Here is a 57,671-nt window from a genome sequence, read left to right as displayed (position 1 = left end):
ATGTGTAAAATATTTTCCACCAAATTGTGCTCCAATTGCACTTTCTTGGCAAATTTCTTGTACTCTTTTTTCCCATTCTAAATCACGAAAAGCCTGACCAGCCATATTTCCTGAAGTTGGTAATTCGTCAAAATAACCAGCAGATGCTTTTTTAACTGTTGCTAAATTAGCTTCAGCAGAAGTTCCTCCAATTACCAAAGCTAAATGATAAGGCGGACAAGCTGATGTTCCTAAATCTTTGATTTTTTCACGAACAAACTCTTCCATTCCTTTCTCATTCAATAATGATTTTGTTTTTTGATATAAGAATGTTTTATTAGCAGAACCTCCTCCTTTTGCTAAAAATAAAAACTCATAAGAACTTCCTTTTTTAGCATAAATATCTATTTGTGCAGGTAAGTTTGAACCCGAATTCTTTTCTTCAAACATGCTGATTGGCACAATTTGAGAATAACGAAGGTTTTTCTTTTCGTAGGTATTGAAAATCCCTCTAGAAAGCCATTCTGCATCATTAACACCTGTAAATACGTTTTCTCCTTTTTTAGCCATTACAATAGCCGTTCCGGTATCTTGACAAGAAGGCAATTCTCCTTCAATAGCTACGGAAGCATTTTGCAACAAATTATACGCCACAAAACGATCGTTATCCGTCGCTTCAGGGTCATCTAAAATATTGGCTAAACTTTTTAAATGCTTAGTACGTAACATAAACGAAACATCGCTCATTGCAACTTCTGATAATAACTCTAATCCTTTTGGGTCAATAGTCAAAATTTCTCTGTCGCCTAGCTTTTTAACTTTTACAAATTCAGATGAAATTTTTTTGTATTGTGTATCGTCTTTTAAAATGGGATACGGGTCTTGGTATATAAAATCCATGTGTGTTGTTTTTAAAAACGTAAAGTTAAGGATAATTGAAGTATTTGTGAAATTCTAGTTTATCAAATACACTATAAAAAGAATTAGCAAAATAAAGACTGCGAAACCAACTCTTGTATTCCAATTTTCTTTTCTAATTTGGCTAATTGGTCTCTTGCCTAAATAAAAAATCCATTTTATAACTGTGCCAATGAATTTTATAGCCTTATATAAAACTTCTTGAAAAAATGTTGCAATTAATTCTTCATAAAAACTCATTAATTTACAGGGTTTATCAAATATTTGTTTAAAAGTGGCTTTTCATTATTCTCATTTGTAAACATTAAATATTCAATACAATTTTTATTTTCGTATTTAACATTAATTGATATTTTGTATTCAATTAATGTAGAATTATTCTTTTCAATACTTTTAGTATTAACACTGCTAATATTAAACTCAGTAATCTTACCAAAATCTTTATAATTGCTTACTATTAAATCAATAAACTCTTTTTCATCAATAGTTTTATCGAGGTTTTTAATCACGGATAAAGTATCTTTTGAAATTATTTCATTATAAAAATCATTTGTTACAATTTTTGCTTCTTTTAAATCAATTTCATCATTCTCTTTAGTAACAATTTTATTACAAGAAAATGCAAGTAATATTGAAAGTATTAAAATATTATTTTTCATTTATAAAATCATTTGAAATTTAAAAAAACCAACTCGCCACAAAAATTGCAGTAATTACACAAATTAAGTCTACTAAAAGCATCGTAGTTAAAGCATATCGTGTATTTTTTATATTCACAGAACCAAAATAAACCGCAATTACATAAAAAGTGCTTTCGGCACTACATTGAAAAATACTACTCAATCTTCCAGTTAAAGAATCGGCTCCAAAAGTATTCATCGAATCAATCAAAAACCCTCTTGAACCTGCAGAACTAAAAGGTCGCAATAAAGCAACCGGTAAGGAATCGATAATTTGTTTATTCACACCAATAGTTGAAAAAACATACGCTAGACTATTACTTATAATATCAAACAATCCACTATTTCTAAATAATGAAATGGCAGCTAACATTCCTAAAACATATGGAAAAATAGTAACACCAGTTTTTACACCGTTATTTGCTCCTTTTACAAAAGCATCAAAAACGGTTGTACTCGCTTCGGCAAATAACTTTTCTTTTTTGAATGCATAAAGCAAGGTAAAACCAATTATTGCTAATAATATTAATCCCGAAAGATTAGATGTAAAATAATTTTTTCCAATAATATCCAAATGATTTACATACATCAACAAGCCAATAATTGCCCCAATTAATGTAATTAATCCAATTGCTAATGAAGCACTTTTGAAATTAATTTTTTGTTTAATTCCAACAATTAAAAAAGCCGCAATTGTACCAATAAACGAAGTGATGATACAAGGCAACATCACATCTGCAGGGTTACTAGAACCAGCTGCTGCTCTATATCCAATAATTGAAGTTGCAATTAAAGTTAAACCCGAAGCATGCAAACACATAAACATAATTTGCGAATCACTGGCTCTATCTTTATCTTCATTGAGCTCTTGCAAACTTTCCATAGCTTTTAAACCAAAAGGTGTTGCAGCCGAATCTAATCCTAAAAAGTTTGCCGCAAAATTTAACGTCATATAGGAAATAGAAGGATGATTTTTAGGAATACTTGGAAATACTTTTACAAAAACTGGACTCAAAACTTTGGCTAATTTTCCGGAAACTCCAGATATGATTAACAATTCCATCAATCCACAAAAGAAAGCTAAATAAGCAATAAGCGGAATTATTATATCAACTAAACTGCTTTTACAGGTTGCCAACAATCCATCAGATTTTTGAACACCGCTGTAAATTTGCACCGTTTGATTTTTGTAAACATACGTCGTATCAGGATCTGATACATTACGATTAACAATCATTGTTTTGTCGTCTTTCAGTTGGATACTATCTTTTATAAAAGCAGGAACTTGATCTATATATTTTTCAGAAATTAATATAGGGTTACCTCTTTCGCCATTCAATACATAATCGATGGTATATGTTGTGCCAGAAAACAAACTGATTACCACAAAGGCAATTGACGAAATAAAAATTGCTAACCAAAATCTGCTTAATACCATAATTCTAATTTTTGTAAATGTACTATTTAAGCCATTTAATAAAAAAATAATCTTTCACTTTTTTAAGAATACTTATAAATAAAAAATATGTTTTTTATTTCAAAAAAAAGAATATTTTTGTTTCTGCCAAACCTTAACAAACTGAACTAATGAAATTTAAAAAAATTACACTTACCCTGTTTTTTATTTTTTCAATTTTTTCATACGGACAAGATAAATCTGATGTAGAAAAAATTGTGAAGCAATATGATGTAGAAAAAATCCAAGAAAAAATTGAAAAATTTAAAGTATTGGAAAAAATTGAAAAAAAGAAAGCAATTGAGGCTGCAACAAAAAATGGTTGGCCACTAACTATTAAAGGTGCTGACGGTTCTTATCAAGAGCTTATGAAATTAACGCCAGATGGTTTTCCGGTGTATTATTCAACTACTAATGCTAATGCAGCAAAATCGACAAGAGCAAACCACTTAAACACAGGAGGAAATTTAGGATTAAATCTAAATGGACAAGGGATGGTGGCAAGAGTTTGGGATGGAGGAACAGTTAGAAGAACACATAATTTATTTTCTAATAGAGTTACAACTGTTGATGATCCTTCAGGAACTACATATGCTGCACACGCAACTCACGTAACAGGAACTATAATGGCATCTGACGCATCTGCTAGTGCTAAAGGGATGGCGTATCAAGCTACAGCAAGAGCCTTTGAATGGACAGATGACGAATCAGAGGCACTTTCAGAAGTACTAGGCGGAATGTTGATTTCTAACCATTCATATGGAGTGCCAATTACTAGTAATGGAACATCTTTACCGGCATGGTACATTGGAGCCTATACTAATGATGCAGCAAACTGGGATGAAATTGCTTATTTATCTCCATATTATTTACCCGTAATGTCTGCTGGAAATGATGGAGGAAATAATAACAATACAAATCCTATAGCAACAGGGTTTGATAAACTTACAGGAAATAAAACTTCTAAAAACTCATTAATAGTTGCAAATGCAAATGATGCAAACGTAGCAGCAGACGGCACATTGATTAGCGTTACAATAAATACCTCAAGCAGCCAAGGGCCTACAGATGATTTAAGAATAAAACCGGACATTACAGGTAACGGAACTTCTTTAACTTCTACAACTAGTACAAGTAATACCGCTACTACAACTATGACGGGTACATCAATGTCTAGTCCTAATGTAGCGGGAACATTATTGCTTTTACAACAGCACAATAAAAATTTAACCAATAGTTTTATGAAAGCTGCTACCTTAAAAGGTTTGGCTTGCCATACTGCAGATGATGCTGGAAATGTTGGTCCAGATGCTAAATTTGGTTGGGGATTATTAAATGCGAAAAAGGCAGCAGAAACTTTAACTAACAATGGTTTAACTTCTTGGGTTTCTGAAGAAAAACTAGTACAAGGTCAAACTTACAACATGAGCGTTAATGCTATTGGTGGATCTACGAACCCTTTAATTGCTTCAATTACTTGGACTGATTTACCTGGAGTTATAAATAACGGAAACTTACCGGCAAATGATCCGACTCCAGCGTTAGTAAACGATTTAGATATTAGAGTTACTAAAGATGGCACCACTACCTATTATCCTTGGAAGCTTCAATCTAACCCAAACAGTTTAGCTATAAGAACTGGAGATAATAATGTAGATAATGTAGAAGTAATTAAAATTGATGTACCTGTAGCTGGAATTTACGATGTCGCAATTACTCATAAAGGCACATTGATTAATGGTTCTCAAAGATTTTCACTAGTAATTACAGGGATAACTTCTAATTTTGCTCTTACTTCAAAATCTGATGATTTAATAGTTTGTACAAATCAAAATGCAGTTTATACGTTTGATTACAAGCAAATTGGTTCAATGACTACAAACTTTACTGCTGTTGGTCTTCCTTCAGGAGCTACAGCTTCTTTTAGCCCTACAAGCTTAGGTGTAAATGGAACTGTTACAATGACTGTTTTGAACTTATCTTCGGTTCAACCAGGAGATTATAGTGTTGGTATTAAAGGAGATAATGGCACAGAAACTGAAACAAGATTAAAAGGGTTAAAAGTATACTCTAGTACATTCCAAAACACTACTTTAAACACTCCTGTTAATGGACAAAACACTGTTCCAACAACCGTTTCATTAAAATGGAATTCAGATATTAATGTAGAATCTTATAATTTACAGGTTTCAACTTCTCCTGTATTTGCAACTTTTTATACGAACATAAATACTATTCAAACTAGTTATTCTATTTCTGGTTTAAGTGAAGAAACTAAATATTATTGGAGAGTAGTCCCATCAAATAGATGTGGAAATGGAATTCCTGGAAACGCAACAGTTCAAAACTTTGAAACTGGGAAATTAACATGTGGAAGTGCATTTACTGCTACAGATTTTTCAAATGCAACTATAGGTACAACTGCAAACAGTATTGCAACAGTGCCCATTAATGTGACTGGAGGCTTGTTAATAGGTGATCTTAATGTTACACTTAACATTTCTCATACTTACATTCAAGATATGAAATACTATCTAGAAGGGCCTGCAGCTATAGGAAGTCCTATTGTTATCTTATTTAGTGAACCATGTGGTGATAATGATGATATTGCTTGTACTCTTGATGATGCTGGGGTTGCTTTTACTTGTGGAGCAGGTGTACCTTCTATAACTGGAATAGTTAAGCCTTTCGAAAATTTAAGTAATTTCAACAGTTTATCTGCAGATGGTACTTGGATATTAAGAGTTGTCGATGCGTATAATGGTGATGGTGGTGCAATTAATGCAGTTACCTTATCATTTTGTAATATTCAACAATCTTTGAGTTCTCCATCAAATGCTTTATCTAATTTAGTTATATACCCTAATCCTTCAAAAGGAATTGTAAACATTAACTTAAATGGAGCGGTTTCTGGTGAAACAACTTATACATTATATGATGTTCAAGGAAGAAAAGTATTAGATAAAAAATCTAGTACTACTTCTGAAACATTAAATATTGAGAAATTAAATGATGGAATTTATTTATTATCAGTTAAAAATGGTGACTTAGAAAGCACTCATAAAATTGTGGTAAAAAAATAAATAACTTTTATTCTTAAAATAAAAACTGCCAACATAAATATGTTGGCAGTTTTTTTATACGTGAATTATTTCATCCTCAATTAAAAGCTCTTCTCTTCTAAATCTAAGAAATACTTGTGCAACCGCAATAACGTCTTTTTCGCAATAGGTAATAATTCTATCAATATCGTTTTCAATATAGAAAACACGTGCTACTTCACTCCCATCGATATCGTCTTTTGGAGAAGGTACGCCTAAAATTTTAGTCAGTAATTTTAGTGAAGTAAAATGTTTATAATCGCCAAATTTCCACAATTCTAAAGTATCTAAATGTGGTACTTCCCAAGGTTTTTTGCCAAATAAATTCAACTTATCTGGTAATGCTACTGAATTGATTATCATTCTACGTGCAATAAAAGGAATGTCAAATTCTTTTGCATTATGACCGCATAAAACATGTTGTGCACCATTATAATGTTCGTTCAATAAATTAGAAAAATCTTGCAGAATTTTCTTTTCTTCTCCCCAAAAACTAGTAACTCTAAAGTTTCTAACATCCGCTTTGTTGGTAAAATAACCAACCGAAATGGTAATAATTTTTCCAAACTCTGCCCAAATACCTGCACGTTCATAAAAATCTTCGACAGTTACTTCGTCGCGGCGTTGGTATTGTGTTTTATTTTCCCAAAGTTTTTTGGTTTCTTCATCCATTCCTAAATAAGAATCATATTGAGGAACCGTTTCAATATCTAAAAATAGAATATTGTTAAGATTAATTTTTTCGATCATGGTTTATTAATAGTGAGTTGTTATTTATTTCTTTTTTCTAACATTTTATACGCTTCTTCAACATAAACATATAAATCATTACTATGTGGGTCTGTTTTCGTTTGTAATCCCTTTAAATGCCCTAATCGTACAATTATTAAATTATCTTGAGGAATTACAATAACAAACTGCCCTAAATGTCCACGCATATAAAATAATTGTTTCCCGTTTATGTTATGCAACCACCAACCGTAACCATATTGTGGGCTTTCAGGAAAACGTTGTGTAATGCATTTTTTAATAAAGGTTGAATCAAGAATTTGTTGTCCGTTCCAGCTTCCATTATTTAAATATAGTTTTCCAAAACGAGCAAAATCACGAGCATTACTTGCAATACAACAATAGGCTTTTTCAATTCCATCTTCTTCGTGGTCTAATTGCCAAAGTGCTTCGTTTTCTGCGCCCATTGGTTGCCAAAAGTTTTTAGACACATAATCTGAAACATATTCGCCCGTTGCTTTTTCAATACACATGGCAAGCAATTGTGTGGCACCACTTAAATATTTGAACGATTCTCCAGGTTTTTCATTGATTTCTAAACCTAGCATAACTTTTTTTAAATCATCATCAAAATAAGCACGCGTAACTATAGATAACGGACTGTAATATTTTTCATCCCAATTCAAACCTGAAGCCATGGATGATAAATCGCCAACAGTAACTTCTTTTGCAAATTCGCCTTTTAATTCAGGAATAAAATCAATTACTTTTTGATCTAAACTTTTAATTTTCCCCTCCATAATGGCTTTACCAAGCGCCATTGTAATAACACTTTTTGCCATTGAAAAAGAGTTAGACTTTGAATCTTTAGAATAACCATCAAAATAACTCTCGTGAAAAATACTATCGTTTTGAATAATCAAAAAAGCAGCTGTTTGTAATGCAGCATGCGTTTTTTCTAAAACTGGTGTCACATCTATTCTGTTATAATCTTTTGCAATTGTCCAAGGTTGAGCTGTTCCTTTTTTTATTTCTCTATTTGGGAAGTCTTTGTAATCTTCTAAAAAAGCAGTTGTATATCCTTTGAAATAAATTGTTTTTACAGCACGAAGTAAGTAATCAATATCAAAAATGTACATTAAAACAATAATGGAAACCAAAAGTATAGCAAACCACTTGAAGAATTTTTTAAGGAATTTCATGAATTATATTTATAATGTGGAATAAAAATAATAAAAAGAAGTTTTCAAAAGTGTTAATTTAAAAAAGACTTTGTTGCTTAACTGGATTTTCATGATCAATGAGCCATTTTTTACGCCAAAGTCCGCCAGCATAACCTGTAAGTGAGCCATCTGAACCAATTACTCTATGGCAAGGAACAACTATCCAAAGAGGGTTTTTGCCATTTGCAGATGCAACTGCTCTTATCGCTTTTACATCGCCTACTTGTTTAGATAAGTCGAGATATGAAACTGTTTTTCCATAAGGTATTTCTAAAAGTGATTTCCAAACTTTCTTTTGAAAATCAGTTCCATTTGGATTCATTAAAAATGTAAAATGTGTTCGTTTACCTTTAAAATATTCGTTTATTTCTTTAACTGCAGACTTTAACTCTAAAGGAATTGTTTTAGAAATTTCACCTTCTTGAAGTATTGAAATAAGGCATATGCCATTTTCATCTCCTTTTATTTTGGCTGTACCTAGTGGCGTATTTATAAAAACTGTTTCCATTTTATAAATATAAAAAAAACCACTCATAAATGAGTGGTTTTCTAACCTTAAGATGTAATAGTTGAATTAATATATTTTATTTTACTGAACCTTTTATTATTAATGTTTTTGGAGCAGCTCCTTCTTCATTAGTTGTTACAGTAATTGTTTTATGAAAATCTCCTGGTGCAGCAGCATTATACGTTGCTTCAACAACACCTTTTTCTCCTGGTTTAATTGGAGTTTTTGTATAATTTGCAGCCGTACAACCACAAGATGGTTTTACATTAGTAAGTAAAATTGTTTCTTTTGTAGTATTAGTAAAAGTAAATTCATAAGTTACAGGCTTACCTTTTTCAAGATCTCCAAAATCATGCGTTTCATTTTGCCATTTCATTCCTGAAGCTACTTCCGTTTTAACAGCCTGTGTAGCAATAGAAGTTTTAGCTTCTTGATTTGGTGCTAGTTGAGCAACAGAAATTGCTGATATGAATAAAGTTGCAATTGTTAATTTTAATGTTTTCATACTATAATTTTTTATTTTTTATAATTTTGATATACAAATCTAATAACTAAATAGTAGATTTGTTGTTAAGCATTCATTAATAGTTGTTAATGACATGTTAACACTAATTCCAAATGAAACTAAACAGGTTAAATGTAGTCATTATTATAGGGTTCCTTGCAATTATAGGCACAATGATAATGCAGTTGTTTTTATTGAATCAAGCTTATTTGTTTGAAAAAAGGGAAACTGAAGATAAGATCCATTCTTCTTTATTAAAGGTAGTTTCACGTATTTATGCTGACAATAATAACGATATACCACACGTAGACTTCATTAAAAAAACATCTTCTAATTATTATATTGTTAATGTACAAAATGTTTTTGAAAATGTAATATTAGAACATTATTTAAAAACTGAATTCACCAAAGTAAAACTAGATCTTGATTTTGAATATGCAATATATGACTGTGGAACTAACAAAATGGTATATGGTAATTATATCTCTACAAATGGCAAATCGAGTAATAAGTGTGAAGATTGTTTTACAAAAAACGAGGATTTAATTTATTATTTTGCCTTAAGATTTCCTGGTTTAAGTGAAAACCTATTTAGTAGTTTGTATAAATATTGGGCGTATAGTTTTGTGCTTTTCATTGTGCTAATTATATATGTGTATTCTGTTCTTTTACTATTAAAGCAAAAACAATATACCGAATTGCAAAACGATTTTATTAATAATATGACGCATGAATTTAAAACACCATTGTCATCAATATTAATTGCTTCAAACTATGCAAAAAGTCAACAAGAAATAATTGAAAACCCTAAATTGTCGAAATATGTTGAGATTATCATTAACCAAAGTGCTAAACTTAACGAACATATTGAGAACATTTTAACTGTTGCAAAATCAAGTAATAACTCTATTGAGCTCCAAAAAAGTAAAGTCGATATTATTAAAAATTTAGATTTAATCAAAGAGAATGTTGAACTTAAGCATCAAAAAGAAGTGGTTTTTAATCTTTTATTTCAAAATAAATATTTCATAAATGCTGATGAATTTCATTTTTATAATTTATTATTTAACCTTTTAGAAAATGCTGTAAAATACTCAATTAACGAACCCGTCATTGAAATTAATCTAGTAGAAACAGAAAAAAATTATAACTTAACTATTAGTGATAATGGTTCTGGAATTCCAGAAAAAGACTTGCCTTTTGTTTTTGATAAATTTTATAGAGTAGCTAGGCAAAATAACAAGGACATTGAAGGCTTCGGAATTGGACTTGCTTATGTTAAAAAAATATGTGAATTCCATAACTGGAAAATAAAGTTATCTAACAAAACAGATAACACTGGCTTGTTGGTTGCCATAGAAATTCCAAAAAAAGACATCTATGAATAAGAAAAAGATTTTATATGTTGAAGACGATGAAACACTAGCTTTTTTAACGGCCGATAATTTAGAACAACATTTTGATGTTACTCATTCAAACAATGGAAAAGAGGCATTTGACTTATTTTGTAATTCAGAGTTTGACTTATGCGTTTTAGACATTATGTTGCCAGATATGGATGGTTTTGAAATTGTAACCGCAATTAGAAAAAGAAACGAAGAAGTCCCAATTATCTTTTTATCAGCAAAAACATTAAAAGAAGACCGAATTAACGGTTTAAAACTTGGTGCAGATGATTACTTGATAAAGCCTTATTCTATTGAAGAGCTTATTTTAAAAATAGAAGTATTCTTAAATAGAAGTCAAAAAAACAACATTGGAACTAATCAAAATTACAATATAGGTTCATATATATTTGAGCCGGGAAATTTTGTGCTAAAAACAAATTCCAAAAAAATAACATTAACCGAAAGAGAAACAACGCTACTAAAATTGTTTTTAGACAATGTAAATAGCGTTTTAAAAAGAGAGAAGATTTTAAATGCTCTTTGGGGAAATGACGATTACTTTTCTGGTAGAAGTTTGGATGTTTTTATTTCTAGATTGAGAAAAATATTCAAGGACGAAAAAAATGTTCGCATTGAAAATATTCCACGTGTTGGGTTCAAATTAACTATAGACTAATTAAAACTGTTGATATATAATTTTATAGATTCTAATTCTTCATCAGTCATGTTTTTTGTAATTGTAAAATTTGCTTTCATAATTTCATACTGAGACGCATCAACAATTGGTTCACCTTTCCCTTTTAAAAAAGCAACTAAGTCACCTTTTTTCTCTTTATAAATAGAGGCAATTTCAATAATACTTGGGCCAATTATTTTTGTGTCTGGATTGTGACAAGCAACACAAGTTCCTTTTCCTTCAAATAATGTTTTTCCCAATTCAGCCGAAACTAACACAACAGTAGCTGAAGTTCCAAAATCTTCTTTTTCTGTTTTTTTTCCACAACTCATCATGCTGAAAACAGCGACAACAACGATAAACAAATTGTTTTTTTTCATTTACTAAGTATTAATATTCAAAGATAATTACATTTTCAATTCAAAAATATGACAATTATCAGAATCAAGAAATACAATCAAAATAATTGTTAATAATTTTTGTTAATAAAATTTTGTGATTACCCTTGTTTAATTAACTTTGCTCTATGATAATAGAAAAACACATAGCAGCATTATTGTATAGATTTCAATGTGTTACTTTACCAGGTTTTGGCGCTTTTATTAGCGAAATACAGTCTGCTAAAGTTGCTGGAAGTGCTAGTACATTTAATCCGCCAAGAAAAATTACAACCTTTAATCCAAACGTTAAAAATAACGATGGTTTATTAGCTAATCATATAGCTTTACAAGAAAACATTAGTTTTGAGAAAGCTACTGAAGTTATTGCTTTTGAAGTATCAAAATGGATTACTTCTTTAGAACAAAGAGATAAAGTAGTATTAAAAAATATAGGTGAAATTTCTACAAACGCTGATTTCAATTGGGTTTTCGAGCCTTATGAAGAAATAAATTATTTAACTTCATCTTTTGGACTCTCAGGTTTTATTTCTCCTCAAGTTACAAGAGAAGATCTTAAAACTCAAGTAGAACAACTTGAAGAAAAAGCACCAATTATCTTTACTCCAGAAAGAAAAAAGAATTATAGTTACATAAAATACGCTGCTTCTGTTTTATTATTCTTGAGTGCAGGAACATTTGGTTATGTATTATATAACAACCAACAAGTTGCTAATCAAACTTTATTTGTAGAAAAGCAAGTGCAAGAAAAAGTAAACCACAAGATTCAAGAGGCAACTTTTTTTATAAGCAATCCGCTTAAAGCTGTTGAATTACCTGTAAAAGAAGAGCTAAAGCCTTATCATATTATTGCTGGAGCTTTTAGAAATGAAGAAAATGCTCAAACGGCTTTAAACAACTTAAAAGAAAAAGGTTTTACTGCACGACTTTTAGAAAAAAATAAATCGGGCTTAATTCCTGTTGCTTACGAAAGTTTTTCTTCTTTAGTGGAGGCACAACTTGCCAAACAAAAAATTCAAACAGAACAAAACACCGAAGCTTGGCTTTTAATAGAATAACAAAAAAATCCCAAAATTTGGGATTTTTTTATGCCTTGTTTTTTCTATGCTTATTATCTTTGTAAAAAAAACAAATGGAAGCAAAATTCTCTTCTGATTCTCTTACTACTTTAACTGATTTAGTTTTACCTGGCGAAACCAATCCATTAAATAATTTATTTGGTGGTGAATTGTTAGCTCGTATGGATAGAGCTGCAAGTATTACTGCTCGTCGTCATTCTAGAAGAATTTGTGTAACGGCATCTGTAAATCATGTTGCTTTTAACAGAGCAATTCCTTTAGGAAGCGTTGTAACTGTTGAATCGAAAGTGTCTAGAACTTTTAATTCGTCAATGGAAATTTACATTGATGTTTGGATTGAAGACCGTGAATCTGGAATTAAAAACAAAGCAAACGAAGGCATTTATACTTTTGTTGCTGTTGATGAAACCGGAAGACCAGTTCCTGTTCCAGCAGTTATTCCTGAAACCGACCTTGAAAAAGAACGCTTTGATGCTGCTTTACGAAGAAAGCAACTAAGTTTAGTATTGGCTGGAAAAATGAAAGCTAGTGAAGCAACAGAATTAAAAGCGTTATTTGCATAATTGAATATAAGAGAGTTTTCCTATTTTTGTAAAAAATTAAACTATGTCAACATTCTATAAACTCGCAGTTAAGGAAGTTAGAAGAGAAACTACAAGTGCAGTTTCTATTCTTTTTAATATTCCTGAAGAGTTACAACCAAACTACAACTTTATTGCAGGACAATATGTTACTTTAAAACTAACTTTAGACGGACAAGAAGTTCGTAGGGCTTATTCTATTTGCTCTTCTCCAAAAAGTGGCGAATTGCGAATTGCGGTAAAAGCAGTTAAAAATGGTTTCTTTTCAACTTTTGCTAACGAAAAATTAGCCGTTGGAAATATTATCGAAGTAGGAACACCAGAAGGAAAATTTACTTTTGAACCTAATTTTGAAAAACAAAAAAACTATGTTGCATTTGTTGCGGGAAGTGGAATTACTCCTGTTTTATCTATCATAAAAACGGTTTTAGAAGAAGAGCCAAAAAGTACTTTTGTTTTAGTTTATGGTAATAAATATACTGAAGAAACTATCTTTCATGAAGAGTTACGCCAATTACATTTACAAAATGTAGCGCGTTTCTTTGTGCATTATGTATACAGTAAAACAAATGTAGAAGGTGAATTGTTTGGTAGAATAGATAAATCAGCCGTAAATTTTGTGCTTAAAAACAAGCATAGTGAAAAGTCTTTCGATAAACATTATTTATGTGGACCAGAAGAAATGATCAACTTAGTAGCAGAGGTTTTAAAAGAAAACAATGTTGCTGAAAAAGATGTGAAGTTTGAATTATTTACTGCTTCTACTGCTGAAAACAAAGATGCAAATACTTTAGACGGACATACTAAAATTACGGTTTTAGTGGATGATGAAGAGTCAACTTTTGAAATGAGTCAGAAACAAACCTTATTAGAAGCTGCTTTAAAACAAGGTTTAGACGCTCCGTATTCTTGTCAAGGTGGAATTTGTTCGAGTTGTATTTGTAGAGTCACAGAAGGGTCTGCAGTGATGAAAAAGAATTCTATTTTAACCGATTCTGAAATTGCGGAAGGTTTGGTTTTAGCTTGTCAAGCAGTACCAACATCTGATGTGATAAAAATTGATTTTGACGATGTTTAGAATTATCATTTTATAATAAAAAAGGAGCTAATTAGCTCCTTTTTTAAAGTCTGTAGGTGTAATCCCGGTATTCCTTTTAAATGTTGCATTAAATCCTGATTTAGAATTAAATCCTGATAAATTTCCTATTGCTTCAATAGTATAGTTAGAATGTTGTTCATCCAAAAGCAATTTTTTTGAATGTTCAATTCTATAATTGTTTATGAAGTTTGAAAAGTTAACATTGTGCTTTTTATTTATTAATTGAGATAAATATTTCTCATTTGTTTCAATTTCTTTTGCAAGTGATTTTAAATTTAGATTAGAATTAGTGAATACTTTTTCCTTTTCCATTTTAAAAGTTAATTTTTCATCTATTTCAGAAAACAATCCATAAATAGAGTCAGATTCAGAATTATTTTTTGCATTAATAATCCTTTTTGCTTTCCATAAAACAAAAAGAGATATTATAAAGTAAATAATATAATACGGCTTTAATGCTACTTTAATACTTGTATTTGTTATGATGTAATTTTGAAAAAACCAAATTAAAATATACAAATCAAAAAACAATACAAAAAGAGCTAAGTAAAATTTTTCGGGAGCATTAAATAAAAGTTGTTTCTTAGGAAATGCACCTATAATTTGAAAAGATTTATAGCTGAAATAAATGGTAGAAATAGGAAAAACAAATAGTATAGCTATATAATTTGTGTAAGTCATTACATTTTCCACTACTTCATACGTAAACACCTTTTCATCTTTTTGAATAGAAAAATAAATTAAAGAAAAAATATTTGTAAAAAATATAATGAATGAAATGTAGTAGTGTTTTAAGTCTATACTACCTCCTTCTAAATTATTGTGAACAATGCTATATAATAAAGGTGCTAGTAAAATTAGCCAGACAAAAAACAATAAAGAAAAACCGTTAATTATACTTTCTGTAAATACTTCTTTATAATCAGTTGATATAACTAAACTCGTAAACAAAAGCACCCAAACAAAGTAAAAAACAACCTCAATAGCGCTACTTTTCTTTTTCAAATATTGAAAAAGAGAAATAAAAAATATAAATGTAGAAATAGTTATTAATACTAATTCCATTTGATTTGTAAGGTTTTGAAGGACAAAAATAAGGAAAAAAGTCCTGTTTCCGTAATATTAGACTCTTTTAAAAAACTTGTTATATTAAACTTCAATAGTTTTGGATCAAATTATAAATCATGGAAAAATTATTTTTTATTGTATTGTTGTTGATTTCTAACATCATTATTGGACAAGTAGGTATAAATACGACTTCGCCATCTGCAATGTTACATGTTTATGGAACTACAGTTCCAGGAACTACTGGCGGGACAAGTAACTTAATAAATCAAGATTTTACAACATATACTATTACTCAAAATCACACAACTGATGCAGATTGTACTGGTAATGCAACTCAAGGTTGGGTGGTGGGAGCAGGAAATGCAAACGTTAATTGTACTTCGTGTACAGGAAACAGATTATACATTTCATCTGACGCATTAAGTTGTGGATTAAATTCAACAGCAATTATGAATTTTACAACCGCGCCTTCAGCTACAAGTATATCTATTGGTTTTGCGTATAGATATAATAATTTCGGTGCTGCTCCAGATTCATTTAGAGCTTATTTATATAACAATACAACATCTACCCAAGTTGGTGCTAATTTTTTTAATCTAACTACAGATGCCAATACTACATATTCAGGAACTGCGACTGTTATTGCCGGAAATAGTTATTCATTACGATTTGAATACCAAGGAAACTATGATTATGGAGCTTCCGTAGATAATGTATTAGTAACAGAAACCTCGGTAGCTTCACCTGGAACCTACTCTTTTAGATTAGAAGATGGTACTCAAGCAGCTGGAAAAGTTTTAACTTCAGATATTAACGGAAATGGATATTGGCAAACTCCAACAAGTGGTGGGAGTGGCACAGATAGTCAAACATTAAGTATTTCTGGAAATAATTTAAGTATTTCTAATGGGAATACAGTTATCTTACCTTCTGGTAGCGGTAGTGTTGCGGCAGAAAACGGATTAAACCTTTCAGCTGGAACCGTAAGATTAGGTGGCGCTTTAACGCAAAACACATTTATAGACCTAAATACAAGAGGTTTATGGTTTGAAGGAACAAGTACTGGTGATATTACTTTCGAAGGTAATAGCGGAAGCCCTGTTATGGAAACTAATTTTGGGGATGATTATGTGAATTTTGGTGCTGGTGGCGCTTTTATAGATAGCGATGAAGGTCAAACATTTTCGGATACATATAGTGGCGGTCCATATACAAAGAAATTTGTTGCAGGATTTTACAAAGGGTCTTCAGGAGGTACTGCAATAGCTTTAGGTTCTATAGAATATATAGTTGACGGTACAAATGAATTGTTTTATGAAGGTAGTGGTTTTAGTCCAATGTCTGACTTTGGAGCAGATTTAGGGGCCTCTCCTTTTTCTGGCGTAACAAGACGATGGGACGATGTTTATGCAGACGATTTTATTACTCCAACAGCTACTTATTCTAGAAATAGTGTTAGAAATACAGCTCTGAAAAATAAAGGTCTTAAAATTTTAATGCAATTAAAACCAATCTCTTACAAAGAAAATACACCATTAAATGGTAAAAAAGAAGTCCCTGAAAACTTAAAAGCAGATAAATTAGGTTTTGATGCTGTAGAACTAGGTATTTTAATTCCAGAAGCTGTAAAAACATCGGATTGGGTAAGTTTAGATGAAAGTGGAAATAGAACTTATGTTACTTATGACAAACCCGTAGGTGTTATGCCTTATCAAATAATACCGGTTACTGTTAAAGCTATACAAGAACAACAAGTTCAAATTGAAGAACTAAAAGCAGAAATCGCACTTTTAAAAGAAGCAATAAATTTGTTGAAAAACAAATAAAAATATTAAGATGTTAGATTGGTTTAAGGGTCGATGTTTTTACGTCGGCCTTTTTACTTTTTCCACAATTGTATTTGGTAAAATTGTTCGCATAACATCATGATAACCCTCTACATTTTTATTTCCATAAACAGAAGTAGGTAATAATGGATATTGTTTTCTATCAGATGTAATACAGTTTTCTAATGGTTGATTAAATGGTTTAAAACCCGCATAAGGGTGTGTGGTTCCCCAAAGTGTAATTACTTTTACACCTAGCATTGCCGCTATGTGCGCGTTTCCGCTATCCATGGATAACATTATATCTAAATTTGATATAAGTTCTAACTCTTGCTTCAATTTTATTTTACCTGCAATAACAATTACATTTGAATGGTTTGATTTTAACTGATTCAGTTTTTGTACTTCTTCATTTCCGCCGCCAAAAAGAAGAATTTTATATTTTTCTTCCTTAGCCAATTCATCAATTACACTTTGCATTAAATCTAAAGGATATACTTTAGATTTATATTGTGCAAAAGGCGCAATTCCAATTAATTTTTGGTAATTAGAACCAATTATCTCAACAATTTCATTAGATAAGTTCGCTTTTTTTGGAAAAGTTGGATTTGATAAATCTACCGAAAAACCTAACTTTTCAAATGTTTCTACATGACGCTCAAACATCGATTTTACGGGTTCAAAAACCTTATTTTCTGCTCTTGTTAACGCTTTTTTATCTGCTCTTCCTTTATTTGTAGCCGCAACTTTTTTTCCTGATAATTTAAAAAAAGTTCGAACAACTTGTGAACGAAGCACATTGTGTAAATCAGCAACAGCAGTAATTTTTAACTTTCGTAAATCTAAAAACAAACGCCACAAACCTAAAAACCCTTTATGTCTTTGTTTTAAATCAATTGGGAAAAAAGTAAGATTTGAAATATCGTTAAAAAAAGGCTCAAAGAACGATCTTGAAACAACTGTGATTTTTACATCAGGATGGTGAACAGAAAAAGCCCTCAACACTGGAACTGTCATTGCGACATCACCCATAGCTGAGAGCCTTATAACTAATATATGTTTTGGTTTAGGCATCAAATGATGACTATTTTTTGTTTTGATATAAAACAGGATTTAAATCATCATCGTTATACATTTTCATTTGTTTGTATACTTTCATGAATTTATCGCCATTTTCAAAATCGATAATCAATTGACTAATAGAAATAAACATATCGTTTTTTTGATCTAAAAGTACATTTAACTTTTCTTGACATTTTGCTTTGTGTTCAGCTGAAGCAGAAGTACGAGTCGCTTCTTCATTCATATGGTAAATTTTTAAGGCTAAAATTGATAACCTATCAATTGCCCATGCCGGACTTTCGGTATTAATTTTAGCATTTGGTTTTACTTGAACATCTTTATATTTGTCTAAAAAATAACTATCAATATATTCAACCATATCCGTACGAACTTGGTTTGAAGCATCAATTTTACGCTTTAAAACCAAAGCTGCAACAGGGTCAATATTCGGGTCACGAATAATGTCTTCATAATGCCATTGTACTGTGTCAACCCAGTTTTTAGCAAATAATAAATGTTCTATTGAACCTTTATCATAAGGGTTTTGACTAGGCTGATACGCATCATCAATTACATGATATAGTTTTATACTCTCTTCAAAAATAGGGAAGGCTAATTCTGCAAACATGATTAAATGGTTTTAATTTCTACAAAAATAAGGATTTTTTGTACTTTTATCCTGAAAAATTAAACTTTATTCAAATGCAAATTCACTATATCTCTGAGCAGAACAGTATCTTAAATCATTTTTTAACTCAAATAAGAGATGTAAACATCCAAAAAGACAGCATGCGTTTTAGAAAAAACATAGAACGTATAGGTGAAATTATGGCTTATGAATTAAGTAAAAATTTAGAATACAAAGAAATTAGTGTACAAACACCATTAGGCATAAAACACACTACAACCATTGCAGACAATGTCGTTTTATGCTCCATTTTAAGAGCAGGTTTAGCCCTTCATACTGGTTTTATGAATTTTTTCGATGATGCCGAAAACGGTTTTGTTTCTGCTTATAGACATCATTATAATAACGACGATAAGTTTGAAATTTTAGTAGAATACCAAGCTGCTCCTTCTTTTCAAGATAAAAACTTAATTCTTATTGACCCTATGTTGGCAACAGGTCAATCATTAGTTGCTGTTTTAAATAAATTGCATTTAGAACAAAAACCAAAAGAAATTCACATTGCAGTTGTTATTGCTGCTCCAGAAGGAATAAAGTTTCTAGAAGAAAATTTGCCTGAAAATTGTCATTTATGGGTTGCTGCTTTAGACGAAAAATTAAATGAAAAAAATTACATCATTCCTGGTCTAGGCGATGCTGGTGATTTAGCTTATGGTGACAAACTATAATTGAGTTATAAAAAAGAAAACACCTAGAAAAAAGAAAATATACAACGTTGTTTCTTTTACCCAATTTGTTTTTAAATCTTCCAAAAAGTTTGCTCCAATAATAGCTAACGGGGCAAGGCTAAATGCCAAATACCCATTGTTTTTATTTGCAGAAAGAATGTATATTCCAACACCTAAAACAAAAGAAAAAAGTATTTTTTTGTAAGAGGTTTGCATGTTCAACATTTTCTTGTTTATTCCCGTTATAAAACTAACAAATAATAATAATGATATTGAGGTGAAAATGGCAAGTGCCAAATTTTGGTATACATTTTCAAAATAAGAAAAATTAAACCCAATGTATGTTTTGTTTAACAATCTCTCATATAGTGAATTATCTAAAATTTCATTGAAAAGAAAAAATAAAATAATTACTGTAAATAAAGCAATAAAAGGAATTAACCAGTTTTTGAAATCTCTTGAAACGTCAAGTATAATTGAAATAAATACTAATATAATATAAAAAACGCTCCAGAAATGGAATAGAGCTGATAAGAAAATCCAAAAAGAGGCATCAAATATTTTTTCTTTTGTGCTGATCATGGATTTTAAAGAAATCAACCTTCTTAAAGCTAACAATAATAAAAAGTTAGAAATAAGAATGTTTTTATTTTCAAAGATTGACGGGAAAAACAACATGAAAGTAAAAAACAAAAACGCTGCATAGGTGTTGTTTTTAGTTAAATCATTCTTTAACGATATAAAATTTACTAAAACCGTTGAGGCAATAATTAAACCTAAAAACAATGATTGATTAATCACATTTAACCAATCTAAATTGAATTTTTCTTTGCTTATAATATAAGCAATAAAAGAAATAACTATAAAAAATCCAATTAATAAATAATTAATTGGTCTTGTTTTACTAAAAACGCTTGCTATCATAAAGATATTTTATACTTTTGTGATGTAAATATAACATTTTATATAATGAAATCATTTTTTGAAGCTATAGGTAGTCTTTTTACAGACTTTTTATTTTTACCGTTTAACGCATTAAGAGATTTGGAATTAACTAATTGGTGGGCTGCAAACTTCATCAACTGGTTCTTTATTCTTATTTGTTGTGGAGCTATGGTTTATTGGATTAAACAATTGAACCTTTTCAAAGCAAACAATGAAGATGACCAGGACACAACTGCACATTCTTTTTTAAATAAATAAAAAACTCCTCTTAAAACAGAGGAGCTTATATATTATAAATCAAATCCGATGTCTTTTCGGTAATTCATCTTATCAAAATGTAACTTGTTTATATTTTGATAAGATTTTTTTATGGCTTCTTCAAAGGTATTGCCATATGAAGTTATTGCTAAAACTCGCCCTCCGTTAGTTAGTACCTTTCCGTTTTCTAATTTAGTTCCTGCATGAAAAACTAAAGAGTCTTCAATTGTATCTAGACCGGTAATTTCTTTACCTTTTTCATAATCTTCTGGATATCCTCCAGAAACAATCATAATTGTAGTTGCACTTCTTTCGTCAATCTCAAGTTGAATTTTATCTAATTCTTGTTTTGCCATCGCATTGAAAACTTCAACTAAATCAGACTTTAATCTTGGCATTACCACTTCAGTTTCAGGATCACCCATTCTTACGTTATACTCAATAACAATTGGTTCGCCTTTCACATTAATAAGGCCTATGAACACAAAGCCTTTGTATTCAATATTGTCTTTTTGCAAACCTTCGATTGTAGGCTTTACAATTCGGGTTTCAATTTTTTCAAGTAAAACAGCGTCAGCGAAAGGAACTGGAGAAACTGCTCCCATTCCACCTGTATTTAAGCCCGTGTCGCCTTCGCCAATTCTTTTATAATCTTTAGCCGTTGGAAGAATTTTATAGTTTTTCCCATCAGTTAAAACAAAACAACTTAATTCAATTCCGTCTAAAAATTCTTCGATAACCACTTTTGAACTGGCATCGCCAAATTTCGCATCCAATAACATGTTTCTAAGTTCTGCTTTAGCTTCCTCTAAATCATTAAGTATTAAAACTCCCTTACCCGCTGCTAAACCATCTGCTTTTAAAACATAAGGCGCTTGTAAAGTTTCTAAAAACCTACAACCTGCCTCAACGGTATCTTTAGTAAAGCTATCGTAAGCAGCTGTTGGAATATTATGTTTTACTAAAAATTCTTTTGCAAACTCCTTACTTCCCTCTAATTGTGCTCCAACTTTAGACGGACCAATTACTGGAATTGCATTTAATTCTGAATCGTTTTTAAAGAAATCGTAGATTCCATTTACCAACGGATCTTCTGGACCTACAACCACCATTTGAATGTTTTCACTTAGAACCAATTTTTTAACCGCTCCGAAATCGTTTGGATCTAAAGAAACGTTAGTTGCTATAGACGCAGTTCCTGCGTTTCCTGGCGCTACAAAAAGTTTAGTACATTGATCGCTTTGTAACATTTTCCAAGCTAAAGCATGTTCTCTTCCGCCAGAACCTAAAAGTAAAATAGTCATGTTGTGTGTTGTTTGTTGCTGCAAAAATACTTTGTTTTATTTTTAAAAAAAAGTTTGAAGTTAATAGTTTAAGGATTTTGGTTTTTTTATTTTTGATTCAAATAACTTTCAATGTTTAATCTATTTCATCTTTCTTTAAAACTAAATGGTTTTCCAATTAAGAAAGCGCAAGCTAACTTTAATGAAATATTGAATGTTTCTGAAGGAGATTACTCTAAATTTATTGAACTTAAAAGGAAAGAAATTGTTGAATTTCATTTGAAAAATAATTTATTTTATAATAAGATAGTTGGAACAAATATTTTGGAAAATTGGAACGAACTTCCTGTTTTAACTAAAAAAGATTTACAACAACCACTTAAAGAAAGAATTTCAAATGGTTATTCAGAAAAATCGGTGTTTGTAAATAAAACTTCTGGATCTAGTGGCGATCCATTTGTTTTTGCAAAAGATAAAGAAGCACATGCTATAACTTGGGCCTCCATTATTTATCGATTTGGTTGGTACGGAGTTAATTTTAATAAATCATATCAAGCTCGGTTTTACGGAATTCCATTAGACTTTATGGGTTATCATAAAGAACGTTTGAAAGATTTTTTAAGTAAACGTTATCGATTTCCAATTTTTGATTTATCTGACAAAAAATTAGAAGAGGTTTTAAAACATTTCAAAGCAAAAAAATTTGATTATATAAACGGCTATACTAGCTCCATTGTATTATTTGGAAAATATCTAAAAAGTCAAAATATTATTTTAAAAGATGTTTGTCCAACTTTAAAGGTATGTATGGTTACTTCTGAAATGTTATTTGAAGAAGATAAAATTTTGTTAGAAAAACACTTAGGGATTCCTATTGTAAATGAATATGGGGCTTCAGAACTAGATTTAATTGCTTTTCAAAATCCAAAAGGAGAATGGCAAGTAAACTCTGAAACTTTATTTGTAGAAATTTTAGATGAAAACAACCAATCTGTTCCAAATGGAATGGAAGGAAAAATCGTTATTACTTCATTATACAATAAAGCACATCCATTTATTAGATATGAAATTGGCGATATAGGTGTTTTAGATGAAAATAGTACCGCAAAAAAACCAATTTTAAAAAAGTTAATTGGAAGGACAAGTGATTTAGCAATTTTACCAAGCGGAAAAAAATCTCCTGGACTAACGTTTTATTATGTTACCAAAAGTATTATTGAAGATGATGGTAATGTAAAAGAATTTATCATTCGCCAAACGAAAATAGATAGTTTTGAAGTAGATTATGTAAGTGAAACAGAATTAAATTCTAAGCAAATAGCAGAAATTGAAAAAGCAATTGCCAAATATTTAGAAACTGGGTTGCATTTTACTTATCATCGAAAAAATGTGCTTGAACGAACTAAACGAGGTAAATTAAAGCAATTTCAGTCTTTACTTTAATTGCGATATTTCATAAAACCTCTATACATCCACTGAGCCATATAATAAGTAGATTTAATAATTGATAATTTTTCTACTTGTCTATAAAATTCCCATTGATACTTTAATAAATCTGTCTTTTTTCTAGACAAAGAGTTTTCGCGGATTCTATAAATTGCTTGAGGTTCTTGAATTCCAAAAGCAAATGGTATTTCTTTTAAATATTGCAGCCACAAGCCCATATCTTGTCGTTTTCTAATTTTTGGCATGTATTTCTTTCCAAGAATTTTTATGTCTAGAAACGCTGTTAAACAACTTATTGAATTAGATTTTAAAATATCAGTATAAGTTACTTTTTGAGGCACAATAAAATCAGAAAAAACAAATTCTAAATCTTCGTTTGAACGTTTATAGGATGAAAATACAAAAGACACTTTTTTGGTTTGAATTGTTTGGATGCTTTTTTCAATAAAAGTTGAAAACCAAATATCATCTGCATCAATAAAAGTCATGTAATCACCCAATGCATTTTCAATTCCAACATTTCGAGCAACGCCACTTCCCGAATTTTGAGTTAATTTAAAAAAACGAATTCTTTTATCTGTTGATTGAAATTGATTAATAACTTGCTCCGTGTTGTCTGATGAAGCGTCATCTACAATAAGCATTTCCCAATTTGTGTAAGTCTGACTTTGTACTGATTCTATTGTTTCTGCAATATATTTTGCAGAATTATAACTTGGTGTTATTATAGAAACTAAGTTGTTCATTAATATGCTTTTTTTTCACCTCTAATTGCATTGAAAATAGTGTTAATTACAATTTTAAAGTCAAGTAAAATAGACCAATTCTCAATATAGAAAATATCATATTTAACCCTGTTAATTATATCCTTATCCGATTCTACTTCTCCTCGATAGCCGTTTGTTTGGGCCAAACCAGTGATTCCGGGTTTAATAAAATGTCTAACCATAAATTTATCAACGCTTTTCGCATACATTTCTGTATGACTTACCATATGAGGCCTTGGACCAACTACAGACATTTCTCCCAAAAAAACATTAAAAAACTGGGGTAATTCATCAATACTTGTTTTCCTAATAAACTTGCCGATTTTTGTGATTCTTGGATCGTTTTTTTGGACTTGCTCTATATCTGCAATAGGGTTTAAATGCATAGAGCGAAATTTATAACAATAAAACTCTTCATAATTCAATCCGTTTCGCTTTTGTTTAAAAAATATTGGTCCTTTTGATTCTATTAAAATCAATAGAGCAATTACAGGGGTTAACCACGAAAGAAGGCAAATAATGATTAATATAGAAAAAACGATGTCAAAAACTCTTTTTAAGCGTTTGTTTATTTCTTTATCTAAAGGAATGGTTCTTAATGCAATAATTGGAATATACCCATAATATTCAACTGCTAAATTCCGTAAAAAAGTATTTTTACTATCAGGTAAAAATTTAATTGTTTTTAAATTGTTGTCAGCAAAATGAATTAAGTCGTCAATTTCTTTATTAGTTAAAGAGTTAATAGAGGCATATATTTCGTCTATTTTATTATCAATAACATATTTATTGCATTCATTAATTTCTAATTTTTTATTAACTTTTAAATCAAATATTTTGGTTAAATTATATCCATAATCGGGATTTTTTGTAAAAAAAAACTTTAATTCATCAACACTTTTTCCGTTTCCTAAAATGATAACTCTTCTGAAATTTCCACCATAAAATAACCGGTACTTTTTTAAAAAATAAAAAACTGCAAATTTTAAAAACGCTACCGTTATAAATGAGTAAAACACATAAAGTCCTATTTCTTTAGTGGTTACATATTTGTATTTAAATCCTACGTATGCAAAAGTAATTAAACTTATAAATAAAAATTGTTTAAATAATTTACCTGAAATTTCAATTCCTTTCGTAAATCGATACACCTCATAATAGCCAGAGTAATAAGAAATAACTAGCCAAAAAATCGACAATATACTATGATACCCAAAATTACTCATTGCAGAACGCAAACACAATAATACCATTAGATTTATAATTAGTAAATCTAAAAATATTAATGTAGGTCTAATATAACCAGAATATCTTCCTGTTTTAGTTGACAATTAGTAAATGTATTTAGTAAAATCTTTATGTTCTTCTTTTGCTAATTCCTCTGCAGATAATGATTTGAAATAGTCATAAGTTATTTTCATCCCTTCTTCTCTACCAATCTTTGGTTCCCATCCTAAAATCTCTCTTGCTTTTGTAATATCAGGTTGACGCTGCAAAGGGTCGTTCATAGGAAGGTCTTTATAAATAATCTTTTGAGTTGTTCCCGTTAGCTTAATTATCTCTTCGGCAAAATCTCTAATCGTAATTTCGTCAGGGTTTCCAATATTTACTGGCATATGATAATCAGAATGCAATAATCTCCAAATTCCTTCAACTTGATCATCAACATAGCAAAAAGAACGTGTTTGACCACCGTCTCCAAAAACAGTTAAATCTTCTCCACGTAATGCTTGTCCAATAAATGCTGGTATAACACGACCATCGTTTAATCGCATTCTAGGGCCATAAGTGTTAAATATTCTTAATATGCGTGTCTCAACCCCGTGAAAAGTATGATACGCCATTGTAATTGACTCTTGAAAACGTTTTGCCTCATCATAAACACCCCTTGGACCAATAGTATTTACATTACCATAGTATTCTTCCGTTTGAGGGTGGACTAATGGATCTCCGTATATTTCTGAAGTTGAAGCAATTAAAATTCTTGCTTTTTTAACACGCGCTAGTCCTAATAAATTATGAGTGCCGAGTGATCCAACTTTTAAAGTTTGAATTGGAATTTTTAAATAATCAATTGGACTTGCTGGAGATGCAAAATGCAAAATATAATCTAATTCTCCTGGAACATGAACAAATTTAGTGATATCATGATGGTAAAATTCGAAGTTCTTTTCTTTGAATAAATGTTCAATATTTTTTAAATCCCCAGTAATAAGGTTATCCATTCCTATAACAAAATATCCTTCTGCTAAAAAACGATCACATAAATGTGATCCTAAAAATCCTGCCGCTCCTGTAATTAATATTCTTTTCATTTTGTTTTTTTATTAAAAAAAAATAAATCATTATTAAAATTAAAAATACAATAAAACAGAGTAAAAAAGACAACTCCTCTTTGCCTATATAAAAATGATTCCGTCAAAAATAAACTTATCATTAGAATAGCAAAAGTAATATGTATAAAATTTTTATTTTTAAATGCATTTTTAATGTTAATAATCAAAAGGAGAATTAAAATTAAAAAGCCCACAAAACCCAAATCGGCGAAATTTTGAAAATATTGATTATGAAAATTAAATGTACCATAACCTTCATGAAGATTGTATTTTTTCTCTTTTTCTAATAATTTTTTATAAGAAGCGTTTAATCCAAGTCCTTTAAGGAAAATTGGCTCTTCTTTTAATAGTTCAAAAAACATCCTAGCTTGATAAACTCTAAATGCTGTTCCAGGGAAATAATCTGATGGGTGAAACTCTTCTTTACACCAAGCGTCAGCAATACTAATATTGTTTATGCCTTTATTTTGATCAATTGAAACATTATGACTTAAACTTTTACCTGTATTAGTTTGAAATTCAATTAAAAATCTATTTTTAATATTCGAAAAAGAAAGCATGAACCCAATTAAAAAAATAATTATTGTAATGTTTCTTAACCTTAATTTATTAGCAATTTTAGAGTAAAATAATATCTGAACTAGAATTAAAATAATAAAAACCAAAATAATGTTTTTAGAAGACAGAAGCAGTGTAAATACAAATAGCAAAAGAGAAAACACATAATCTCTTTTAGATTTAATCTCTTTTTGAAAAAAATAAAAAAAAGCTAAAACAACATAAACCGAAACATGTATTGCATTTAAACTTTTCGGAACTAAACCGTAATCATTATCATACTCGCCATGATAAAAAAAAGATCGCTTATCTCCTGAGAGAATAAACCTTAGTAATGCTCTGATTAAAAATAAAGTCGCTAAAATTACAATAGAATAGCTGTATAACTTAATAATTTTCTTTGTTTGACCATTGCTGAATCTTGGTATTAACATAAATGCCAAAGGGACTAATAATAAGATTAATCCTTTTGATATTGACCCTAAAGTCCTATCTTGATCAACGCTCCAAAAAAAAGAAAGTGATGACCAAATAAAAAGTAAAATCGGTATTAATAAAAAGTAAGAGGCCTTAACCTCTATTTTTTTAAAATATAAAAACAGCGTTGTTAAAAAAAAAATTAAAGCAATATTGTTAACTCCTAATGGAAATGGAATAGTAACAAGAAGTAATGTAAAAGGGAGTACAAAAGAGTTTTCTTTATTTAAATTTTTAGCATTATTGTAAACATTTTTGAAAAAATTGTAAATATTGTTCATTTATTTTATCCCAATTAAAATCAGATTGAATCGCTTCTAGGTTATTCTTTATAAACTGCAAGTTATCACTTTTTTTTGTAGTTAATAAAATATTTTTTACATCTATAGAGTTTGAAAAATAAAAAGCATTCTCTTTTAGCACTCCTTTATTGAAATCATTATCATGAGCAACAATTAATGCTTGAGATGACATTGCCTCTAAAAGAGATGGGTTTGTACCTCCTACCGTATGACCGTGAAAATAAACAGAAGAAAAAAACCTCAAATTATTTAAATGTTCTAAGTTATAGATTGCGCCTAAAAATTTGATATTTAAATAACTTTTAAATTTTTCTTTTAAAAAACAACCGTATTTAGTGTTATAGTTACCAATTACAATTGTTGGTGTTGTAGTTTTTGAAAGCACAACCCCGTCTAAAACCATCTCAATATTGTTTTCAGGCTCAAAACGAGCCATAATCATATTAAAATCATCTTTGATTAATTCATATTCAGACAATATATTTATATCTGGCTTCTTAAATACGTTTGCTCCATAAGCTATATATTGTGACTCTTTTTTATATTTATTAGAAATGTACTTTTGTATGCCTAATGAATCCGAAATTAAAAAGTTGCTTTTTTTAACAGCTCTTTTCTCGGCAAGTAACAATGCCTTTCTAACAAGTTTTGAGTATTTAGTTCTTTTCCACTCTAGACCATCCATGTTTGTTATCACAACTGTATCTTTAGGGTGTAAAGAATACCAAACAGAACTACTTGTGTAGCCTAATTGAAGTATAATGTCGAACTTTCTTTTATTAGAATCTTTTATACAGTTATAATCATATACAAATTGGCCAATTGTACCAATTTTATATTCTGGATCAAAACAATGAATGATTTTCACTCCATTAAACTCCTTTTCTTGACAAGGGTGATTGTGAGAATTGTATACAGATACTTCATGTCCATTTTTTGCAAGAAATACAGAAAAAAATTCGGCAAACTGTTCAAATCCTCCGTAATAATTTGGTATCCCTCTTGTTCCAAGTATCCCTATCCTCATTTTATTAATTTATCTTTAACAAAAATAAAAACTAAATAATGAATTCAAACGATTTAAGTTTATTTTATTCCTAAATCAGTTATTATTGTTTTTAATATTATTAAATTTGTTTTCTCTTGAAATAGAAAATTACTATGATTAACTTTAACTACTTAGAACAAAACCTAAATCAACTAAGGTCTCAATATTTATCCGCACAACCTTTTCCATATTTAGTAATAGATGATTTTTGTGACGTTACTAAACTAACTAGAGCACATAATGCTATTCCAGAATTAGAAAATAAAAGTCGTGATTATGCTTTTGCAAATAATAAATTTGAAAAGTCTAACTACAAAGTTATTGCACCTGAGTTAGAAGAACTATATAATGATTTGTCTTCAGAAAGGTTTAATGCAATTCTATCCTTCATTACTGCAAAGAAAATTTTTGTTGATCCTAAAAATCATGGCGGAGGCTTACATCAAGGTAAGAAGAATAGTTTTCTAGACATGCATTTAGACTTTAATTACCATCCAATTAATAAAAACTGGTATAGAGAACTTAATTTATTGCTATACTTAAATAAAGAATGGAAACCTGAATATAAAGGCGGTTTAAAAATTAAAGATTTAAGAACTAACGAAGAAAATGAAATTGACGTTCCGTTCAATAGAATGGTAATTCAACAATGTGCCCCTTATACATTACATGGGTATGACATGACTAATTTTCCTGAAGGGAAGTTTAGGACGTCAATTGCAACTTATGCTTATCAAATTCATAACAGGATTTTAGAAGCTCCAAGAACTACAGATTGGTTTCCAAAAGATGATGCTTCTTTTTTTAAAAAACAGTTGGCAAAAAATTATAATTTTTTAGTTCAAACTAAAAACAAACTTTTTGGAAGTGGTACTGCTAAAAATCAATAATTAAATCATGAAAAATGTCTTAATTATTAATCAATCTGCTGAATTGTATGGTGCTGATAAAGTAATCTTAGAATTAATTGAAAACTTTCCAAAAGATTACAATCCGATTGTTGTTCTTCACGAGGAAGGTCCTTTGAAAGAGTTGCTTGAAAAAAAAAACATTCAAGTAATTAAAAGTTCTGTTATTAAAGTAAAAAGAGGTATATTAAAACCTTCCTTTTTACTAAACCTTCCGTTTGAAATTTTTTCTTCAATAAGAAATATTCAAAAACAGCTAAATGGGCAAAAAATAAGTGTTATTCATTCAAATGCTACCTCGGTTTTTATTGGAGCATTTTATGCGTTTTTCTTTAGGATACCGCACTTATGGCATGTACATGAGATAATAGAGAAGCCAAAAAGAATAGCCTTAGTTTATCCTAAAGTTATAAGTTTTTTTGCTAATAGAATTGTTTTTAATTCAATGGCAACAGAAAAGCATTTTACATCTATTAAACCAAATATAAGTCCTAAATCCATTCTTATTTACAATGGACAAGAAAGAACTTCGCAAAAGACATCATTTGAAAAAATAAAGTTAATTAGACAGTCAATTACTAAGGACGAAAAAATTATCATTGGACTGGTTGGCAGAATAAGTGAAATAAAAGGGCAAGATCTTATGATTAAGGCTTTTTCTGTTTTATTGAAAAAGCATAAAAACATTCATTTAGTATTTATAGGATCAACCGTTTTGGGAAAAGAAAGTTTTTTAAAAAAAATCAACGCTTTGATTAATAAAGAATCATTACAAAATCACATTACATTTATTGATTTTAAAGAAGATATTTGGCCTTATTATGATTCAATTGACATTTCTGTAGTTCCATCAAAGGAAAAAGAATCATTTGGTTTAGTGGCAACTGAATCAATGCTTTCTGCAAAACCTGTTGTTGCAGCAAATCACGGAGGCCTTTCTGAAATCGTTGTTCATAATCATACCGGTTTTCTTTTTGAACCAAATAACATTGACGACTTAGCTCAAAAACTAGATGAGCTTATCCAATCTGAAGAAAAAAGAGGAATATTTGGTGAAAATGGTTACTTGAGAGTTGTTGAAAAGTTTAATACTGGAAAATTTATTGAAGGAATAAAATCTGAATACGACAAACTTACTAAGTAATTTTATTTTCATTAAAAAACAAAAAACCTCCCAATATAAATATTATAGCATCTGCTGGTATAAAAATACCTGTTATAATTAACGTGCTAAATATATAAAACAAACCTATTGAGGAAATGAATTTTTTTGTAAACACAATTTTTGGAGCTTGAAAGTTTGATACATATACTTTAATGTATAAATTAACCAAAAAAATAAGTAATAATAGTAGTCCAAAAAAACCAGTCTTGTAAAAAGTAAAAACATACCCATTATGCAACCTTGAAATGTACTTCATTCCGTTTTCTCCTAAGGGGGCTTTAAATTTTAAATTAACCATAGAGCCAAAACCTGTTCCTGTTAAATAGCTCACAGGTTTTTCGTTTAAAAGAGCTAAAGCTCTTTTAGCCTCATACCCTCTCCAATGATCCCATAAGTCTTTATGGTCATCTCTGTTGATTTTTGTTTTAAAAATTTCTTCGGGAGATATTTTAATTTTATACAAAAAACCTTCAAGTCCCGGAGAATTTCTGTCAATTTTCATTGTATGTAGGTACGCGAAAAATAACCCAAATAAAATAATCATAACGCCAATTATTTTCATCGTATTTTTAGTGATTTTTGCATATCCAAACATGGAAAAACCAACTAAAGCAAATGTAACCAACATTGTTCTAGAAAAATACAATATAATAGAAGATAACAATATAAAAATTATCGTATTTCTATACGTTCTATTTTCTATCAAATTAACTTTTAAAATTTTTTTATAAAAAATTAATATATATAATGAAAATATCTCTATGAAGTTATCAAAGCCGAAATCTCCTCTTATAGAATTAATAGAGTTATTAATAAAGTCACCAACAACAAAAACACCAGTTAAATGTATAAAAGCTGTAAAAACACCTAAATACAAGACGTTTTTTAAAAAAAATTCGAAATCATTAATTTTTCTTACTAAAAAATAACTAGCAAGTAATGCAATTATTGGTTTTAAAAAGTAAGTAATATCTTTTAATATATTTGAAACAGTATACTTATTAAAAATTAAACTTATAAAGCCTATCCCAAAAATTAAAAACAATGGAGTTATGAGTTTTAACGTTTTAACTGAAATAATTGGCTTAGAGTTAAGGAGTAATAAAATGAGCGTTAAGCCTTGGATACCAAAATTTAATTTATATGAAGGTAAATATATCTCACATAAAATAATAATTGAAAAAATACAGGAATAAAAATGTTTTTTGGAAATCAAAACTACTTATTTAACTATCAAATATAGCCCAAAAATAGTAATATATTCTTCATTAAATTATTCTTTTACTTTTAAAAAGATATATTTGTATTTATTTCTTAAAAAGATTGCAATGAAAAAAGCTTTAATAACAGGTATTAATGGACAAGATGGGTCATATTTAGCTGAATTATTAGTTGAAAAAGGATATGAGGTTCATGGAATAATAAGAAGGAGCTCAACCTTTAATACTGAGCGTATAGAACATTTGTATATAGATTCTCTGTTACAAGATTTACATATTGATAAAAAGATAAAATTACATTATGGTGATATGACTGACTCAACGAATTTAATTCGTTTAGTACAGCAAATAAAACCAGAAGAGATTTATAATTTAGCAGCTCAATCGCATGTAAAAGTTTCGTTTGATATGCCTGAATATACTGCCGAAACTGATGCAGTGGGAACATTGCGTTTGCTAGAAGCCATTCGTATATGTGGTTTAGAAAAAACTACACGAATTTATCAAGCCTCTACATCAGAATTATATGGTAAAGTGCAAGAAGTGCCTCAAAAAGAGACTACGCCTTTTTACCCAAGATCTCCTTATGGTGTGGCAAAATTATATGCGTATTGGATAACGAAAAATTACCGTGAATCATATGACATGTATGCTGTAAATGGAATTCTATTCAATCATGAATCTGAAAGAAGAGGTGAAACTTTCGTTACTCGAAAAATCACACTTTCTGCTTCACGTATCAAACACGGTATTCAAGATAAATTATATTTAGGAAACCTAGATTCTTTACGCGACTGGGGTTATGCAAAAGATTATGTAGAATGTATGTGGTTGATGTTGCAACAAGATACTCCAGAAGATTATGTAATAGGAACAGGTGTTCAGTATTCTGTTCGCTATTTTTGTGAATTAGCATTTAGAGAAGCTGGAATTGAATTAGAATGGCAAGGAAGTGCAGAAAATGAAAAAGGAATTTGCAAAGCCACTGGTAAAATACTTATTGAAGTAGATGAAAACTATTATCGCCCAGCAGAAGTAGAAAGTTTATTAGGTGACCCAACGAAAGCAAGAACACAATTAGGCTGGGATCCAAGTCGTACTTCTATCGAAAAATTAGTTTCTATTATGATGGAACACGATTTAAAATATGTAGTTCGTTTTAAAGATCGTGACTCTGTAAGATTGTATGAGTAAAATGAAGATTTTAATTACCGGTGGTAACGGAATGGTGGGTAAAAATATTTTGGAACATCCAGAAGCTAGTCAGCACATTTTATTAGCGCCTTCTAGTAAAGAATTAAATTTACGCGATTATAATACTGTAAATGCGTATATCCAAAAACACCAACCCGATTGCATTATTCATGCTGCGGGTTTGGTAGGCGGAATTCAAGCAAATATGGCACGCCCGGTTGATTTTCTAGTCTATAATTTAGATATGGGCAGAAACATTATTATGGCCGCAAAAGAAAATGGTGTCAAACAGTTTATGAACATGGCAAGTTCTTGTATGTACCCTAGAGCAGCGCAAAATCCGTTACAAGAAGAATTGATATTAAAAGGAGAATTAGAGCCTACAAACGAAGGATATGCTATTGCAAAAGTGGTTGCTACTCGTTTGTGTGAATATATAGTAAAAGAAAATCCAGTACTTCAATACAAAACGGTAATTCCATGTAATTTATATGGAAAATATGATAAGTTTTCGCCTGAACATTCACACATGGTTCCAGCCGTAATTAAAAAAATAGTGGAAGCTAAAGAAAAAAATGCCGCTTCTATTGATATTTGGGGTGATGGTTTAGCCAGACGTGAGTTTATGTATACAGGTGATTTAGCCGATTTTGTTTTTTATGCGTTGAATCATTTTGAAACTATGCCGCAAAATATAAATGTAGGTTTAGGTTTTGATTATACCATTAATGAATATTATGAAACCATTGCAAAAGTGATTGGTTTTGAAGGTACATTTATTCACGATTTAAGCAAGCCTATAGGCATGAAACAAAAGTTGATTGATGACTCTAAGTTAAAGAAATTTGGCTGGCAACATCAAACCTCTTTAGAAGAAGGAATTAAAAAAACGGTCGAATATTTTAAAAACGTTGTTTTACATGATTAAATATCCATTAGCATCCTCAACTTGGGATGAAAAAGAAATAGAAGCCATTAATGGCGTTATTGCAAAAGACATGTACACTATGGGTGAAGGTGTCAAGCAATTTGAAGACAATTTTGCGAAATTTGTTGGTTCAAAATATGCTGTAATGGTCAATTCAGGTTCTTCTGCAAATTTAATTGCAGTTGCTGCTTTGTTTTACACAAAAAATCCAAAGTTAAAACGCGGTGACGAGGTTATTGTTCCTGCAGTTTCTTGGTCAACTACTTATTACCCTTTATATCAATATGGCTTAAAACTAAAATTTGTTGATGTAGATTTACATACGTTAAATTTTGACTTAGACCAATTAAAAGCAGCCGTTACTGAAGATACTAAAATGATTTTAGCAGTGAATTTATTGGGGAATCCAAATGATTTTGATGCTATTAATAACATTATTGGTTCGCGTGATATTATTTTAATGGAAGATAATTGCGAATCGATGGGTGCTGAATTTAAAGGAAAGCAAACGGGAACTTTTGGTTTAGTAGGTTCATATTCTACCTTCTTCTCCCATCATATGGCGACAATGGAAGGTGGTTTAATTGTCACTGACGATGAAGAAATGTACCACGTTATGGTATGTTTACGTGCACATGGCTGGACAAGACATTTACCAAAAGTAAATTTTGTTTCAAACAAAAGTGATAATAATTTTGAGGAATCATTCCGCTTTTTATTGCCCGGATATAATGTTAGACCTATTGAAATGAGTGGCGTAATTGGTGTTGAGCAATTAATCAAATTACCTTCATTTTTAGACCAAAGAAGAAAAAATGCTGAGTTATTCGTTTCGTTATTTAAAAATAATGACAATTTCTTCATTCAAAAAGATATTGACAATAGCAGTTGGTTTGGGTTTAGTTTTATCATTAAACCAACATCTAAATTAAAAAGAGAAGCAATTGTAAAAGCATTAGAAGAAAATCATATCGATTGTAGACCTATTGTAACTGGGGATTTTACTAAAAACGAAGTGTTGAAGTATTTTGACTATGAAATTTTTGGGGAAATGAAAAATGCACAATATCTAGATAAAAATGGTTTCTTCGTAGGGAATCACCAAGTCAATTTAACTGAAGAAATTTATCATTTACATAAAGTTCTAACTTCATTATAATTTTATATTTCAAACCTATGAAACCATTTACTTTGGTTAAAACCAACTACAAAAACCATGTTTCTATGGATTTGTATCATGAGTTTGAAAAAAGCATTGCCAAAAAGCCCAATTGGAACATCAAAAATGGTGTGAACTCTTTTTGGGCTATTTGTATTCGTCAATTTTTAAAGGTGTTTCCTCCATTACTTTTTCCAATTACAAAAAAGGAAACTTACGTTGTAATTGGTTACCAAAAAGAGAAATTCTTTCCTTATTTCCATTATCACTCTCGATTAAAGGTTCTTTGGATGTATGATGCTTGGGAGCCATTATTTGATGAAATTGAAAAAACCATTAGACAGTATAAAATAAACATAGTTTTTACTGCTAGTAAGCAATCTTCAGAATATTTTAATGCGTTAAATATTCCTAATTTCAAATCACATTGGATTCCTGAAGCAGTAGATTACTCTCAGTATAAGTTTGTAAACTACAATAATAGAACAACTGATGTACTGCAATTAGGAAGAAAGTGGAATGAGTTTCATGAGAGAATTTTACCTATTGAAGAGAATTTTACTTATAAATATGAAAAGGTAAGAGGGCAAATTATTTTTAAAACAAGAGAAGACTTTTTATGGGGGTTGGCAAACTCTAAAATATCAATTTGTGTTCCTTCAAACATTACTCATCCCGAAATTTCAGGAAACATTTCAACTATTACAAATAGGTATTTACAATCTATGGCTTCAAAATGCTTAATTTTAGGTAAATTACCTTCAGACATGTTGGCGGTTTTTGATTATAATCCTATTATTGAAATAGATGAGGCTGACCCAATAAAGCAAATAGAAGAAATATTAAATAACTTTGAAAACTATGTCCCTTTAATAGAAAAAAATTATCAAACTGTAAAAGAGTTTCATAATTGGGATAATAGGGTGACTCAAATGGAAAAATTTATTTTAAATTATAAATTATAATTGGTGCAAAAATCAAAAATAGTATTCAATTCTATAATGGCAATTGCACAAGTGGTAATTGTGGGGGTTGTATATTTAGTTTTGTACAAATACCTTTTAAATACTATTGGAATAGAATTGTTAGGTGTGTGGTCTCTTATAATTGCTTCAACTTCATTAGCGTTAATAGCAAATTTTGGTATAAGTACTAGTATAATCAAATTTGTAGCAACTTATCACGCTCGTTCCGATATTGAAAGCTTAAAAAAATTATTGTTCACATCATCAGTCTTTATAATTCTTACTTATTCTTTTATTTCAATCGTTTTATTGTTTTTAGGGAATTCCATTCTACCTTATTTTATTGAGCCTAAGTATTTATCCATAGCCTTAGAAATATTGCCTTTTTCATTAATCAGCTTAATAATAAATGCCTTGGGTGGTGTTATTAGTAGTAGTTTAGATGGAATTCAAAAAAATTATATTAAAAGTTATATTTTAAGTTTTACAGCTGTTTTATTATTCCTATTAAGCGTTCTGTTGACTCCTAATTATGGACTTAAAGGCTTAGTTTTTGCACAAATTGCACAAGGTATTGTTGTATTAATAGCTTCATTATTTTTCTTAAATAATTATTTACAAGGCGTAGTTTCATTACGTTGGAATTGGTCAAAAAAATTATTTAAAGAAATTATTAATTATGGTTTAAAAATGCAAGCATTATCAATTATGCAAATGTCTTTTGAGCCTATTACAAAAGGATTGCTAAGTAAATTTGGTGGATTAAGTATGGTTGGGTATTATGAAATGGCTAGCAGGTTAGTAACTCAATTAAGAAGTTTAATTGTTAGTGCAAATCAAGTAGTAATTCCTGTTGTTGCTGGTGCAAAAGAGACTAATGAAGGTTATGTCAAAGAACTTTACATTAAGTCTTTTTCAATAGTTTTATTTTTTGATATTCTTTTAATTACTGGGGTTATAATTTTTGCCCCATTAGTTTCCTACTTGTGGATTGGTAAATTAATTCCATTTTTTGTATTTGTAGTAATATTAAATAGTGTTGTAGTTTTTATCAACATATTAAGCAATCCTGCTTATTTTAGTTATTTAGGCGAAGGGAAATTAAACTGGCTTATTTACTCTTATTTTGCAATAAGTATTTTAAATCCATTATTGGGTTTTTTATTAGGGAGTGTATATAATGGTTATGGTGTTGTAATTGCTTGGAATGTGTCTTTTTTGGTAAGTTCTATAATTATACTACAATCATATCATAAACTTAATTCAATAGCCTTAAAGACGGTTTTAGGGAAGCAAGATTTTGTTTTTATTTGTGTCGCCTCACCTTTAGCCTCTTTCGGATGTCTTTCTTTATATCGATATCTATTAAATTATACAGTTGATTTTATATTTATTACTATTTTTACTCTTTGTTTTATTGTATTTGTGGCTCTTTTAATAAAAAATAAGAATTTCAAAACCTTATTACAACACGCGAAACAAATAGTAGCCCGAAAATGATGAATCAAGAAAAACCTTTTTTTAGTATTATAACCGCTTCTTTCAACAGTGAAAAAACCATATATAAAACAATTGAATCAATATTAAATTTAGATTTTACCGAAAAACCATTTGAATACATAATAATTGATGGAAACTCATCAGATAAGACATTAGAAATAATAAAATCCTTTGAATCAAAGTTTTTGGAAAAAAATATTACTTTCTCTTATATTTCTGAACCTGATAAAGGTATTTATGATGCCTGGAATAAAGGTGTTAAATTAAGTAAAGGTAATTGGATAAGTTTCATAGGTTCTGATGATATGTATTTACCGTTTGCACTAACTAAATATTATAATTCTATTTTAAATTGTCCAGTTAATGTTAATTATATTTCTTCAAAAGTTGAAATTATTGACTCTAATTACAATCCCATAAGAGTTATTGGAAGCCTATATGTTTGGGGGGAAATGATTCGCGGAATGAACATTGCCCAAGTAGGCTCATTCCATAAAGATGAATTGTTTGAAAAGAATGGTTTTTTTAGTACTGAATATAAAATTGTAGGTGATTTAGATTTTTACATTCGATCAAAAAGCATTATAATTCCAGAATTTTTTGAAAGCATAACTGCTAAAATGCAAAATGGAGGCGTAAGTAATCAGATTTTTAAAGCCCTAAAAGAGGCAATGGTTGTTAAGTTAAAATATAAGTATACGGCTAAAGCCTTAATTTATTACGACTTTTTAATGTCGTTGACTAAGTGCTATATAAAAATAATTATAAAAAAATAAGGAGCTATAGCTCCTTATTTTTTTATAATTATAGTTTTATTATTTAACTACTGTCTGAGTTAATTTAACTATTTGAGCAGATAAAGCTTGTTCTGACGGGTAAAATGATGGCGGAACGTAATTTTTTCCTTCTTTAACTATTGGAGTTATTAACGATGTTGTTTTATCAACTGTTACAGTGTTAACGTCTGGTCCAAAATAGTCAAAAAACAAATTTCCTTTTGCTTCAAAAATATTGTCAAAATATTTCATTTTGAAATTTTTAATTTCCATTTGACCTTGATCTCTATTAGTACCAAAATCAATTCTTAATTGTGTTGGTATAACATCTTCTTCAAATTCAAAAACTACTTCTTGACTGTTCTCGTTACCTTTAACGTCAACCCAAAGAGATCCTTCTTCAGGGAAATTAATTGTACCATCTTCGGAAAAATACAAATGGAATCTATCATCTTTTTTTGCAACCACTTCAAATATAACTTTAAAAGTTGCAGGGTTTTCTTTAATTTCTTCTTGTTGAACCTCTGTTGATGTTTCGTCAACTTTTGTTTCTTGTTTACAAGAAATAAAAGCAAATGAAGAAAATAAAACTGTAAATAATATTCTTGTTTTCATTTTAATTATAATTTTCAACAAAAATATGTAATTTTTCAAATTATTAACACAAAAAACTAAAAAATTTAATATCTGATAATCAGTTGTTTATAAGTAAGCATTATTGTTTTAACACAATTTTAGGAATAAAGATTCTAGATTTTTTGTTTAATTATTATTTTAATAAATAATTCTACCCGTAAAAACCTCTTCAACATCAACAATAGGAGGAACATTTTTTAAAATCACATCTCCTGTAGCATAAATTGTACCTTCTATTTTTTGAACAGGATATACAAACATATCATTTGAACCTCTTTGAAAAATTTTAATTACTTCGACTTCTAAATTTTCTCCGTAAAAACGACCATTACCAAAATAGAAATTCAATAACATCTCATTTGCATGACCATTTATGTAGAAATTAGAAACATTATTGCTTTCAACCACTAATTGACCATTATCAACCTCAATATTAAAATCTCCTGTTCCCGCCCCATCTGATACATCAATTGAAAATAACCGAATAATTGGAGAGTGAAGCGTGCCTTCACTTTGAATTTTCTGGTCCGTTTTACTGTGTATCTCTAGTTCTTGAATTAGTATAGTAGAGTTTTCATCTGGTACTGTAACATAAACTATAGTTTGACCATAATCTCTGGCAATATTACAAGTTGAATTGTCTTTTACGACTAACATACCATCTTGTAAATAAACTTCTAAATTGTCAATAATATTGTCAGATGTTTCAACCTTAACCTCATAATTTGGACCTTCTTTAATAACAAGTCCAACACCATCATAAACTTTAATTTTTGTAAAATTTTCTAAAGGAAATGTTTGTGTTATTCTGCTACCGTTTCCTTTAAAACAGTCTTCAGAAATACCACAGCTTATCGTTATTAAAAACGAAAGGGTAAGAACTATTTTAATTAACTTCTTCATAATTATTATAATCTAATACCTATTGAAGCTTCTATTGCTTCTGCTCTTCCGCCATGAGTTTTTAAACCAACTCCCGTAAATATATTTTTGTAAATATAATATTTTACTCCTAATCGTTGATAAATGTCTATCTCATAATCAAATGGTTTATAAACATAATAACCAAATTGTGTTTCAATAGATAGTTTATTAATGAACAATTCATGTCCTACGAACAAGCCTATTCTTTTATAATCAGTATTAGGGTCAACTGGAGGTTTATCAGGAAAAGCCACTGATGAAAACTCAATGTAATCTTTTAAATATCTAGAAAAGAAGACATCAGTACCCAATTGTAAGGCGCTTTTTCGACCTATTCTTTTATCGGCATATAAGCCAATATGATAAAACTGACGCTGTCCCAAACCCGGAACTGGTCCTTCAGAAATACCTGTTCTAAAAGCTATATTGTATTTTATTTTTTCTTTGTAAAATTGTTTTGGAGGTAATGAATCAATTATAAATTCTTTTGTTTCACTAAAATTATAATTTAACCCAACATTTAAAGCAATTGTATTGATTCCACTATTAGGAGCTTTAAATCTCCCGTTTGAAAAATGAGTCAACATAAATCCTGCTTGAAAACCTATTTTATCAATAATATTTTCCTTTTTATACTGTAATAAAAAGTAATTATTGTCCATTATTTTTGTTCCAAAAGCGTTGTTTTTATTATTTGTTTCTTTATTATAAGGGCTAGATGTCATCCCTATACCTTGCGAAATTCTAAAGATTAAATGACGGTTTAAAAAGTAAAAGTTGTAATGAACACCTAGTGCTACATTATGACCTAAATATTGGTTTTTAAAATCTAAATAATGAAAAGAAACTCCATAATCTGGATAGTTATATACTTGTTCCCATTCTTTTTTCCCATGGGTTTTCCAGTTATAACTCAACATAAAACCATCTGGGTGACCAGTTATCAAATGTCCAATATCATTTGTGTGCTTATATACATTTCCCCTAAAAAATTGTGCGTCTATATATGACTGATTTCCGTTTTCTTGAGCTAGAATAGGAACTGTTGCAAGGAGTAAAAAGAATAGACAGACTTTCTTCATTTTTATTTTATAGCAATTGGGTACACTCTTTTAAACTTTCTTTCCACTTTTTTATTGGAATTCCAAATGTAGTTGTAATCTTTGTTTTATCCAAAACACTGTATTTTGGTCTTTTGGCAGGAGTTGGATAGTCCTCAGTTGGGATTCCTTTCATGTTAAGTTTAATATTGTTTAATGTCAAAATTTCACTAGCAAAATCAAACCAAGAACACTTTCCTTCGTTGCTGAAATTATAAATTCCAAAAGTGTTGGATAAAGTATTATTCGTTATTGGTGAAAGTATTATTTGAATTAAAACTTCAGCTAAATCAACTGCATAGGTTGGTGTTCCTATTTGATCATTTACCACAGAAAGTGAATCTTTTTCTGAGCCTAAACGTATTATGGTTTTCATAAAGTTATTCCCAAATTGAGAATAAACCCAGGATGTTCTAATAATAAAGTGCTTTCCCCAAGTGTTTTGAATGGCAATTTCACCATCAAGTTTTGTTTTTCCGTAAACACCTGATGGATTTGGAATATCGGTCTCGGTATAAGGTTTCTTAGAATTACCGTCAAAAATAAAATCAGTTGAAATATGCAGTAAAATTGTGTTGTTGTTTTTACAAACCTCAGCTATATTTTTTGCACCAATTATATTAATTAGTTTTGCTTTTTCTGGTTCTATTTCGGCTTTATCAACAGCTGTATAAGCGGCTGTATTAATGCAAAAATTAGGCTTGTATTGTTTGAAGATAGCTTCACAATTCACTAAATTGGTAATATCCAATTCTGAAGAATTACAAAAAACAAAATCAATTGAAGGTTGATTTCCGACAATCGATTGTATAGCTTGTCCTAACTGACCTTTAGCTCCAGTGACTAATACTACCATACTTTTTTTGCATTTTCTAATGTTGGTAACACTTGGTCTTTTTCTGAAATAATTAATTCATCTATAGGAAAGTTCCAATCTATATTTACTTTTTTATCATTATACATAAGTCCGCCTTCGCTTTCTTTATTATAAAAATTATCACATTTATAGAAGAAAGTAGCAGTGTCACTTAATACTAAAAAACCATGTGCAAAACCTCTTGGTACAAAAAATTGTTTTTTATTTTCTGCTGACAAAAGAATTGAAACATGTTGACCATAGGTTTCAGATTCTGGTCTTATATCAACCGCAACATCTAAAACTTCTCCTTGTAAAACACGAACTAGTTTTGCTTGTGCATACTCGCCACATTGATAATGTAAACCACGCAAAACGCCTTTTGTTGAAAATGATTGATTGTCTTGTACAAAATGAACTTTCTGTCCTATACCGTTTGCAAACGCATTTTCATTAAAACTTTCCATAAAATAACCTCTTTCATCAGAAATTATTTTTGGCTCAATAATGAAACAATCTTGTAATTTAGTTGTAATAAAATTCATTCTTATTTTTTAATCAAACTCATTAAGTGAGTTCCGTAACCACTTTTTAGTAAGGGTTCGGCTAATTTTTGTAATTGTGCTGCATCAATAAAGCCCATCTTATATGCAGCTTCTTCAATAGCGCCAATTTTTAAACCTTGTCGTTCTTCTATTACTTCTACAAATTGACCCGCTTGCATTAACGATTGAAACGTTCCTGTATCTAACCAAGCTGTTCCTCTGTCCAGAATACTTACTTGTAACTTTCCTTGTTTTAAATATTCTTTATTTACATCGGTAATTTCTAATTCACCTCTATGACTCGGTTTAATGTTTGCGGCTACTTCAAGTACAGAGTTGTCGTAGAAATAAATTCCTGGAACTGCATAATTTGACTTGGGGTGAGTTGGTTTCTCATCTATTGATAAAACTTTTCCATTCACATCAAAATCTACAACACCATAACGTTCTGGATCATTTACATGATAAGCATAAACAATTCCTCCTTCTGGGTCATTATTTGTTTGTAATAATTCTGCTAAACCAGTTCCGTAGAAAATATTGTCTCCTAAAATTAAAGCAACTTTATCATTTCCAACAAATTCTTTTCCAATAATAAAAGCTTCGGCTAAACCGTTTGGGTTTTCTTGAACTGCATATTCAAAACGACAACCTAAATTACTTCCGTCTCCTAATAATTTTTCAAATAAAGGTAAATCTTGAGGAGTCGATATTATTAAAATTTCTCTTATTCCAGCCCACATTAAAGTTGATAAAGGGTAATAAATCATTGGTTTATCATAAATAGGCATTAATTGCTTACTTACTGCTAATGTTAAGGGGTGCAAACGTGTTCCTGAACCTCCAGCTAAAATAATTCCTTTCATATTCTTTATTTTATAATTTAAATAGCCTTAAGCTTGAAATTTTTCTAAGTACCACGTAATCGTTTTACGAATACCTGTTTCAAAATTTTCATTTGCTTTCCAACCTAATTCTGTTTCAATTTTTGTAGCATCAATAGCATAACGCATATCATGCCCTGGTCTATCTTTTACAAAAATTATTAAATCTTGGTATTTCCCTTCTTTACGAGGAACTACAGAATTCAAAATTTCACAAATTGTATCCACTATCTGTAAATTATTTCTTTCGTTTCTTCCGCCAATATTATAAGTTTCACCAGATTTACCAGTCTTAAATGCTAATTCAATTCCTTTACAATGATCTAGAACATATAGCCAGTCTCTAACATTTGTTCCATCTCCATAAATAGGAATGTTTTCACCTGCAATAGCTTTTCGAATAATTGTTGGAATTAATTTCTCATTATGTTGTTTTGGACCATAATTATTAGAACAGTTTGTAGTAACTACATTCATTCCATAAGTATGGAAATAACTACGCACAATCATATCTGAACCTGCCTTTGAAGCAGAATACGGGCTATTTGGCGCATAAGGCGTTGTTTCTTCAAACAAACCTGTCTCTCCTAACGTTCCGTATACCTCATCAGTAGAAACGTGATGAAAACGTGCGTTTTTGAAGTTATCTTTATAGTCATTTGGACCATTCATCCAAAGTTTTCTTGCTGAATCTAATAAATTAAATGTCCCTAATACATTTGTTTTAATAAATGCTTCTGGACCTGAAATAGAATTGTCAACATGGCTTTCGGCAGCAAAATGAATGACATCATGAAATTGATATTTTATAAACAGTTCTTTTATAAACTCGCCATCACAAATATCTCCTTGAATAAAAGCATACCTATCGTGGTTTTCAATTTCTTTTAAATTATTTAAATCTCCAGCGTAAGTCAATAAATCTAAATTAACTAGATTATAATCTTGATTATTCTCAATAAAATAGGGGATAAAATTTGCGCCTATAAAACCTGCACCACCTGTTATTAAAATATTCTTCATTTTAAACTAAAGTCTTTTTGTTAATTGAGCTATATAAAAGAGCTTAAATAAATAGAAAATAAAAAACAATCCAATAAAAAGTATTGGGAATACTAATTTCATTTTCCCATTTAAACCTTTTGTGTTTTTTAAATTAATTGTAGTACTAAGTGATTTTACTATTTTATCATTATTAACTAAACTCATTCTTAATGAACCCTGCTCTGAAATTAAACCATCTTTCGTTTTTAAAATATCATTTACTTGGTTGTTTTCGTTATTATAAACTAAGTTTTCGCTTTTTTGGCTACTCGCAATACTACTTGAATACCCATCCAAAAGCTTATCTATTTGAGCAATAGCGCTATCATTTGCCTTCATTTTAATATAAATATTGTTTACAAATTCTTTCTGAAAATTAGAGTAATATTCTGATTGATTTAGAAACGATATTATTGGTTGCGTTGTGTTATCTTCTGATGATTGTTCGTTTGTGGTAATCTTTATTATATGATATGGATAATTTTTACTTGTAGTCTCCTCTTTAATGATTTTTTCAAGATCACCGTCTTCTGCTAACAATTTAATGAATTCGAAATTTGTATTATTTTGACCTATAAATGAATAAATATTAACTATTGGGTCAATTTCAATTGAATTCAAATTTTTTACATTTTTAATGCCTAAAGAATTTAAAAAAGTAGTGTCGTTTTCATTTTTTTTTGACTTTAATAATTCAACTTTAGAATACAAATAGTCTACGCTTGCAAAATTAGGAGTCACAATAATTTCATGAGTATAAGACTTGTTGTTTTTGTCTAAAAAATAACCTAAAACTATTCCAGAGATTAACAAAATCATTAGTATTAAAAAATTTCTTTTAAGAAATAAAAATAAATCAAAAATAGAATCTATTCCTTTTTGAAACAGATTTCCTATTTTATTAAAAACTTGACCTAAGTCTATTTCTTGATCTTGAGGGTTTGAGCTCATAGTTATTATTTTACGTTGAAAATTTGTTCTAATATTTTAATTGTAATTAAATAGGTAGGTTTTACTCCTGTTGTTCCTAAGCCTCCAGACGCTAAAGTGCTTCCTGTTTCTAAAGGATTATCTGAAGCATAATAAGCATAACGCACCTTTACGTTAGGGTTGATGCTTTTTCTAATCTTAGATGCTGATTGGATGGCTTTTTGATAATATGCGCCTTCCATCTCTAAGCCTATTGCTTTCCATGTAGATTCATGAAAGAACTTTAATAAATCTCTATTTTGTAATGACGTTCCAAGAACCGTAACCATCGGTCCTGCAAAAACAGGCATGTCATTTCCTTTAAACATTTCAGCTGTTAGTTCGTTTTCAAAAGGGTAATTGTCTGCTGTTCCTTCATTAATATGTGCGTTTGGAATCATGATGTCTCCTTTTCCTCCTTGAAGAATTCCTGCTTTACCCATTATTGAAACTGACTCTACATTAATAAATGTTTTCTCTTTTCCTTTTTTATAAGGTTTTAATAGCTCGTCAATCGTTTCATAAGCTTGTTCTCCAAAAGCATAATCCATTACAATTAAAACTGGTTTTTCACCATTAATTTGCGCTGTAGGAAATGCTGAATTTTTTAAATCAATTTTAGCAGTATCAAAAATTTGAACATCAATGTTTGTTCCTGATGTATCAGGTAAAAAAACCATTCCTTGTTGCATTGCAACAGTTTCTACTTTTTTACGTAAATCATTATTTGAAGAGCTGCTTAAGTCTTCAAAAATAACATAATCTGATTTTCCTTTGTACTTTGATTCTAAAACCGGTTTAGCAAAAATAGAATTCATTACACTGTGCATGTTTGCACTAATAACATGAATAGGTCTTTGCAATAAATCATTTTTTTCTAAAACTTCTTTTATGTTGTTAGCCCATATTTCTCCATAAATATGGTGACCTAAACGTTCTCTAAGTATAGGACTAAAAGTAATTGTTCTTTTATTGTTGTCTACAACTTCTTCAATAGCAAGTTTTCCTAGCCAATAAACAATATGTAAAAATCGTTCAGGCGCATCTGCAGTAGCGAAATCTTGATAAATGTTTTGTACTTCCGCAAATGTTCGCCCTAAAATATTAGCTGCATGAGAAATGGCTTTTTCTCTTTCAATTAAAGTTAATTTTTTAGTGTTTAAAACCGTTTCTTCAAGTTTTTGCCAATCGCGAGATACTTTTCCTTCTTCATCAATTAAAACGCGGTCTTTTATTTTATGTGATTCTATAAAAATAAAAGTCAAATGGGTTAAAATATCATAGATATCTGAACGACCACGAGTAATTTCAATATTCATTTGTTCGTCATCTATTCGATAACAGTTTCTTCTTCTTTTTGGAGGAACAATCGCTTTAAAATGAGAATTAGAATATCCCTCATCTGAAGTTAAATTAATGTATCTGCATTGCTCAATACCAATTGGTAATCGTTCAATTACATACAATAATCCGCTTAACTCAACCTTTTCTTCAGCAATACTTCCGTAAATTTCTGGTCGAAGCGATAATAAAGCTTCTCTTAAGGTTTCTCCTGAAATACCCATTGGTTTATAAAAACCTCTGTTAAATAAATGCCTCATTGTAATGTACAGTCGTTCAATAGCTGCTGACGACTCTTGCGCTCTAGAGCGCGAAATGTTTTTGATTTCTTTCATTTATATTTATTATGTCTAACCAACAAAGGTAAGATTTTTTATTATTAGTTAGTAAGGATTAGATTTATAGCAGGTTCATTAATACTTAACTGCTCTAATGGGTTCTCATTGTTTTTAAGTTTATTCCATTTTCCTCCCGAAAAAACGAAATAAAAATCACGATCTACATTGTTGTATAAAACATAGGGTTGATACCCTTTTGGTGTTCTATTATCAGAGATTAATAGTTTTTCATAGGCTACGAATAGTCCACTTGTTGGCATGGTTAAATTGAACTCTGAAACATCAAATTTGTGTTTTATCACTCCTTTTTTTATAGTGACTATAAAATCTCTATTTAGTAATTCATAACCTGGATTCCCTAATGAATCGACACTAAAAAAACGAATTTTTATAGAAGCGCTATCAATTCTACAATCGGTATGAATGGTAACTTTTTTAATAAATTTTAGTTTCTTGTATTTTGAGTCATACGGAAAATACTTCGCTTCAACTTTTGGACCGTTATCAAAAGCTTGCATAATGGTGTGATCTACGTTTCCAATTTCCAAATATTTTGATTGCCTTTTCATTAAAACAACCACATCATTAAGTTCATAAAGTTTTGGCGTAAGCTCAATATTCATGAATTCGGCTTGTTTTAAGGTCTGAGTTTCATAACCTAAAACAGAAATAATTATGCTTTTATCTTTTCCGTTTATCTTGATGTTAAAAGAGCCGTCTATTTCTGTAGTAGTTCCGATGTTTTCATTTTCTACCCAAATGTTTACAAATGGAATAGGTTCTCCGCTAACGTTATCTTTAACGATTCCTTTTACTTGTGCAGAAAGGGAAATCGTGGTAATGAATAAGAGTGAAAGATATTTCATTTTAGTTTGTTAATGTTAACTGAATGTCTAATTCGCCATATTTTTTTTTATTATTTTTACTTTTTGACCTCTCTTCTTCTTTTATAAACCAATCTCCTTTTTTAAATTCCCAAATCAATTGCTCCTCTGAATAAAAAAACCCTAATAGAGGTTGATATAGTTTTTCATTTAATAAAGGTGTATTTGAATCGTTATTGTTTGTATAATAAAATTTATTTTTATCAATTATCATCCATTCAAACGCTATAAATAACCCTTCTTCTGGGATTTTTATATTATACTTTTCAATATTTACTACATTATTATTTCTTCCTATCTTAACCTCAACAATTAGGTTTTCAACTAAAATATCATCGCCAGGTTTACCGTTAGGATTAATTTTAAAAAACCTCAAATTTATCTTTGCATTTTCAATTTCAGATAAACTTATAAAGCTAATTTCTTTTAAAAAAGGATGTTCAGAAATTTCATTATTAGATTCTATTTTTTTTGCGAAAATTTTAGGTCTAATTCCTCCTCCATAAAAACTTTTAATTTTGGAATTACTGTATTTTCCAACTTTTAATTTTTTTTCTTCTTTTTTATTTTCTACTACATTTTCATTTAATTGAAGAGGCTTTTTCGTAAGAAAAAATGTAAAGTCATTAGACGATTTAATAGTTTTGGTATCATAACCAAGAGCAGAAAAAACCAATACTTTTTCTTCTTTTATATCCAATGAAAATGTGCCGTTTTCTTCTGTGGTAGTTCCAATGTTTTCATTTTCTACCCAAATATTTACAAACGGAATAGGTTTTCCGGTAACGTTATCTTTTACAATACCTTTTACTTGTGCAGAAAGGGAAATCGTGGTAATGAATAAGAGTAAACTCAAAAATCTTTTTTCTATCATCTTTCTTCTATGCTCTTATTAATTTATCAGCAATAGCTCTATTGTCACTTAATCTTGGTAATTTATTTTGTCCACCTAGTTTACCTATAGATTTCATGTATTCTTGAAAACCATTTTTAACTACTTTAGTAATAACAAGTGTTCTTAAAACTTTACCCACAATTAAATCGTCATAATAAATATTTTGTTTGCGCATGGCTGCATCGATTTGTAACGCAAAATCTTCTAAATTATTGGGTTCGTTTTCAAATTCAATAAACCATTCATGAAAAGGTAATCCAGAAGTTGGATTAATTTGTGGTGCAACCGTGAATTCGTTTATTCGAACATCTGTGCTTTCTGTTGCTTCTTGTAAAGCGCCTTCCACTTCCTTGGCAATAACATGTTCGCCAAAAGCAGAGATAAAATGTTTTATTCGACCTGAAACAATTACTCTATAAGGTTTTAGTGAAGTAAATTGAACTGTATCACCAATGTTATAAGCCCAAAGTCCTGCATTAGTAGAAATGATTAAAACATAATTTACATTAAGTTCTACTTCTCCAATGGTAAGTCGTTTTGGGTTTTCAGTGTAGAATTCATCTGCTTTAATGAATTCGTAGAAAATACCCGAATTCAACAGCAACAACATTCCTTTTTCTTTTTGGGAATCTTGGTAAGCGAAAAACCCTTCTGAAGCTGGAAACAATTCGATAGCATCTACTTTTCTTCCTAATAAGTTTTCAAATTTAGCTCTGTATGGTTCGAAATTTACGCCTCCGTAGATGAATAAATTGAAGTTTTTAAAAATTTCGCCCACAGGCTTATTGGCTTTTTCTTTTAACTTTTCGAAATACATTTGCACCCAAGATGGAATTCCTGAAATAACAGACATATCTTCATTTATCGTTTCTTCCACAATTGCATTTACTTTGGTTTCCCAATCTTCAATACAATTGGTTTCCCAGCTTGGCATTCTATTTTTTTGAAGGTATTTTGGAACAAAGTGTGCTACAATTCCTGAAAGTCGGCCTAACTGAATTCCGTTTTTTTCTTCCAAAACTGGACTTCCTTGTAAAAAAATCATTTTCCCATCGACAAAATCGGCTTTCCCTGTTTCATGCACATAACTCAAAATAGCATTTCGAGCTGCTTGAATATGAAAAGGCATTGATTCTTTTGTAAGCGGAATGTATTTAGCGCCAGAAGTAGTTCCAGAAGTTTTTGCAAAATAAAGGGGTTTTCCTTTCCAAAGTATGTTTTCTTCACCTTTAACAACTCTGTCAACATAAGGTTTCAATTGTTCATAATCGCGAACAGGAACTTGTTTTGCAAATTCTTGAAACGTTTTAATGTTATTAAAATTATGGTCTTTACCAAATTGTGTTTCTTTGGCTGTAGATACTAATTGTTGAAAAACTCTTTGCTGTGTAACAACCGGATTAGTTGCCCATTTTTGTGTGGTATCATGAATTCTTTTCGCAAATAATTTTGCTGCAAAAGCTTTTAAAGTCATAGGTTATTCAAAATTAATGAATTGTGTTGGGTCAATTGGAAAACCGTCTTTCCAAAGTTCAAAATGAAGATTTATACTGGTATTATTAGAAGTTGAATTTCCTGCTAAAGCAATAACTTCTCCAGAACGAACAGAGTCTCCTTGGTTTTTTGTCAATGATGCAGCGTTTTTATAGACTGATAAAATTACATCTTCATGTCTTATAATGATAACATATCCACTCGAAGGTGTCCAATCTGCAAAAACAATGGTTCCGTTTGCAATAGCTTTAATTGGAGTATTGTTTGCAACGGCAATTTTTACAGCCAAATGCTTATTTGACGTGCTAAATTTTTCAATAATTGGTCCTTGAACAGGGGGAAACAACACAAAGTTAACTTTTGGTTTTGCTGATTCAAATACGTTGTATTTGTCTTCGTTTTGTGATTGTTCTTTTAACTTAATTTCTGCTTCAGAAGCCGACGTTTTAGAAACATCTAATTTTGCTCTTTCAGCAGCTATTAATGAATCTTTGCTCAGTTTAGCATATTCTACATCACCCGTTAATATTTTTTTAATAGAAGAAATATATAAGTCATTTAGCTTAACTGCTTTCTCTAAAGAATCTGATTTAATAGCTAAGTTTAAAGCGTCTTTTTTTAATTTGGTAGAGGCATATCCTGGAATATATTCTCTTAATGGGGTAAATGCAATAATATAAGTTGTGATTCCAATTAAAAAAATAGAGGAAAGCATTAACACAACAAAAACATTCATTAAGTTTAGTTTTAATGAAAATGTTTCTTCAAAAGTGTCTTCATTTAGAACAACCAACCTTCTCTTATTTAAGAGTTTTCGGAAGACTTTTCTAAAAAACAGTTTTCTTTTTAGGTTTTTGGTAGACATTTAAACTAGATATTGTTTCTACAAATATAGCAATTACAATGTGTTTTTGTAATTAGGTTATAATAATTCGTTAAAAAATATAAGATTGCCATTTTCTTTTTATCTTTGTTGTATAATTTTTGAAATCATGAATACATTAGCAATATTTTTAGGAGTTGTAGGAGTTCCTCAAGTAATTTTAGTAGTTGTAATTATTTTATTACTTTTTGGTGGTAAAAAAATTCCAGAATTAATGAAAGGACTTGGAAGTGGAATTAAAGAATTTAAAAACGCAGCAAAAGACGAAGAGCAAAAAGTTACTAAAAAAGACGAAGAAACTACTACTAAAGAGTAATTTTTAAATCTTTTTTTAAATAAAAATCCCAAATTCAACACTTCGACAAGCTCAGTGTGACAGAATTTGGGATTTTTTTATTTTTTATAAAATCATAGAAAGTTGAATACGTTTTCTAGCTTCATCCACCTCAACTACTTTTACTTGCACATGTTGGTGTAGTTTTACCACTTCATTTACATCTGAAACATAACCTTCTTTAAGTTGGGAAATGTGTACTAAACCACTTTCTTTAATTCCAACATCTACAAAACAACCAAAAGCGGTAATATTATTAACTATTCCTGGTAAAATCATTCCTTCTTTTAAATCCTTCATGGAACGAACATTGGGATCAAATTCGAAAACTTTAGCCGATTTTCTTGGATCTAATCCTGGTTTTTCCAGCTCTTTTAAAATATCTTTTAAACCTAAAATTCCAATTTCTTCTGAAACATATTTTTCAGGTTGAATTTGGCTAATCAAATCTTTATTGGCAATTAAATCTGAAACAGAAGCTTTCAACTCTTTTGCCATTTTTTCAACAATTTTATAGGCTTCAGGATGAACTGCAGAATTATCTAACGGGTTTTTTCCGTCTTTAATTCGAATAAAAGCGGCGGCTTGTTGAAATGCTTTTTCGCCTAACCTTGGAACTTTTTTAAGTTGTTTTCTGTCTTCAAATGGTCCGTTTTCAGAGCGATAATTCACAATATTTTCGGCCATTTTTTCGCCAATTCCCGAAACGTAACTTAATAAAGATTTACTCGCTGTATTGATGTTTACACCTACTGAGTTTACACAACGAACTACAACTGTATCTAATTCTTCTTTTAATTTAGTTTGATCTACATCGTGTTGATATTGCCCAACTCCAATAGATTTTGCATCAATCTTAACCAATTCGGCCAACGGATCAGCTAAACGTCTTCCAATAGAAACAGAACCACGAACAGTAACATCGTAACTTGGAAATTCTTCACGCGCAATTTTACTTGCCGAATATACCGATGCTCCGGCTTCTGAAACCACAAAAACCTGAACCGGCTTATCAAAAGCAATTTTTTTAATGAAAAATTCAGTTTCACGGCTTGCGGTTCCGTTTCCAATAGAAATGGCTTCAATACCGTAAGCGTTTACCATAGAACGAATTTTTTTCATTGCCATACCGCTTTCGTTTTGTGGCGCATGCGGATAAATGGTTTCATTGTACAATAAATCGCCTTTTTCGTCTAAACAAACTACTTTACAACCACTTTTATAACCTGGATCAATGGCTAAAATTCTTTTTTCACCTAATGGAGGTGCTAATAATAACTGGCCTAGATTTCCAGCGAATACGTCAATTGCTTTAGCGTCTGCTTTTGTTTTTGCTTCTTGTAAAGTTTCGTTAGAAATAGCTGGTTCTAATAAACGTTTATAACTGTCTTTTATAGCCAATTCTAAATGCGAAGCAGAATCTGATTTTCTGTTTTTTATGATGTTCTCTTCAATAAAATTGACTGCTTCTTCTTTATCAATTTCTAATTTGAACTTAATAAAACCTTCGTTCTCTGCACGAAGAATAGCTAATAATCGATGTGAAGGTGCTTTTGAAATAGGTTCAGACCATTCGAAATATTGTATGAATTTTTGTGCTCCTTCTTCGTCTTTTTTAGCTTTTACTACTTTAGTTGTAATATCCGCCTGACGCTGAAACATTCTTCTTAAACTCTTACGAATGTAAATATTTTCGTTAATCCATTCGGCAACAATATCTCTTGCGCCTTGCAAAGCATCGTCTTCATTAACAACTTTATCATTTAAATATTTTGAAGCCAAAAACTCAACATCATCTGCATTTTGAGCCATGATTATTTTTGCTAAAGGTTCTAATCCGTTTTCACGAGCTGTGTCGGCTTTAGTTTTACGCGTTTTTTTATACGGTAAATAGAGGTCTTCCAATTCTTGTAAATCGAAACTATTTTCGATTTTTGATTTCAATTCTGGAGAAAGGGCATTTTGTTCTTCAATACTTTTTAGAATGGAATCTTTACGTTTTACAATTTCTTCATATTGTTTCGAAAGCTTTGCAATATTTTCAATTTGAACCTCATCTAAATTTCCTGTAAAGTCTTTTCGATATCGAGAAATGAACGGAATTGTACAGTCTTCTGAAAGTAATTGAAGTGTTGCTTGTATGTTTTTATCTGAAGTAGTAACTACTTTTTTTATGAATTGTATGTTTGTCATGATGAATTTAAACTATGAGTAGATTAAAGTGCTAAAATACTATCTTTGGGTAAAACTCTAAACCTTTGAAGTCAATATTAATTTATTTTATACTTATAACTGTTTTCACTTTCCTTTGTTTTGGATATGATAAGCAATTAGCAAGGAAAAACAAAAGACGTATTTCGGAACGAAATCTTTTTATTCTGGTATTTTTAGGTGGAACAATTGGCGGTTTGGTAGGCATGAGTGTTTTTAGGCATAAAACCAACAAAACATCTTTTATATTGATTTTTTATGGAATTTTAATACTTCAACTTGTATTACTTTATTTCGGCTTTGATTTTTTGAAACGCTTTACCTAAATTTTCAATCACATCGGTTATAAGCATGCTTTCTTCGCTTTGTGTTTGTAAAGTTATATCTGCAGAAAGACCATGTGTAAAAACAGCTAATTTTGCAGCATTAATAGGTTCGTAATTTTGAGCTAGAAATGCTAAAATAATTCCAGTTAAAGCATCACCTGAACCCCCTTTTGCTAATCCAGCATTTCCTGATGTATTTACAAAAGTTCGATGTCCGTTTGTTATAACTGATTGATGTCCTTTTAGAACAATAATGCAGTTGTATTCATTGGCTTTTTGAATTGCAGTTTGAATGCGATCTTCTTTTGAATTGTGCAATCCAAATAAACGATCAAACTCTTTTGGATGTGGCGTTAAAATTGAGTCTTTAGGCAATAGAGTAAGCCAATCTTGATTGGATGATAAAATGTTTAAAGCATCCGCATCTATAACTATTGGATATTTTGTTTTTGAAAGTGTTGAATAAAGTAATTTTTGTGCAGCAGCATCTTGTTCTAATCCTGGTCCTATTGCAAGGCTATTATATTTTGAAAAATCAATTTGCTCTTCTCTAAAATGGAGCATTGCTTCTGGAATGGAAGTGAAAATAGAGCTTCTTTCTTCTTTAGGAATAGAAACGGTTAATAAACCTGCTCCACTTCTTAAACAAGCTTTTGCTGCAATAATTGCAGCGCCCACTTTTTGAACACTTCCGGCAATAAGTAATGCATGACCAAAATCTCCTTTATGAGAATTTAGTAATCTCTTTTTTAAAAATTGTTTTATGTAATCAATTTCTAATTTTTCCATTGTTATACATTAAAAATCGTTTTCTTCGTATTTAAAGTTACGCTTCATAAAGTTTAAAGCCACTTGTACAATTTGTCCCATTGCTTCCGCTTTTTTAAATTCAAGGTCATGAGTATATTGGTAAATCTCTTCTCTTAATTGTTCAATATGAGATTGTGGTGCCAAACGTGTTGATTTCATTGCTTTTAATAAGTGTTTTAAACGAACTCCAGAATCTATCATTCTTTTTACTAATATAGATCGTTCTTCACTTTGGTATTGTTCTATAGCGGTTTTGTTTAATTTATCTTTAACCAATCTATTAAATGGAAAGTTTTCTTTGAATAAATGAGGTTTATAGAGCCTGAAGTTTCCTTCATAACATTGTTGGTCAAAATCAATAGCGCGTATTTTAAAAACAATTTGGTCAAAATCGTAAATAGGCACAATTACAAAATTATACGAACGCATATCGCCTAATAGTCCAATCATACAACGTTCGTTAAACTTTACAAATTCTTTTGCAATTTGTGCTTTCTCGTGCTCGTTACATTCTTTTAAATTGTTTTCTAAAAAAATATCTCCCGGAATTCCTAAAATGTGTTCTTCTATTAAAGTATCACCAAAAACTAAAAAATTAATTCTATTTGGTGATAAAATATGCTCTAGTTCTAAACCGAAAACACGCGAAGCGTCGGCTTTTTTTATGTAAAAATGCGTGTAATTATCGTTTAAAATATTTCTTATTTTTATACGAAAGGGTTGTGAATTACCAAAGGTGCAAAAATCAATATAATCTACATTTAGAAACTGACTGTTTTTTATATCACCGTCTGAATGTAAAAGCGCGTATATTTTTTTTAAACTATTGTCTATTTCTTCTTTTTCAAATTCGTTATAATAAACCCTTACCCATAGAGTATCTTTCTCTTCTTTATCAAAAACAGAAATTGCACCTTGAAACCTTAATAAATCATCGTAAAAAATAGTAGAACGCGTTAAACGTTTATATTTTTCTAAATAACTTTTTAAAACATCATTTATAGGGTAATTTTCTTTTTTTAACTGTGGTTTATTTTCGTTCATTAAATATAAAATTATTACGTAAAAATACGTTAATCTTGAACTATATAGTCTTTAGAATCTTCTTTTTTAAATTCGGGTTGAATATTGATGTGGTTAATTCCGAATTTTTTAAAAAGTAAATCTTCTATTTTATACAATAAAATATTAAAATCGCTCATTTTTATGTCTTCTGAACAATCTAAATGTGCTTCTAGGTGCAATTCTTCTTCGTTTAAATGCCAAACATGAATATGGTGCAGTTTGTTTACACCTTTAATTTTATGTACTTCCCAAACAATTTCTTTGATGTTAATTTCATCTGGTGTAAAAAGCATTAGCATTTTAGTTGATTTAATTATTAAATCTAAACCAACAATAATTAAGTAGGCAGCTATTAAAATAGTCATAACACTATCTACCCAAAACCATCCATAAAATTTCATTAAAAGACCACCTATTAAAACAGCAACTGAAGCCATCATATCTGTTAAAAGATGGAGGTATGCAGATTTCATGTTTAAATTATGAGCTGCATCATTTTTTAGTAAAATTACCGAAAACCCATTTACAATTATTCCCAACAAGGCTAACCAAATAACCAATCCAGATTCAATTTCATGCGGATTAATTAAACGCTCAATAGCTCCATAAATTAATATGAAAGCTACAATTATTAAAGTAGCAGCGTTAACAAAAGCAGCTAATAACTCAGCTCTTTTAAAACCAAATGTTTGGTCTAAAGAAGCTTTCCTTCTTGATAATTTATGAGCTAATAAACTAAATACTAAAGAGATTACATCTGAGAAATTATGTAAAGCGTCTGAAATAAGGGCAAGGCTTCCAGAAATAATTCCACCCACAACTTGAGCAATAGTAATCACTATATTTAATAATATAGAATATACTAAATTATCACTCTTAACTACGTGTTTATGTGAATGGTTATGACTCATTTATGTTATTTACAAGCAATTTTATTTACTCTATTTGCGTGTCTTCCGCCTTCAAACTTAGTGCTTAAAAAAACATCAACCATATCAACAGCCTGTTGTATTGAAGTGTAACGAGCTGGAATACTAATAACATTAGCGTCGTTATGTTGACGCGCAAGTTCTGCAATTTCTTTTGTCCAGCAAAGAGCAGCTCTTACATCTTGATGTTTATTAGCCGTCATAGCAATTCCGTTACCAGAACCGCAAATTACAATTCCTAAATCGGCATTTTTCATTTGAACATCATATGCTACTGCATGCCCAAAATCGGGATAATCAACACTGTCAAAAGTATCTGTTCCGTGATTAAGAATG

Annotated in this window: 58 protein-coding genes (1 of these 58 running past the window's edge); 21 read left to right on the top strand and 37 right to left on the bottom strand. The window is 30.0% G+C overall.

All coding sequences use genetic code 11. The annotated features are described in order from the left end of the window. The 3 genes from UXY25_RS10935 to UXY25_RS10925 all read right to left on the bottom strand — a co-directional run. Nucleotides 1-879 carry the 5' portion of a fumarate hydratase gene (locus UXY25_RS10935; protein ID WP_320816058.1) on the bottom strand. The gene continues 726 nt to the left of window position 1, outside the view, so only the first 879 of its 1,605 coding nucleotides appear in the window; its start codon is at nucleotides 877-879; the stop codon falls past the left edge of the window. Nucleotides 880-1,136: 257 nt separating this feature from the next. After that, the gene (locus tag UXY25_RS10930; protein WP_320816057.1) at nucleotides 1,137-1,556 is read right to left on the bottom strand and encodes a hypothetical protein; all 420 of its coding nucleotides are present in this window, start codon (nucleotides 1,554-1,556) and stop codon (nucleotides 1,137-1,139) included. A gap of 19 nt (nucleotides 1,557-1,575) precedes the next feature. Continuing rightward, nucleotides 1,576-3,015, bottom strand: a complete 1,440-nt coding sequence (locus UXY25_RS10925) for a nucleoside recognition domain-containing protein (protein ID WP_320816056.1) — start codon at nucleotides 3,013-3,015, stop codon at nucleotides 1,576-1,578. Nucleotides 3,016-3,164: 149 nt separating this feature from the next. On the opposite strand from UXY25_RS10925, the gene UXY25_RS10920 reads away from it, so the two are divergent. Then, a complete protein-coding gene (locus UXY25_RS10920) occupies nucleotides 3,165-6,116 on the top strand; it encodes a S8 family serine peptidase (RefSeq protein WP_320816055.1) in 2,952 nt (983 codons plus the stop codon). A gap of 54 nt (nucleotides 6,117-6,170) precedes the next feature. On the opposite strand, the gene UXY25_RS10915 is transcribed toward UXY25_RS10920, so the two are convergent. The 4 genes from UXY25_RS10915 to UXY25_RS10900 form a co-directional block, all read right to left on the bottom strand. After that, nucleotides 6,171-6,884, bottom strand: a complete 714-nt coding sequence (locus tag UXY25_RS10915) for a 3'-5' exonuclease (protein WP_320816054.1) — start codon at nucleotides 6,882-6,884, stop codon at nucleotides 6,171-6,173. A gap of 20 nt (nucleotides 6,885-6,904) precedes the next feature. Then, nucleotides 6,905-8,065, bottom strand: coding sequence for a serine hydrolase (locus UXY25_RS10910; protein ID WP_320816053.1), 1,161 nt, complete (start codon nucleotides 8,063-8,065; stop codon nucleotides 6,905-6,907). A gap of 58 nt (nucleotides 8,066-8,123) precedes the next feature. Next, nucleotides 8,124-8,594, bottom strand: coding sequence for a methylated-DNA--[protein]-cysteine S-methyltransferase (locus tag UXY25_RS10905; RefSeq protein WP_320816052.1), 471 nt, complete (start codon nucleotides 8,592-8,594; stop codon nucleotides 8,124-8,126). 76 nt (nucleotides 8,595-8,670) lie between these two features. Continuing rightward, nucleotides 8,671-9,099 (bottom strand): DUF1573 domain-containing protein, encoded by a 429-nt coding sequence (locus UXY25_RS10900; protein ID WP_320816051.1) that lies wholly within the window; start codon nucleotides 9,097-9,099, stop codon nucleotides 8,671-8,673. Nucleotides 9,100-9,212: 113 nt separating this feature from the next. Here UXY25_RS10900 and UXY25_RS10895 point away from each other — a divergent pair, with 113 nt between their 5' ends. Further along, nucleotides 9,213-10,487, top strand: coding sequence for a HAMP domain-containing sensor histidine kinase (locus tag UXY25_RS10895; RefSeq protein WP_320816050.1), 1,275 nt, complete (start codon nucleotides 9,213-9,215; stop codon nucleotides 10,485-10,487). Then, nucleotides 10,480-11,163 carry a response regulator transcription factor gene (locus UXY25_RS10890; RefSeq protein ID WP_320816049.1) on the top strand — a complete coding sequence of 228 codons (684 nt, stop codon included), beginning with the start codon at nucleotides 10,480-10,482 and terminating at the stop codon, nucleotides 11,161-11,163. Before UXY25_RS10895 ends, UXY25_RS10890 begins: the two co-directional genes overlap by 8 nt. Here UXY25_RS10890 and UXY25_RS10885 read toward each other — a convergent pair. Beyond that, nucleotides 11,160-11,543: a c-type cytochrome gene (locus UXY25_RS10885; RefSeq protein WP_320816048.1), complete on the bottom strand. Its 384-nt coding sequence runs from the start codon at nucleotides 11,541-11,543 to the stop codon at nucleotides 11,160-11,162. The genes UXY25_RS10890 and UXY25_RS10885 overlap by 4 nt on opposite strands. A gap of 146 nt (nucleotides 11,544-11,689) precedes the next feature. On the opposite strand from UXY25_RS10885, the gene UXY25_RS10880 reads away from it, so the two are divergent. From UXY25_RS10880 to UXY25_RS10870, 3 genes are all read left to right on the top strand, one after another. Continuing rightward, on the top strand, nucleotides 11,690-12,619 hold the full coding sequence (locus UXY25_RS10880; protein WP_320816047.1) for an SPOR domain-containing protein: 930 nt from the start codon (nucleotides 11,690-11,692) through the stop codon (nucleotides 12,617-12,619). Nucleotides 12,620-12,693: 74 nt separating this feature from the next. Further along, nucleotides 12,694-13,203, top strand: a complete 510-nt coding sequence (locus tag UXY25_RS10875) for an acyl-CoA thioesterase (RefSeq protein WP_320816046.1) — start codon at nucleotides 12,694-12,696, stop codon at nucleotides 13,201-13,203. A gap of 43 nt (nucleotides 13,204-13,246) precedes the next feature. After that, on the top strand, nucleotides 13,247-14,299 hold the full coding sequence (locus tag UXY25_RS10870; RefSeq protein ID WP_320816045.1) for a ferredoxin--NADP reductase: 1,053 nt from the start codon (nucleotides 13,247-13,249) through the stop codon (nucleotides 14,297-14,299). Nucleotides 14,300-14,326: 27 nt separating this feature from the next. On the opposite strand, the gene UXY25_RS10865 is transcribed toward UXY25_RS10870, so the two are convergent. Beyond that, nucleotides 14,327-15,385, bottom strand: a complete 1,059-nt coding sequence (locus UXY25_RS10865) for a helix-turn-helix domain-containing protein (protein ID WP_320816044.1) — start codon at nucleotides 15,383-15,385, stop codon at nucleotides 14,327-14,329. A 119-nt stretch (nucleotides 15,386-15,504) separates the two neighbouring features. Between UXY25_RS10865 and UXY25_RS10860 the strand changes: the two genes are divergently transcribed. Next, complete coding sequence (locus UXY25_RS10860) at nucleotides 15,505-17,214, top strand: hypothetical protein (protein ID WP_320816043.1); 1,710 nt, start codon at nucleotides 15,505-15,507, stop codon at nucleotides 17,212-17,214. Nucleotides 17,215-17,253: 39 nt separating this feature from the next. On the opposite strand, the gene UXY25_RS10855 is transcribed toward UXY25_RS10860, so the two are convergent. Then, a complete protein-coding gene (locus UXY25_RS10855) occupies nucleotides 17,254-18,288 on the bottom strand; it encodes a glycosyltransferase family 9 protein (RefSeq protein ID WP_320816042.1) in 1,035 nt (344 codons plus the stop codon). 10 nt (nucleotides 18,289-18,298) lie between these two features. Continuing rightward, a complete protein-coding gene (locus UXY25_RS10850) occupies nucleotides 18,299-18,904 on the bottom strand; it encodes a DUF4254 domain-containing protein (RefSeq protein ID WP_320816041.1) in 606 nt (201 codons plus the stop codon). 74 nt (nucleotides 18,905-18,978) lie between these two features. On the opposite strand from UXY25_RS10850, the gene upp reads away from it, so the two are divergent. Beyond that, on the top strand, nucleotides 18,979-19,632 hold the full coding sequence (gene upp / locus UXY25_RS10845; protein WP_320816040.1) for a uracil phosphoribosyltransferase: 654 nt from the start codon (nucleotides 18,979-18,981) through the stop codon (nucleotides 19,630-19,632). Here the strand turns inward: upp and UXY25_RS10840 are convergent. After that, nucleotides 19,627-20,556, bottom strand: coding sequence for a DUF6427 family protein (locus UXY25_RS10840; protein ID WP_320816039.1), 930 nt, complete (start codon nucleotides 20,554-20,556; stop codon nucleotides 19,627-19,629). The genes upp and UXY25_RS10840 overlap by 6 nt on opposite strands. 45 nt (nucleotides 20,557-20,601) lie before the next feature. Between UXY25_RS10840 and UXY25_RS10835 the strand changes: the two genes are divergently transcribed. Continuing rightward, nucleotides 20,602-20,835 (top strand): DUF6341 family protein, encoded by a 234-nt coding sequence (locus UXY25_RS10835; protein WP_320816038.1) that lies wholly within the window; start codon nucleotides 20,602-20,604, stop codon nucleotides 20,833-20,835. 32 nt (nucleotides 20,836-20,867) lie between these two features. Here the strand turns inward: UXY25_RS10835 and purD are convergent, their stop codons facing one another. Further along, nucleotides 20,868-22,139, bottom strand: coding sequence for a phosphoribosylamine--glycine ligase (purD, locus tag UXY25_RS10830; RefSeq protein WP_320816037.1), 1,272 nt, complete (start codon nucleotides 22,137-22,139; stop codon nucleotides 20,868-20,870). Nucleotides 22,140-22,250: 111 nt separating this feature from the next. Here purD and UXY25_RS10825 point away from each other — a divergent pair, with 111 nt between their 5' ends. After that, nucleotides 22,251-23,561, top strand: coding sequence for a phenylacetate--CoA ligase family protein (locus UXY25_RS10825; protein WP_320816036.1), 1,311 nt, complete (start codon nucleotides 22,251-22,253; stop codon nucleotides 23,559-23,561). On the opposite strand, the gene UXY25_RS10820 is transcribed toward UXY25_RS10825, so the two are convergent. From UXY25_RS10820 to UXY25_RS10800, 5 genes are read right to left on the bottom strand one after another with little or no spacing between them, the layout of a single operon-like run. After that, nucleotides 23,558-24,310 carry a glycosyltransferase family 2 protein gene (locus tag UXY25_RS10820; RefSeq protein WP_320816035.1) on the bottom strand — a complete coding sequence of 251 codons (753 nt, stop codon included), beginning with the start codon at nucleotides 24,308-24,310 and terminating at the stop codon, nucleotides 23,558-23,560. The genes UXY25_RS10825 and UXY25_RS10820 overlap by 4 nt on opposite strands. Then, on the bottom strand, nucleotides 24,310-25,662 hold the full coding sequence (locus tag UXY25_RS10815; protein WP_320816034.1) for an exopolysaccharide biosynthesis polyprenyl glycosylphosphotransferase: 1,353 nt from the start codon (nucleotides 25,660-25,662) through the stop codon (nucleotides 24,310-24,312). Before UXY25_RS10815 ends, UXY25_RS10820 begins: the two co-directional genes overlap by 1 nt. After that, nucleotides 25,663-26,646 (bottom strand): UDP-glucuronic acid decarboxylase family protein, encoded by a 984-nt coding sequence (locus tag UXY25_RS10810; RefSeq protein ID WP_320816033.1) that lies wholly within the window; start codon nucleotides 26,644-26,646, stop codon nucleotides 25,663-25,665. Then, nucleotides 26,643-27,983, bottom strand: coding sequence for an O-antigen ligase family protein (locus UXY25_RS10805; RefSeq protein ID WP_320816032.1), 1,341 nt, complete (start codon nucleotides 27,981-27,983; stop codon nucleotides 26,643-26,645). The genes UXY25_RS10810 and UXY25_RS10805 overlap by 4 nt, the downstream gene beginning before the upstream one ends. Beyond that, nucleotides 27,943-29,031, bottom strand: a complete 1,089-nt coding sequence (locus UXY25_RS10800; RefSeq protein ID WP_320816031.1) for a DUF1972 domain-containing protein — start codon at nucleotides 29,029-29,031, stop codon at nucleotides 27,943-27,945. Before UXY25_RS10800 ends, UXY25_RS10805 begins: the two co-directional genes overlap by 41 nt. A gap of 134 nt (nucleotides 29,032-29,165) precedes the next feature. On the opposite strand from UXY25_RS10800, the gene UXY25_RS10795 reads away from it, so the two are divergent. Together UXY25_RS10795 and UXY25_RS10790 are read left to right on the top strand one after the other, a co-directional pair. Beyond that, complete coding sequence (locus UXY25_RS10795; protein ID WP_320816030.1) at nucleotides 29,166-29,942, top strand: 2OG-Fe(II) oxygenase; 777 nt, start codon at nucleotides 29,166-29,168, stop codon at nucleotides 29,940-29,942. Nucleotides 29,943-29,949: 7 nt separating this feature from the next. Further along, entirely contained in the window at nucleotides 29,950-31,104 is a 1,155-nt protein-coding gene (locus UXY25_RS10790) for a glycosyltransferase family 4 protein (protein ID WP_320816029.1), read from the top strand. On the opposite strand, the gene UXY25_RS10785 is transcribed toward UXY25_RS10790, so the two are convergent. After that, nucleotides 31,097-31,789: an O-antigen ligase family protein gene (locus UXY25_RS10785; RefSeq protein WP_320816081.1), complete on the bottom strand. Its 693-nt coding sequence runs from the start codon at nucleotides 31,787-31,789 to the stop codon at nucleotides 31,097-31,099. The genes UXY25_RS10790 and UXY25_RS10785 overlap by 8 nt on opposite strands. Nucleotides 31,790-32,177: 388 nt before the next feature. Here UXY25_RS10785 and UXY25_RS10780 point away from each other — a divergent pair, with 388 nt between their 5' ends. The 7 genes from UXY25_RS10780 (at nucleotide 32,178) to UXY25_RS10750 (ending at nucleotide 38,867) form a co-directional block, all read left to right on the top strand. Then, nucleotides 32,178-32,321 (top strand): hypothetical protein, encoded by a 144-nt coding sequence (locus tag UXY25_RS10780; RefSeq protein ID WP_320816028.1) that lies wholly within the window; start codon nucleotides 32,178-32,180, stop codon nucleotides 32,319-32,321. 132 nt (nucleotides 32,322-32,453) lie between these two features. Beyond that, nucleotides 32,454-33,539: a GDP-mannose 4,6-dehydratase gene (gene gmd / locus UXY25_RS10775; protein WP_320816027.1), complete on the top strand. Its 1,086-nt coding sequence runs from the start codon at nucleotides 32,454-32,456 to the stop codon at nucleotides 33,537-33,539. 1 nt (nucleotide 33,540) lies between these two features. Continuing rightward, nucleotides 33,541-34,467, top strand: coding sequence for a GDP-L-fucose synthase (locus UXY25_RS10770; protein WP_320816026.1), 927 nt, complete (start codon nucleotides 33,541-33,543; stop codon nucleotides 34,465-34,467). Next, nucleotides 34,460-35,626: a DegT/DnrJ/EryC1/StrS family aminotransferase gene (locus tag UXY25_RS10765; RefSeq protein ID WP_320816025.1), complete on the top strand. Its 1,167-nt coding sequence runs from the start codon at nucleotides 34,460-34,462 to the stop codon at nucleotides 35,624-35,626. Before UXY25_RS10770 ends, UXY25_RS10765 begins: the two co-directional genes overlap by 8 nt. A 17-nt stretch (nucleotides 35,627-35,643) precedes the next feature. Next, a complete protein-coding gene (locus tag UXY25_RS10760; protein ID WP_320816024.1) occupies nucleotides 35,644-36,591 on the top strand; it encodes a hypothetical protein in 948 nt (315 codons plus the stop codon). A gap of 3 nt (nucleotides 36,592-36,594) precedes the next feature. Next, nucleotides 36,595-38,091 carry an oligosaccharide flippase family protein gene (locus UXY25_RS10755; RefSeq protein ID WP_320816023.1) on the top strand — a complete coding sequence of 499 codons (1,497 nt, stop codon included), beginning with the start codon at nucleotides 36,595-36,597 and terminating at the stop codon, nucleotides 38,089-38,091. Then, nucleotides 38,088-38,867, top strand: coding sequence for a glycosyltransferase family 2 protein (locus UXY25_RS10750; RefSeq protein ID WP_320816022.1), 780 nt, complete (start codon nucleotides 38,088-38,090; stop codon nucleotides 38,865-38,867). The genes UXY25_RS10755 and UXY25_RS10750 overlap by 4 nt, the downstream gene beginning before the upstream one ends. A 39-nt stretch (nucleotides 38,868-38,906) precedes the next feature. Here UXY25_RS10750 and UXY25_RS10745 read toward each other — a convergent pair whose 3' ends face one another. The 13 genes from UXY25_RS10745 to UXY25_RS10685 form a co-directional block, all read right to left on the bottom strand. After that, nucleotides 38,907-39,482: a hypothetical protein gene (locus UXY25_RS10745; RefSeq protein WP_320816021.1), complete on the bottom strand. Its 576-nt coding sequence runs from the start codon at nucleotides 39,480-39,482 to the stop codon at nucleotides 38,907-38,909. Nucleotides 39,483-39,641: 159 nt separating this feature from the next. Further along, nucleotides 39,642-40,406 carry a head GIN domain-containing protein gene (locus tag UXY25_RS10740; protein ID WP_320816020.1) on the bottom strand — a complete coding sequence of 255 codons (765 nt, stop codon included), beginning with the start codon at nucleotides 40,404-40,406 and terminating at the stop codon, nucleotides 39,642-39,644. Between the two features lie 5 nt (nucleotides 40,407-40,411). Then, the gene (locus UXY25_RS10735; protein WP_320816019.1) at nucleotides 40,412-41,509 is read right to left on the bottom strand and encodes an acyloxyacyl hydrolase; all 1,098 of its coding nucleotides are present in this window, start codon (nucleotides 41,507-41,509) and stop codon (nucleotides 40,412-40,414) included. Between the two features lie 7 nt (nucleotides 41,510-41,516). Beyond that, a complete protein-coding gene (gene rfbD, locus UXY25_RS10730; RefSeq protein ID WP_320816018.1) occupies nucleotides 41,517-42,383 on the bottom strand; it encodes a dTDP-4-dehydrorhamnose reductase in 867 nt (288 codons plus the stop codon). Then, a complete protein-coding gene (gene rfbC, locus UXY25_RS10725) occupies nucleotides 42,377-42,928 on the bottom strand; it encodes a dTDP-4-dehydrorhamnose 3,5-epimerase (RefSeq protein WP_320816017.1) in 552 nt (183 codons plus the stop codon). Before rfbC ends, rfbD begins: the two co-directional genes overlap by 7 nt. A gap of 2 nt (nucleotides 42,929-42,930) precedes the next feature. Beyond that, nucleotides 42,931-43,794, bottom strand: coding sequence for a glucose-1-phosphate thymidylyltransferase RfbA (gene rfbA, locus UXY25_RS10720; protein ID WP_320816016.1), 864 nt, complete (start codon nucleotides 43,792-43,794; stop codon nucleotides 42,931-42,933). 27 nt (nucleotides 43,795-43,821) lie between these two features. Then, a complete protein-coding gene (gene rfbB / locus UXY25_RS10715; RefSeq protein ID WP_320816015.1) occupies nucleotides 43,822-44,835 on the bottom strand; it encodes a dTDP-glucose 4,6-dehydratase in 1,014 nt (337 codons plus the stop codon). A 6-nt stretch (nucleotides 44,836-44,841) separates the two neighbouring features. Continuing rightward, entirely contained in the window at nucleotides 44,842-45,807 is a 966-nt protein-coding gene (locus tag UXY25_RS10710; RefSeq protein WP_320816014.1) for a hypothetical protein, read from the bottom strand. A gap of 5 nt (nucleotides 45,808-45,812) precedes the next feature. Then, nucleotides 45,813-47,501, bottom strand: a complete 1,689-nt coding sequence (locus tag UXY25_RS10705) for a DUF6909 family protein (RefSeq protein ID WP_320816013.1) — start codon at nucleotides 47,499-47,501, stop codon at nucleotides 45,813-45,815. Nucleotides 47,502-47,545: 44 nt separating this feature from the next. After that, nucleotides 47,546-48,370: a carboxypeptidase-like regulatory domain-containing protein gene (locus UXY25_RS10700; protein WP_320816012.1), complete on the bottom strand. Its 825-nt coding sequence runs from the start codon at nucleotides 48,368-48,370 to the stop codon at nucleotides 47,546-47,548. A 1-nt stretch (nucleotide 48,371) separates the two neighbouring features. Then, a complete protein-coding gene (locus UXY25_RS10695; protein ID WP_320816011.1) occupies nucleotides 48,372-49,262 on the bottom strand; it encodes a carboxypeptidase-like regulatory domain-containing protein in 891 nt (296 codons plus the stop codon). A gap of 7 nt (nucleotides 49,263-49,269) precedes the next feature. After that, nucleotides 49,270-50,757, bottom strand: a complete 1,488-nt coding sequence (locus UXY25_RS10690) for a GH3 auxin-responsive promoter family protein (RefSeq protein WP_320816010.1) — start codon at nucleotides 50,755-50,757, stop codon at nucleotides 49,270-49,272. Between the two features lie 3 nt (nucleotides 50,758-50,760). Then, a complete protein-coding gene (locus tag UXY25_RS10685; protein WP_320816009.1) occupies nucleotides 50,761-51,570 on the bottom strand; it encodes a M23 family metallopeptidase in 810 nt (269 codons plus the stop codon). Between the two features lie 199 nt (nucleotides 51,571-51,769). On the opposite strand from UXY25_RS10685, the gene UXY25_RS10680 reads away from it, so the two are divergent. Beyond that, entirely contained in the window at nucleotides 51,770-51,976 is a 207-nt protein-coding gene (locus UXY25_RS10680; protein ID WP_320816008.1) for a twin-arginine translocase TatA/TatE family subunit, read from the top strand. An 84-nt stretch (nucleotides 51,977-52,060) separates the two neighbouring features. On the opposite strand, the gene UXY25_RS10675 is transcribed toward UXY25_RS10680, so the two are convergent. Beyond that, entirely contained in the window at nucleotides 52,061-54,187 is a 2,127-nt protein-coding gene (locus tag UXY25_RS10675; protein WP_320816007.1) for a Tex family protein, read from the bottom strand. Nucleotides 54,188-54,252: 65 nt separating this feature from the next. On the opposite strand from UXY25_RS10675, the gene UXY25_RS10670 reads away from it, so the two are divergent. Next, entirely contained in the window at nucleotides 54,253-54,531 is a 279-nt protein-coding gene (locus UXY25_RS10670) for a DUF1294 domain-containing protein (RefSeq protein WP_320816006.1), read from the top strand. Here UXY25_RS10670 and UXY25_RS10665 read toward each other — a convergent pair. The 4 genes from UXY25_RS10665 to UXY25_RS10650 all read right to left on the bottom strand — a co-directional run. Further along, nucleotides 54,490-55,320, bottom strand: a complete 831-nt coding sequence (locus tag UXY25_RS10665; protein ID WP_320816005.1) for an NAD(P)H-hydrate dehydratase — start codon at nucleotides 55,318-55,320, stop codon at nucleotides 54,490-54,492. The genes UXY25_RS10670 and UXY25_RS10665 overlap by 42 nt on opposite strands. Before the next feature lie 9 nt (nucleotides 55,321-55,329). Next, nucleotides 55,330-56,385 (bottom strand): hypothetical protein, encoded by a 1,056-nt coding sequence (locus tag UXY25_RS10660; protein ID WP_320816004.1) that lies wholly within the window; start codon nucleotides 56,383-56,385, stop codon nucleotides 55,330-55,332. A gap of 29 nt (nucleotides 56,386-56,414) precedes the next feature. Then, nucleotides 56,415-57,317: a cation diffusion facilitator family transporter gene (locus UXY25_RS10655; protein ID WP_320816003.1), complete on the bottom strand. Its 903-nt coding sequence runs from the start codon at nucleotides 57,315-57,317 to the stop codon at nucleotides 56,415-56,417. Between the two features lie 5 nt (nucleotides 57,318-57,322). After that, on the bottom strand, nucleotides 57,323-57,671 hold a 349-nt coding region (locus tag UXY25_RS10650; RefSeq protein WP_320816002.1), incomplete at its 5' end, for an RpiB/LacA/LacB family sugar-phosphate isomerase.

Origin of the sequence: Flavobacterium sp., assembly GCF_034111225.1 — a bacterium.
Lineage (GTDB): Bacteria > Bacteroidota > Bacteroidia > Flavobacteriales > Flavobacteriaceae > Flavobacterium.
The sequence above is the reverse complement of the archived record's forward strand: the minus strand, read 5'-3'. Positions and strand labels throughout refer to the sequence as shown.

Coding starts and splice junctions, on each gene's coding strand:
- UXY25_RS10930 (WP_320816057.1), bottom strand. CDS start 1,556: ATGAAAAATAATATTTTAATACTTTCAATATTACTTGCATTTTCTTGT.
- UXY25_RS10925 (WP_320816056.1), bottom strand. CDS start 3,015: ATGGTATTAAGCAGATTTTGGTTAGCAATTTTTATTTCGTCAATTGCC.
- UXY25_RS10920 (WP_320816055.1), top strand. CDS start 3,165: ATGAAATTTAAAAAAATTACACTTACCCTGTTTTTTATTTTTTCAATT.
- UXY25_RS10915 (WP_320816054.1), bottom strand. CDS start 6,884: ATGATCGAAAAAATTAATCTTAACAATATTCTATTTTTAGATATTGAA.
- UXY25_RS10910 (WP_320816053.1), bottom strand. CDS start 8,065: ATGAAATTCCTTAAAAAATTCTTCAAGTGGTTTGCTATACTTTTGGTT.
- UXY25_RS10905 (WP_320816052.1), bottom strand. CDS start 8,594: ATGGAAACAGTTTTTATAAATACGCCACTAGGTACAGCCAAAATAAAA.
- UXY25_RS10900 (WP_320816051.1), bottom strand. CDS start 9,099: ATGAAAACATTAAAATTAACAATTGCAACTTTATTCATATCAGCAATT.
- UXY25_RS10895 (WP_320816050.1), top strand. CDS start 9,213: ATGAAACTAAACAGGTTAAATGTAGTCATTATTATAGGGTTCCTTGCA.
- UXY25_RS10890 (WP_320816049.1), top strand. CDS start 10,480: ATGAATAAGAAAAAGATTTTATATGTTGAAGACGATGAAACACTAGCT.
- UXY25_RS10885 (WP_320816048.1), bottom strand. CDS start 11,543: ATGAAAAAAAACAATTTGTTTATCGTTGTTGTCGCTGTTTTCAGCATG.
- UXY25_RS10880 (WP_320816047.1), top strand. CDS start 11,690: ATGATAATAGAAAAACACATAGCAGCATTATTGTATAGATTTCAATGT.
- UXY25_RS10875 (WP_320816046.1), top strand. CDS start 12,694: ATGGAAGCAAAATTCTCTTCTGATTCTCTTACTACTTTAACTGATTTA.
- UXY25_RS10870 (WP_320816045.1), top strand. CDS start 13,247: ATGTCAACATTCTATAAACTCGCAGTTAAGGAAGTTAGAAGAGAAACT.
- UXY25_RS10865 (WP_320816044.1), bottom strand. CDS start 15,385: ATGGAATTAGTATTAATAACTATTTCTACATTTATATTTTTTATTTCT.
- UXY25_RS10860 (WP_320816043.1), top strand. CDS start 15,505: ATGGAAAAATTATTTTTTATTGTATTGTTGTTGATTTCTAACATCATT.
- UXY25_RS10855 (WP_320816042.1), bottom strand. CDS start 18,288: ATGCCTAAACCAAAACATATATTAGTTATAAGGCTCTCAGCTATGGGT.
- UXY25_RS10850 (WP_320816041.1), bottom strand. CDS start 18,904: ATGTTTGCAGAATTAGCCTTCCCTATTTTTGAAGAGAGTATAAAACTA.
- upp (WP_320816040.1), top strand. CDS start 18,979: ATGCAAATTCACTATATCTCTGAGCAGAACAGTATCTTAAATCATTTT.
- UXY25_RS10840 (WP_320816039.1), bottom strand. CDS start 20,556: ATGATAGCAAGCGTTTTTAGTAAAACAAGACCAATTAATTATTTATTA.
- UXY25_RS10835 (WP_320816038.1), top strand. CDS start 20,602: ATGAAATCATTTTTTGAAGCTATAGGTAGTCTTTTTACAGACTTTTTA.
- purD (WP_320816037.1), bottom strand. CDS start 22,139: ATGACTATTTTACTTTTAGGTTCTGGCGGAAGAGAACATGCTTTAGCT.
- UXY25_RS10825 (WP_320816036.1), top strand. CDS start 22,251: ATGTTTAATCTATTTCATCTTTCTTTAAAACTAAATGGTTTTCCAATT.
- UXY25_RS10820 (WP_320816035.1), bottom strand. CDS start 24,310: ATGAACAACTTAGTTTCTATAATAACACCAAGTTATAATTCTGCAAAA.
- UXY25_RS10810 (WP_320816033.1), bottom strand. CDS start 26,646: ATGAAAAGAATATTAATTACAGGAGCGGCAGGATTTTTAGGATCACAT.
- UXY25_RS10805 (WP_320816032.1), bottom strand. CDS start 27,983: ATGAACAATATTTACAATTTTTTCAAAAATGTTTACAATAATGCTAAA.
- UXY25_RS10800 (WP_320816031.1), bottom strand. CDS start 29,031: ATGAGGATAGGGATACTTGGAACAAGAGGGATACCAAATTATTACGGA.
- UXY25_RS10795 (WP_320816030.1), top strand. CDS start 29,166: ATGATTAACTTTAACTACTTAGAACAAAACCTAAATCAACTAAGGTCT.
- UXY25_RS10790 (WP_320816029.1), top strand. CDS start 29,950: ATGAAAAATGTCTTAATTATTAATCAATCTGCTGAATTGTATGGTGCT.
- UXY25_RS10780 (WP_320816028.1), top strand. CDS start 32,178: ATGAGTTTTAACGTTTTAACTGAAATAATTGGCTTAGAGTTAAGGAGT.
- gmd (WP_320816027.1), top strand. CDS start 32,454: ATGAAAAAAGCTTTAATAACAGGTATTAATGGACAAGATGGGTCATAT.
- UXY25_RS10770 (WP_320816026.1), top strand. CDS start 33,541: ATGAAGATTTTAATTACCGGTGGTAACGGAATGGTGGGTAAAAATATT.
- UXY25_RS10765 (WP_320816025.1), top strand. CDS start 34,460: ATGATTAAATATCCATTAGCATCCTCAACTTGGGATGAAAAAGAAATA.
- UXY25_RS10760 (WP_320816024.1), top strand. CDS start 35,644: ATGAAACCATTTACTTTGGTTAAAACCAACTACAAAAACCATGTTTCT.
- UXY25_RS10750 (WP_320816022.1), top strand. CDS start 38,088: ATGATGAATCAAGAAAAACCTTTTTTTAGTATTATAACCGCTTCTTTC.
- UXY25_RS10745 (WP_320816021.1), bottom strand. CDS start 39,482: ATGAAAACAAGAATATTATTTACAGTTTTATTTTCTTCATTTGCTTTT.
- UXY25_RS10740 (WP_320816020.1), bottom strand. CDS start 40,406: ATGAAGAAGTTAATTAAAATAGTTCTTACCCTTTCGTTTTTAATAACG.
- UXY25_RS10735 (WP_320816019.1), bottom strand. CDS start 41,509: ATGAAGAAAGTCTGTCTATTCTTTTTACTCCTTGCAACAGTTCCTATT.
- rfbD (WP_320816018.1), bottom strand. CDS start 42,383: ATGGTAGTATTAGTCACTGGAGCTAAAGGTCAGTTAGGACAAGCTATA.
- rfbC (WP_320816017.1), bottom strand. CDS start 42,928: ATGAATTTTATTACAACTAAATTACAAGATTGTTTCATTATTGAGCCA.
- rfbA (WP_320816016.1), bottom strand. CDS start 43,794: ATGAAAGGAATTATTTTAGCTGGAGGTTCAGGAACACGTTTGCACCCC.
- rfbB (WP_320816015.1), bottom strand. CDS start 44,835: ATGAAGAATATTTTAATAACAGGTGGTGCAGGTTTTATAGGCGCAAAT.
- UXY25_RS10710 (WP_320816014.1), bottom strand. CDS start 45,807: ATGAGCTCAAACCCTCAAGATCAAGAAATAGACTTAGGTCAAGTTTTT.
- UXY25_RS10705 (WP_320816013.1), bottom strand. CDS start 47,501: ATGAAAGAAATCAAAAACATTTCGCGCTCTAGAGCGCAAGAGTCGTCA.
- UXY25_RS10700 (WP_320816012.1), bottom strand. CDS start 48,370: ATGAAATATCTTTCACTCTTATTCATTACCACGATTTCCCTTTCTGCA.
- UXY25_RS10695 (WP_320816011.1), bottom strand. CDS start 49,262: ATGATAGAAAAAAGATTTTTGAGTTTACTCTTATTCATTACCACGATT.
- UXY25_RS10690 (WP_320816010.1), bottom strand. CDS start 50,757: ATGACTTTAAAAGCTTTTGCAGCAAAATTATTTGCGAAAAGAATTCAT.
- UXY25_RS10680 (WP_320816008.1), top strand. CDS start 51,770: ATGAATACATTAGCAATATTTTTAGGAGTTGTAGGAGTTCCTCAAGTA.
- UXY25_RS10675 (WP_320816007.1), bottom strand. CDS start 54,187: ATGACAAACATACAATTCATAAAAAAAGTAGTTACTACTTCAGATAAA.
- UXY25_RS10665 (WP_320816005.1), bottom strand. CDS start 55,320: ATGGAAAAATTAGAAATTGATTACATAAAACAATTTTTAAAAAAGAGA.
- UXY25_RS10660 (WP_320816004.1), bottom strand. CDS start 56,385: ATGAACGAAAATAAACCACAGTTAAAAAAAGAAAATTACCCTATAAAT.
- UXY25_RS10655 (WP_320816003.1), bottom strand. CDS start 57,317: ATGAGTCATAACCATTCACATAAACACGTAGTTAAGAGTGATAATTTA.